This is a genomic window from Streptomyces purpurascens, assembly GCF_045040895.1.
Taxonomy (GTDB): Bacteria; Actinomycetota; Actinomycetes; order Streptomycetales; family Streptomycetaceae; genus Streptomyces; species Streptomyces purpurascens.
Genome location: NZ_CP108341.1, coordinates 8,708,910 through 8,765,564 on the forward strand (window position 1 = coordinate 8,708,910; position 56,655 = coordinate 8,765,564).

At 72.1% G+C, this 56,655-nt stretch carries 51 protein-coding genes (2 of these 51 running past the window's edge); 23 read left to right on the plus strand and 28 right to left on the minus strand.

The window, feature by feature from the left end:
- The 4 genes in view from OHU35_RS39545 to OHU35_RS39560 are tightly spaced (at most 21 nt apart) and all read right to left on the minus strand, a layout consistent with a single transcriptional unit that may run on beyond the window.
- On the minus strand, positions 1–620 hold the 5' portion of the coding sequence (locus OHU35_RS39545) for a sugar phosphate isomerase/epimerase (protein ID WP_359892573.1). It extends 247 nt beyond the left edge of the window; the window shows 620 of its 867 coding nt (coding positions 1–620); it begins with the start codon at positions 618–620; its stop codon lies beyond the left edge, outside the window.
- Complete coding sequence (locus OHU35_RS39550; protein ID WP_405508786.1) at positions 617–1,639, minus strand: Gfo/Idh/MocA family protein; 1,023 nt, start codon at positions 1,637–1,639, stop codon at positions 617–619. The genes OHU35_RS39545 and OHU35_RS39550 overlap by 4 nt, the downstream gene beginning before the upstream one ends.
- 21 nt (positions 1,640–1,660) lie before the next feature.
- Positions 1,661–3,100 carry a sugar porter family MFS transporter gene (locus tag OHU35_RS39555; RefSeq protein WP_405508788.1) on the minus strand — a complete coding sequence of 480 codons (1,440 nt, stop codon included), beginning with the start codon at positions 3,098–3,100 and terminating at the stop codon, positions 1,661–1,663.
- Between the two features lie 9 nt (positions 3,101–3,109).
- Positions 3,110–4,060, minus strand: coding sequence for a TIM barrel protein (locus OHU35_RS39560; RefSeq protein ID WP_189727587.1), 951 nt, complete (start codon positions 4,058–4,060; stop codon positions 3,110–3,112).
- A gap of 227 nt (positions 4,061–4,287) precedes the next feature.
- On the opposite strand from OHU35_RS39560, the gene OHU35_RS39565 reads away from it, so the two are divergent.
- A complete protein-coding gene (locus OHU35_RS39565; protein WP_189727699.1) occupies positions 4,288–5,316 on the plus strand; it encodes a LacI family DNA-binding transcriptional regulator in 1,029 nt (342 codons plus the stop codon).
- Here OHU35_RS39565 and OHU35_RS39570 read toward each other — a convergent pair.
- Both OHU35_RS39570 and OHU35_RS39575 read right to left on the minus strand, forming a co-directional pair.
- The gene (locus tag OHU35_RS39570) at positions 5,313–6,317 is read right to left on the minus strand and encodes a substrate-binding domain-containing protein (protein WP_405508791.1); all 1,005 of its coding nucleotides are present in this window, start codon (positions 6,315–6,317) and stop codon (positions 5,313–5,315) included. The two genes, OHU35_RS39565 and OHU35_RS39570, sit on opposite strands and share 4 nt — an antisense overlap.
- 333 nt (positions 6,318–6,650) lie before the next feature.
- Positions 6,651–7,064 carry a VOC family protein gene (locus tag OHU35_RS39575; protein WP_189727585.1) on the minus strand — a complete coding sequence of 138 codons (414 nt, stop codon included), beginning with the start codon at positions 7,062–7,064 and terminating at the stop codon, positions 6,651–6,653.
- A 186-nt stretch (positions 7,065–7,250) separates the two neighbouring features.
- Here OHU35_RS39575 and OHU35_RS39580 point away from each other — a divergent pair, with 186 nt between their 5' ends.
- Positions 7,251–8,111 (plus strand): aldo/keto reductase, encoded by an 861-nt coding sequence (locus OHU35_RS39580; RefSeq protein WP_405508793.1) that lies wholly within the window; start codon positions 7,251–7,253, stop codon positions 8,109–8,111.
- 22 nt (positions 8,112–8,133) lie between these two features.
- Here OHU35_RS39580 and OHU35_RS39585 read toward each other — a convergent pair whose 3' ends face one another.
- Complete coding sequence (locus OHU35_RS39585; protein ID WP_184586858.1) at positions 8,134–8,370, minus strand: hypothetical protein; 237 nt, start codon at positions 8,368–8,370, stop codon at positions 8,134–8,136.
- 193 nt (positions 8,371–8,563) lie between these two features.
- Here OHU35_RS39585 and OHU35_RS39590 point away from each other — a divergent pair, with 193 nt between their 5' ends.
- The gene (locus OHU35_RS39590) at positions 8,564–10,285 is read left to right on the plus strand and encodes a hypothetical protein (RefSeq protein WP_405508796.1); all 1,722 of its coding nucleotides are present in this window, start codon (positions 8,564–8,566) and stop codon (positions 10,283–10,285) included.
- Positions 10,286–10,344: 59 nt separating this feature from the next.
- On the opposite strand, the gene OHU35_RS39595 is transcribed toward OHU35_RS39590, so the two are convergent.
- From OHU35_RS39595 to OHU35_RS39620, 6 genes are all read right to left on the minus strand, one after another.
- Positions 10,345–10,986 (minus strand): cutinase family protein, encoded by a 642-nt coding sequence (locus OHU35_RS39595; RefSeq protein ID WP_405508798.1) that lies wholly within the window; start codon positions 10,984–10,986, stop codon positions 10,345–10,347.
- Between the two features lie 149 nt (positions 10,987–11,135).
- Positions 11,136–12,353, minus strand: a complete 1,218-nt coding sequence (locus OHU35_RS39600) for a CdaR family transcriptional regulator (protein WP_189727580.1) — start codon at positions 12,351–12,353, stop codon at positions 11,136–11,138.
- A gap of 122 nt (positions 12,354–12,475) precedes the next feature.
- The gene (locus OHU35_RS39605; RefSeq protein ID WP_189727579.1) at positions 12,476–13,432 is read right to left on the minus strand and encodes an alpha/beta hydrolase family protein; all 957 of its coding nucleotides are present in this window, start codon (positions 13,430–13,432) and stop codon (positions 12,476–12,478) included.
- A 22-nt stretch (positions 13,433–13,454) separates the two neighbouring features.
- On the minus strand, positions 13,455–17,483 hold the full coding sequence (locus tag OHU35_RS39610) for a beta-ketoacyl synthase N-terminal-like domain-containing protein (RefSeq protein WP_405508801.1): 4,029 nt from the start codon (positions 17,481–17,483) through the stop codon (positions 13,455–13,457).
- A complete protein-coding gene (locus OHU35_RS39615; protein ID WP_405508803.1) occupies positions 17,480–19,243 on the minus strand; it encodes a fatty acyl-AMP ligase in 1,764 nt (587 codons plus the stop codon). The genes OHU35_RS39610 and OHU35_RS39615 overlap by 4 nt, the downstream gene beginning before the upstream one ends.
- Before the next feature lie 52 nt (positions 19,244–19,295).
- Positions 19,296–20,834, minus strand: coding sequence for an acyl-CoA carboxylase subunit beta (locus OHU35_RS39620; protein WP_229873218.1), 1,539 nt, complete (start codon positions 20,832–20,834; stop codon positions 19,296–19,298).
- A gap of 220 nt (positions 20,835–21,054) precedes the next feature.
- On the opposite strand from OHU35_RS39620, the gene OHU35_RS39625 reads away from it, so the two are divergent.
- Positions 21,055–21,306: a DUF5133 domain-containing protein gene (locus tag OHU35_RS39625; protein WP_189727576.1), complete on the plus strand. Its 252-nt coding sequence runs from the start codon at positions 21,055–21,057 to the stop codon at positions 21,304–21,306.
- Positions 21,307–21,350: 44 nt separating this feature from the next.
- Here OHU35_RS39625 and OHU35_RS39630 read toward each other — a convergent pair whose 3' ends face one another.
- Positions 21,351–22,322 (minus strand): GlxA family transcriptional regulator, encoded by a 972-nt coding sequence (locus OHU35_RS39630; RefSeq protein WP_189727575.1) that lies wholly within the window; start codon positions 22,320–22,322, stop codon positions 21,351–21,353.
- A gap of 188 nt (positions 22,323–22,510) precedes the next feature.
- Between OHU35_RS39630 and OHU35_RS39635 the strand changes: the two genes are divergently transcribed.
- Both OHU35_RS39635 and OHU35_RS39640 read left to right on the plus strand, forming a co-directional pair.
- Positions 22,511–22,984: a hypothetical protein gene (locus OHU35_RS39635; protein ID WP_405508806.1), complete on the plus strand. Its 474-nt coding sequence runs from the start codon at positions 22,511–22,513 to the stop codon at positions 22,982–22,984.
- A 141-nt stretch (positions 22,985–23,125) separates the two neighbouring features.
- On the plus strand, positions 23,126–23,329 hold the full coding sequence (locus tag OHU35_RS39640; protein WP_189727573.1) for a hypothetical protein: 204 nt from the start codon (positions 23,126–23,128) through the stop codon (positions 23,327–23,329).
- A 58-nt stretch (positions 23,330–23,387) separates the two neighbouring features.
- Here OHU35_RS39640 and tgmB read toward each other — a convergent pair whose 3' ends face one another.
- The 3 genes from tgmB to OHU35_RS39655 all read right to left on the minus strand — a co-directional run bounded on the left by tgmB (position 23,388) and on the right by OHU35_RS39655 (position 25,022).
- Positions 23,388–24,371 (minus strand): ATP-grasp ribosomal peptide maturase, encoded by a 984-nt coding sequence (tgmB, locus tag OHU35_RS39645; protein ID WP_189727572.1) that lies wholly within the window; start codon positions 24,369–24,371, stop codon positions 23,388–23,390.
- Between the two features lie 16 nt (positions 24,372–24,387).
- On the minus strand, positions 24,388–24,579 hold the full coding sequence (tgmA, locus tag OHU35_RS39650) for a putative ATP-grasp-modified RiPP (protein WP_184586832.1): 192 nt from the start codon (positions 24,577–24,579) through the stop codon (positions 24,388–24,390).
- Between the two features lie 131 nt (positions 24,580–24,710).
- Positions 24,711–25,022, minus strand: coding sequence for a YkvA family protein (locus OHU35_RS39655; RefSeq protein ID WP_189727571.1), 312 nt, complete (start codon positions 25,020–25,022; stop codon positions 24,711–24,713).
- Between the two features lie 247 nt (positions 25,023–25,269).
- On the opposite strand from OHU35_RS39655, the gene OHU35_RS39660 reads away from it, so the two are divergent.
- Entirely contained in the window at positions 25,270–27,186 is a 1,917-nt protein-coding gene (locus OHU35_RS39660; RefSeq protein WP_405508809.1) for a hypothetical protein, read from the plus strand.
- 3 nt (positions 27,187–27,189) lie between these two features.
- Here OHU35_RS39660 and OHU35_RS39665 read toward each other — a convergent pair whose 3' ends face one another.
- From OHU35_RS39665 to OHU35_RS39680, 4 genes are all read right to left on the minus strand, one after another.
- On the minus strand, positions 27,190–29,346 hold the full coding sequence (locus OHU35_RS39665) for a molybdopterin cofactor-binding domain-containing protein (RefSeq protein ID WP_405508811.1): 2,157 nt from the start codon (positions 29,344–29,346) through the stop codon (positions 27,190–27,192).
- Positions 29,343–30,347: an FAD binding domain-containing protein gene (locus OHU35_RS39670; protein WP_405508813.1), complete on the minus strand. Its 1,005-nt coding sequence runs from the start codon at positions 30,345–30,347 to the stop codon at positions 29,343–29,345. Before OHU35_RS39670 ends, OHU35_RS39665 begins: the two co-directional genes overlap by 4 nt.
- Positions 30,344–30,874, minus strand: a complete 531-nt coding sequence (locus tag OHU35_RS39675; protein ID WP_184590017.1) for a (2Fe-2S)-binding protein — start codon at positions 30,872–30,874, stop codon at positions 30,344–30,346. The genes OHU35_RS39670 and OHU35_RS39675 overlap by 4 nt, the downstream gene beginning before the upstream one ends.
- Positions 30,875–30,968: 94 nt before the next feature.
- Positions 30,969–32,087 carry a hypothetical protein gene (locus OHU35_RS39680; protein ID WP_405508815.1) on the minus strand — a complete coding sequence of 373 codons (1,119 nt, stop codon included), beginning with the start codon at positions 32,085–32,087 and terminating at the stop codon, positions 30,969–30,971.
- Between the two features lie 317 nt (positions 32,088–32,404).
- On the opposite strand from OHU35_RS39680, the gene OHU35_RS39685 reads away from it, so the two are divergent.
- Positions 32,405–33,448 carry an alpha/beta hydrolase gene (locus OHU35_RS39685; RefSeq protein WP_405509415.1) on the plus strand — a complete coding sequence of 348 codons (1,044 nt, stop codon included), beginning with the start codon at positions 32,405–32,407 and terminating at the stop codon, positions 33,446–33,448.
- Here OHU35_RS39685 and OHU35_RS39690 read toward each other — a convergent pair.
- Positions 33,442–34,509, minus strand: coding sequence for a D-2-hydroxyacid dehydrogenase (locus OHU35_RS39690; RefSeq protein WP_405508817.1), 1,068 nt, complete (start codon positions 34,507–34,509; stop codon positions 33,442–33,444). The two genes, OHU35_RS39685 and OHU35_RS39690, sit on opposite strands and share 7 nt — an antisense overlap.
- Positions 34,506–35,144, minus strand: coding sequence for an RraA family protein (locus tag OHU35_RS39695; protein ID WP_405508819.1), 639 nt, complete (start codon positions 35,142–35,144; stop codon positions 34,506–34,508). The genes OHU35_RS39690 and OHU35_RS39695 overlap by 4 nt, the downstream gene beginning before the upstream one ends.
- A gap of 501 nt (positions 35,145–35,645) precedes the next feature.
- On the opposite strand from OHU35_RS39695, the gene OHU35_RS39700 reads away from it, so the two are divergent.
- The 8 genes from OHU35_RS39700 to gdhA are packed head-to-tail and all read left to right on the plus strand — an operon-like array spanning position 35,646 to position 43,697.
- A complete protein-coding gene (locus OHU35_RS39700) occupies positions 35,646–37,022 on the plus strand; it encodes an MFS transporter (RefSeq protein WP_405508821.1) in 1,377 nt (458 codons plus the stop codon).
- Positions 37,023–37,051: 29 nt separating this feature from the next.
- Positions 37,052–37,858, plus strand: a complete 807-nt coding sequence (locus tag OHU35_RS39705) for a 5-oxoprolinase subunit PxpA (RefSeq protein ID WP_359892510.1) — start codon at positions 37,052–37,054, stop codon at positions 37,856–37,858.
- 19 nt (positions 37,859–37,877) lie between these two features.
- A complete protein-coding gene (locus OHU35_RS39710; protein ID WP_359892507.1) occupies positions 37,878–38,615 on the plus strand; it encodes a carboxyltransferase domain-containing protein in 738 nt (245 codons plus the stop codon).
- Positions 38,612–39,652 carry a biotin-dependent carboxyltransferase family protein gene (locus OHU35_RS39715; RefSeq protein ID WP_359892504.1) on the plus strand — a complete coding sequence of 347 codons (1,041 nt, stop codon included), beginning with the start codon at positions 38,612–38,614 and terminating at the stop codon, positions 39,650–39,652. Before OHU35_RS39710 ends, OHU35_RS39715 begins: the two co-directional genes overlap by 4 nt.
- A gap of 53 nt (positions 39,653–39,705) precedes the next feature.
- Complete coding sequence (locus OHU35_RS39720) at positions 39,706–40,503, plus strand: SDR family oxidoreductase (protein WP_359892501.1); 798 nt, start codon at positions 39,706–39,708, stop codon at positions 40,501–40,503.
- A gap of 23 nt (positions 40,504–40,526) precedes the next feature.
- The gene (locus tag OHU35_RS39725; RefSeq protein ID WP_405508824.1) at positions 40,527–41,699 is read left to right on the plus strand and encodes a pyridoxal phosphate-dependent aminotransferase; all 1,173 of its coding nucleotides are present in this window, start codon (positions 40,527–40,529) and stop codon (positions 41,697–41,699) included.
- Positions 41,700–41,731: 32 nt separating this feature from the next.
- On the plus strand, positions 41,732–42,319 hold the full coding sequence (locus OHU35_RS39730) for a helix-turn-helix domain-containing protein (protein ID WP_359892495.1): 588 nt from the start codon (positions 41,732–41,734) through the stop codon (positions 42,317–42,319).
- A gap of 31 nt (positions 42,320–42,350) precedes the next feature.
- A complete protein-coding gene (gene gdhA / locus OHU35_RS39735) occupies positions 42,351–43,697 on the plus strand; it encodes an NADP-specific glutamate dehydrogenase (RefSeq protein WP_359892492.1) in 1,347 nt (448 codons plus the stop codon).
- A 14-nt stretch (positions 43,698–43,711) separates the two neighbouring features.
- Here the strand turns inward: gdhA and OHU35_RS39740 are convergent, their stop codons facing one another.
- The 5 genes from OHU35_RS39740 to OHU35_RS39760 form a co-directional block, all read right to left on the minus strand.
- The gene (locus tag OHU35_RS39740) at positions 43,712–44,509 is read right to left on the minus strand and encodes a nitrilase-related carbon-nitrogen hydrolase (protein WP_405508827.1); all 798 of its coding nucleotides are present in this window, start codon (positions 44,507–44,509) and stop codon (positions 43,712–43,714) included.
- A gap of 93 nt (positions 44,510–44,602) precedes the next feature.
- Entirely contained in the window at positions 44,603–45,199 is a 597-nt protein-coding gene (locus OHU35_RS39745; RefSeq protein ID WP_405508829.1) for a TetR/AcrR family transcriptional regulator, read from the minus strand.
- A gap of 19 nt (positions 45,200–45,218) precedes the next feature.
- Positions 45,219–47,282, minus strand: coding sequence for a discoidin domain-containing protein (locus tag OHU35_RS39750; protein WP_405508831.1), 2,064 nt, complete (start codon positions 47,280–47,282; stop codon positions 45,219–45,221).
- A 183-nt stretch (positions 47,283–47,465) separates the two neighbouring features.
- The gene (locus OHU35_RS39755) at positions 47,466–49,472 is read right to left on the minus strand and encodes a glycosyltransferase family 2 protein (RefSeq protein WP_405508833.1); all 2,007 of its coding nucleotides are present in this window, start codon (positions 49,470–49,472) and stop codon (positions 47,466–47,468) included.
- 116 nt (positions 49,473–49,588) lie between these two features.
- Positions 49,589–50,494: a LysR family transcriptional regulator gene (locus OHU35_RS39760; protein ID WP_189727562.1), complete on the minus strand. Its 906-nt coding sequence runs from the start codon at positions 50,492–50,494 to the stop codon at positions 49,589–49,591.
- Positions 50,495–50,630: 136 nt separating this feature from the next.
- On the opposite strand from OHU35_RS39760, the gene OHU35_RS39765 reads away from it, so the two are divergent.
- From OHU35_RS39765 to OHU35_RS39795, 7 genes are all read left to right on the plus strand, one after another.
- Positions 50,631–50,711, plus strand: a complete 81-nt coding sequence (locus OHU35_RS39765; protein ID WP_359892990.1) for a putative leader peptide — start codon at positions 50,631–50,633, stop codon at positions 50,709–50,711.
- Positions 50,712–50,910: 199 nt separating this feature from the next.
- Positions 50,911–52,041, plus strand: a complete 1,131-nt coding sequence (gene sfnG, locus OHU35_RS39770; RefSeq protein ID WP_405508836.1) for a dimethylsulfone monooxygenase SfnG — start codon at positions 50,911–50,913, stop codon at positions 52,039–52,041.
- 49 nt (positions 52,042–52,090) lie between these two features.
- Entirely contained in the window at positions 52,091–53,308 is a 1,218-nt protein-coding gene (locus OHU35_RS39775; protein ID WP_405508838.1) for an acyl-CoA dehydrogenase family protein, read from the plus strand.
- Between the two features lie 11 nt (positions 53,309–53,319).
- Positions 53,320–53,877, plus strand: a complete 558-nt coding sequence (gene ssuE / locus OHU35_RS39780; RefSeq protein ID WP_189727559.1) for an NADPH-dependent FMN reductase — start codon at positions 53,320–53,322, stop codon at positions 53,875–53,877.
- Complete coding sequence (locus tag OHU35_RS39785; protein WP_405508841.1) at positions 53,874–55,061, plus strand: SfnB family sulfur acquisition oxidoreductase; 1,188 nt, start codon at positions 53,874–53,876, stop codon at positions 55,059–55,061. Before ssuE ends, OHU35_RS39785 begins: the two co-directional genes overlap by 4 nt.
- Before the next feature lie 44 nt (positions 55,062–55,105).
- On the plus strand, positions 55,106–56,260 hold the full coding sequence (locus tag OHU35_RS39790) for an LLM class flavin-dependent oxidoreductase (protein WP_405508843.1): 1,155 nt from the start codon (positions 55,106–55,108) through the stop codon (positions 56,258–56,260).
- A protein-coding gene (locus OHU35_RS39795) for an SfnB family sulfur acquisition oxidoreductase (RefSeq protein WP_189727556.1) crosses the window boundary here: on the plus strand, positions 56,257–56,655 show its start. It continues 786 nt past the right edge of the window; 399 of the gene's 1,185 nt are visible here — the first part of the coding sequence; it begins with the start codon at positions 56,257–56,259; its stop codon lies off the right edge, out of view. The genes OHU35_RS39790 and OHU35_RS39795 overlap by 4 nt, the downstream gene beginning before the upstream one ends.

Genomic DNA, 56,655 nt, shown 5'->3' on the forward strand with positions numbered 1-56,655 from the left:
GCGACATGCACGTGCTGGAGCTTGTCACCGGCGTAGCGCATCATCGCCGCGATGTCCGCCGTCGGGTCGGAGCCCGAGAGATGGAAGGTGTGCGGGGCGCAGTAGAGGTAGTTCACCCACGGCTTGTTGATCGCGCGGACGAGATCGACGGCCGGGGTGTTCTCCTCGCAGAAGTCGTCCGGGTGGGCCTCCAGGTTCAGGGCGATGCCCTCCCGCTCGAAGACCGGCAGCAACTCCTCCAGCGAACGCCAGAAGGCGGACTCGCTCTCGGCGGCGCGTTCCGGGCGGCCGTTGAACTCCGAGTTCATCAGGGGGCATTCGAGATCCACGGTGATCTCGATCATCCGCTTCCAGTAGCGGACGGCCGTCTGCCGCTCGGTCTCGTCCGGCGAGGACCACTTGTACAGCGGCAGCACCGAGGACAGCCGCACACCGTGCCTGCGCAGCGACTCCTTCAGCTCCGCCACCCGCGCGTCGTCCGCCCGCGGGTGCAGGAAGAACGGCATGAAGTCCTCGCGGGGCGACAACTCGATGTATTCGTAGCCGAGTTCGGCGACCGCGCGCACCATCTCGTCGATCGGCAGGGCACGGAACATGTACGGGTCGAGGGCGATCTTCACGCGGTGCCTCCGTAGAGCGCGGGGCGGGGCTTGATGTCGACGGTGACGATCTCTCCGCCGCCGGCCTCCTGGGAGCGGACGGCGGCGTCGGAGATGACGGTGGCGGCGTAACCGTCCCAGGCGGACGGCCCGGTGGGCTCGGTACCGGCCGCCACGGTGGCGACCCACTCGCGGAACTCGGTGTCGAAGGCCTCCGCGAACCGGTCCTTCCAGTCCTGCAGCACACCCGTGCCGTGCCGGGCCGCGGTGCGGATCCCGACGGCCGCCGGGTCGGGCAGCCGGACCAGGCCGTCCTCGCCCACGACCTCGCACTGGATGTCGTAGCCGTACTGGCAGTTGACGAAGACCTCCAGGTCGATACGGACGCCCTCGCCGGTCTCGAAGACTATGATCTGCGGGTCCTTCAGGTGACCGAACCGCTTGCTCGTGGCGCGCGGGGTGACCACCTGGGCGGAGACGATCTCGTCGTCGAGCAGCCAGCGCAGCACGTCGATCTCGTGCACGGCCGTGTCCTGCGCGGCCATCGCGGAGTGGTACGACTCCGGGACGGTCGGGTTGCGGTGGGCGCAGTGCACCATCAGCGGGGCCCCGAGCGAACCGGTCGACAGGACCTCCTTCATCTGGCGGTACCCGGCGTCGAAACGGCGCATGAACCCGACCTGCACCAGCCGGCGGCCGCGCGCCCGCTCGGCCTCGACGATCCGCAGACAGTCCTCCGCGGTCGTGGCCAGCGGCTTCTCGCAGAACACCGGCTTGCCGGCGGCGATCGCGTTCAGGACGTGCTCGGCGTGGGTCGGCCCCCACGAGGTGACGAGGACGGCGTCCACGTCGGGGGAGGCGACCAGATCAGCGCCGGTGGGCAGTGCGGTGGCCCCGCACCGGGCCGCCACCTCGGCGGCGCGCTCGGTGTCGACATCGGCCACCGCCGTGACAGTGGCCCCGGTGACGACCTCGGTGAGCCGCCGGATGTGATCCTGGCCGATCATTCCGGCGCCGATGACGCCTACACGTACGGTCATGGAGAACTCCTCGAAGGATGATCAGGAAAAGCGCGTCCGGAGCTCGGCCTCGAGGGATTCGAGGGTGCGGCCCTTGGTCTCGGGGACGTACAGCTTCACGAAGGTGAGGGACAGCAGGCCCGCCACCACGAACAGGAAGAAGGTGTTGGAGATCCCGATCCCGGTGACCAGGGACGGGAAGACAAGACCGATCACGAAGTTGGTCAGCCACAGCACCACGGCCGCGACGCCCATGCCGAAGCCGCGCATCCGCATCGGGAAGATCTCCGACAGCATCAGCCAGGTCACCGGCGAGATCGCGCCCTGCTGGAAGGCGAGGAACGTGACCGTCATCGCGAGCACCGCGAACGCCCGCGGATCACCCGACGGCAGCACGAGGGAGAACACGCCGATCAGCAACAGGGCCACGGTCGTGCCGAGCTGGCCGGTCATCAGCATCGGCCGGCGATTGACCCGCCCGAGCAGCCAGATGCCGACGAAGGTGGCCAGCACCGAGATCACACCGTTGGCGATGTTCGCCGTCAGCGCGCTGTCGGCGGCGAAACCGGCGTCGGTGAGGATCTGCGTGCCGTAATACATGATCGTGTTGACGCCGGTGATCTGCTGCACGATCGCGATGCCGAACCCGACGAACATCAGCTTCCGCACCCACGGCGTGCTCTTGATGTCCTGCCAGCCGCCGAGCTTCTCCCGCTCGTCCTTGACGGCCAGCGCGGAGACCTCCTTCAACTCGGCCTCGGCCCGGGCCCGCGACCGCACCTGCTTGAGCACCTCGAGGGCCTCGCCGAAACGGCTCTGGGAGGCCAGCCAGCGCGGGCTCTCCGGCATCACCAGCATGCCGAACCAGAGCACCACCGCCGGCAGTGTGGCGATGACCAGCATCCAGCGCCACACACCGCCGGACTCGCCGCCGACCTGCGCGATGATCGCGTTGGACGTGAACGCCAGCAGCTGACCGGAGACGATCATCAGCTCGTTCCGGGTGACGAGCGCACCGCGCCGCTCGGCGGGCGACACCTCCGCGAGATACACCGGCACGGTCACGGATGCACCGCCGACCGCGAGACCGAGCACGAAGCGCGCCACGATCATCACCTCGGTCGTCGGGGCGAGCGTGCAGCCGAGCGCGCCGACGAAGAACAGCACGGCGAGCAGCAGGATGTTGCGCCGCCTGCCGCGCGCGTCCGACAACCGGCCGCCGGTCACCGCGCCCAGCGCGGCACCCAGCAGCAGCGAACTGGTGACCATGCCCTCGGTGACCGGGGTCAGGCCGAGGTCGTCGGTCATATAGGGCAGGGCGCCGTTGATGACGCCCGTGTCGTAGCCGAAGAGGAGACCACCGAACGTGGCGATGATGGTGATCATCCGCAGCCGCCGGGAGACCGCCGGCGGGGTCTCGTCCGCGACGCCGGTGGCCGGGGCCGGGCCGGAGGCTGGTGTCGTGTCGTCCCTGACGTCCATGGCCGCTCCTTACCTGTCGATGGCCGGGCGGCGGGTACCCGAAAGTCCGCAGCCGGCCAGGTGCTCGCGGGTGCCGACCGCGATCGGCAGCGGCACCTCGGGAGCACACGGGTACAGGTCCTGCTCGACGATCACGAACAACTCGGCGTCGAGCCCGGCCAGTTCACCCACCACGTGGGCCGGATCGGGCACCCCGGCGGGCGGCGAGACGCACACCCCGCGCCGCACGGCCTCACCGAAGGACAGGTCCTCGGCGGCGACCTGCGCCAGGATCTCCGGATCCATCTGCTTGATGTGCACATAGCCGACCCGCTCACCGAACCGGCGGATCAGATCCAGATTGTCCCCACCGCCGTACGCCACATGCCCCGTGTCCAGGCACAGATTGGTGTAGCGGCTGTCGGACTCGTTCAGCAGCCGCTCGATCTCCGGCTGTGTCTGGAGGTGGCTGTCGGCGTGCGGATGGACGACCAGCCGCACGTCGTACTCCTCCAGCAGCAGCCTGCCCAGCCGGTCCGCGGCCCGGCCGAACCCGGCCCACTGCTCGGCGGTCAGCTCGGGCGACTCGGTGAACGCGCCCGTCTTCTCGTCCCGGTACATGGGTGGAATGAAGACCAGGTGATGCGCCCCCGCGGCCGCGGTCAGCGCGGCGACCCGCCGGACATGGGCCAGCATCTCGTCCCAGGCCTCGGGCCGGTGCAGCGCGCCGAACGCGGTACCGCCGGAGACCTTCAGCCCCCGGGCGTCCAGCTCGGCCTTCAGCCGCCGCGGGTCGGTGGGCAGATAGCCGTACGGGCCGAGCTCCAGCCACTCGTATCCGGCCTGGACCAGCTCGTCGAGGAAACGGGTGTACGGCACCTGGTGCTCGTCCTCGGGGAACCACACCCCCCAGGAGTCGGGGGCGGAGCCGAGGCACAGGTTGCCGACGGTGGTACGGAGAGGGACGGGCGCCGTTGCCATGGTCAGTGTCCTTGGAGGAGAGGGGGAGGGTGCCTGAGCGATGTGACGCGCGCTACTAGCGCGCTCTAGTCGAGTACGATGACCCCTGTCCAAATGTCATGTCAATAGGTTGTTGCTGGGAGATTGCGGGGCCCCATTGCCGGATCCCCGCGCGGGACACCCCGTAAGGTGGGCGCCGTCGGAGGGTGGGTTCACAGGTGGATGCATCGGGCAGGCAGCGGCCCACGATGGCGGACGTCGCCGAGAAGGCGGGCGTCTCCCGCGCCCTCGTCTCGATCATCTTCCGCAACCAGGCGGGAGCCGGCCGGGAGACCCGGGAGCGGGTCCTGCGCGTGGCCGACGAGATCGGTTACCGGCCCGACAGCGCGGCCCGGCTGCTGGCCCGTGGCCGCAGCCGCACGCTCGGCGTGATGTTCGCCGTGCACCAGACCTTCCACACGGATCTCATCACCGGCATCTATCCGGAGGCCGAGCGGCTCGGGTACGACGTCCTGCTCTCCGGCTCCACCCAGGGGCGCAGCGAGGCGAAGGCGGTCGAGGCGTTGCTCAGCCACCGCTGCGAGGCGGTGATCCTGCTCGGCCCGGACGCCCAGCCCGGCTACCTCGAAGAACTCGGGCAGCGCACGGTCACCGTCTCGGTCAGCCGCCGCGTGCCCCAGGCCCATGTCGACTTCGTGCACTCCGCCGAGGGCAAGGGCGTCCGGCAGGCCATGGACTACCTGGTGGAGCTGGGGCACCGCCGGATCGTGCACATCGACGGCGGACGCGGGCCAGGTTCGGCGGAGCGGCGGCGTGCCTACCGTGCCGCGATGCGCCGCCACGGGCTGGAGGACCAGGCCCGGGTGATTCCCGGCCGTCACACCGAGGACTCCGGTGTCGAGACCGGCCGTCTGCTCCTGGCCGAGCGCGACAGCGGGCTGCCGTTGCCGACGGCGGTCCTCGCCGGCAACGACCGCTGCGCGATGGGCCTGCTGATGTCCCTCACCCGGGCGGGCGTCGAGGTCCCGCGCGATCTGTCCGTCGTCGGCTACGACGACAGCCACCTCTCCCACCTGATGCCGATCGGCCTGACCACGGTCCGCCAGGACGCGGTCCTGATGGCCGAACACGCCGTCCGCTTCGCCGTCGAGCGGCTGGAGAACGGGGAACTGCCGCCGCGTGAGGCGGTGCTGGATCCGAAGCTGGTGGTACGGGGGACCAGCGGGCCGGCCCCGGCGGAGCAGGCACGCCGCCCCGCCCGCCCGGGGCCGCTCTAGCGCGTCCCCTTCTTCGCGAACTCCGCGACGGTGTCGGCGTTGTCCTTCGTGATGAACGCCGGACCGGTGAGTACGGGAGCCGCTCCGCCGCCGCTGAAGTTGCCGTTCGTCCTGTACAGCCACAGTGCGTCGACGGCGAGGTAGCCCTGGAGGTAGGGCTGCTGGTCGACGGCGAACTCGATGTCGCCGTCCTGGACGGCGGCGACGAGGTCCTTGTTGAGGTCGAAGGTGGCGACCTTGGCCTCGCTGCCCGCGTCCCGTACCGACTGCACCGCGGTCAGGGCGATCGGGGCGCCGAGCGTGACCACCTGGTCGATGGTGGAGTCCTTCTGGAGCTTGGCGGTCAGCGTCGACTTCACGGAGGGCATGTCGGTGCCGTTGACGTACAGGTTCTCCGTGGTGCCCTTGAAGCCCTTCTTCAGGCCGGCGCAGCGTGCCTCCAGCGCGACCTGGCCCTGCTCCTGGATCACGCAGACGGCGTGCTTGGCGCCCAGTTGGTCGAGGCGCTCCCCGAAGGCCTGGCCGGCGATGTTCTCGTCCTGGCCGAAGTACTCGAGCATGCCGAGTTCCTTCCAGTCGTCCAGGCCGGAGTTGAAGCCGACGACGGGGATGCCGGCCGCCTTGGCCTTGGCCACCGCTGCCTTCATGGCGTCGGGCTTGGCCGCGGTGAGCGCGATGCCGTCGACCTTCTGGTCGATGGCGTTCTGCACCAGGTTGGCCTGGTTTCCCGCGACGGGGTCGCTCGAGTAGACGAGCTTGATGTTGTCCTTCGCGGCAGCGGCCTGGGCCCCCTTGCGGATCAGGTCCCAGAAGGTGTCGCCGGGCGCCGCGTGGGTGACCAGGGCGACGGTCATCCGCGGGGTGGTGGCCTTGCCCGCCGCGGCGTCGGTGCCCCCGGTCTCGGACTGCTTGCCGCCGGAGCCGCTGGAGCAGCCGGCGGCGAGCAGCGCGCCCACGAGGGCGGTGGCGGTCAGGGCGGCGGGTCTGTGGTGTCTGCGCATGTCGGGTGCACCTCACTGTGCGGGGAGGGAGAGAGGGTGCCGCGCCCGGTCCGGGGAGGCGGGTGGCGCATGGGTGTCCTGGGCGGCGGTATCGGGGGCCGCGGTGGTCCTGGGTGAGGACTCCTGCGTACTCGGTGGCTGGAGCGCGTTACTAGCGCGCTCTAGTGGCAGGTACTATGCGGCCGCCCTTCCGGGGATGTCAACAGCTTTGTCAGGACGTACCAACAAAACGGGGGTGGCGGTACGGCAGAGCCGCCCGTGCGCGCCGGCCTGGGGGCGGCGTGTGCGGGCGGCTCCGGGCGGACGGTCCTGGACCGTCCCGGTCGGTCCTGCTCAGCTCTCCGGTCTGCCGATGTTGACCATCCACGGGGTGCCGAAGCGGTCCGTGCACATGCCGAACTCGTCGCCCCACATCTGCTTCTCCAGCGGCACCGACACCGAGCCGCTGTCGGAGAGCTTCTCCCAGTAGCCGCGCAGCTCGGCGTCGTCGTCACCGCTCAGGCTCACGGAGAAGGGGGTGCCCGGCGCGGACTCCATGCCCGGCGGGTTGTCGGCGCCCATCAGGGTGAAGCCGCTGGTCGTTTCCAGCATGCCGTGCATGATCTTGTCGGCGTTCGGGGCGTCCGCCTGGCCGAAATCGCCGTAGCTGTTGAGGGTGAGGTTGCCGCCGAAGACCTCCTTGTAGAACTCCATCGCCTGCCGGGCTTCGCCGTTGAAGGTGAGGTACGGATTGAGGCGCGTGACCATGTGAACCTCCCGGAGGGGCAAAAGGGTCATTTGCGCGCAGCGTAGCGCCGGGCACTGACAATGGCGCGCCGAGCGCGCCGCGCAGGCGGTGGGGGAGCGGGTGCGAGGCGGGCGCCAGCAGGCCGGAGCGGACGCCAACTGACTTGTTAGCGTTGGCCCTTGACCAGAGGGGGATGGGGACAGCTCATGACATCGACCACCTTCCGCATCGGCGGGGATCTGGACGTTCGCCGGCTCGGTTTCGGAGCCATGCACCTGTCGACCGGGGCCGGGCCCGACCGGGAGAACGCCCTCGCCGTGGCCCGGCGGGCCGTGGAACTGGGCGTCACCCTGATCGACACGGCCCACCTGTACGGCGAGGGAGCCAATGAGGAGCTGCTGGCCGAGGCGTTGCACCCCTACCCGGAGGGGCTGCTGATCACCACCAAGGTCGGTGTCGCGCGTACCGGCCCGGGAGGCGAGTGGAGGTTCGACGGGCGGCCCGAGATCCTGCGCGACCAGGTCGAGCAGGCCCTGCGCCGGCTGCGGGTCGAGCGGATCGAACTGCTCCAGCTGCACCGCGTCGACCCCGACACACCCCTCGCCGACCAGCTCGGCACGCTGCGCGAGCTTCAGGCCGAGGGCCTGGTCGGACGGATCGGGCTGTCGGAGGTCACCGTCGCCGAGCTGGCCGAGGCCCGGGAGATCGTCGACGTGGTGAGCGTGCAGAACCGCTACAACCTGCTCGACCGCGAGCACGAGCCCGTTCTCGCGGCGTGTGCGGCGGCCGGTATCGCCTTCCTGCCGTGGCGGCCCGTGGCGTGGGGGAAGGCGGGGGCCGAGGCCCAGATCGCCGCCGTGGCGGCCGACCTCGGGGCCACGCCCACGCAGGTCGCGCTCGCCTGGCTCCTCGACCGCGCACCGGTCGTCCTGCCGATCCCCGGTACGGCCCGGATCGAGCACCTGGCGGAGAACCTCGCCGCGGCGGACCTCGAGCTGACGCCCGCCCAGCGCGACCGCCTCGACCGGCTGGCCGAGGCGGAAGGGGCGGAATCAGGGTCGGACTAGCCCTCAGGCGTCGCACCGAAGCTCACGCCTCGTCGGACCCGGACTCCCCGTTGTTCCAGTCGTACGGGCCTCCGCCGCGCCACTCGATCAGCTCGGTGTCGTCGACGGCCGTGTCGGCGGTGGGCAGGCCCTCGCGGTGCAGGAGGTCCAGTACGTCGAACAGGCTGTAGGCGACGCCCATGCGCTCGCCGTGGATGGTCACCAGCCGTCCGCCGTCCGACGCGGGCGGCTGCACGACCACGGGGGGTTGACCGTCCATAGCCCCACCATGCCCCCGAAACGGGCGGTTCGCAGCTCGGCCTGGACCATACGCGGGACGAACCGGCACGGCGCGTCGGTCCCGAGCCCCGGCGCCGGGTGCTCTGTGCGCCGGTGACAAGGCGCGACCGGGAAACTGAATTCTCGTCAGCACCCCCTGAGGGCCCTCCCGCCACAGCCCTAGCGTCCGTGGCATGGACATGAACCGCAGGAGCAGAGGGAAGTGGCGCGGTGCCGTGCTCGCGGTACTGCTGACCGCCGGGACACTCACGGCCGCCGCCCCGGGGGCCCGGGCCGACGGGGCGCGGACCGAGACGCCCGTCGCGTCGACGTCCCCCGTCACCGGGGTGACCGAGTCGGTCGTACGGGTGAAGGTACCGCTGCCGGAGTCGGCCGGACCTCGTCCGGCCGCGTGCGACTGGCTGTCGTATCTGCGCTACCGCTCGGCCGACGGGCCCGCCGCGTCGGCCGCCGCGGACCGGATCCTCATCGCCCAGCCCGGCATCCTGGAAGGAGCCGGGGCGTTCGACAGCGTCGCCCGCAACACCGTCACCAGGGCCGCCGAGCAGGGCGCGCACATCGAGTTCTGGGCGCTGGACCGGCGCTCCAACTGTCTGGAGGACCGTACCGGCATCGCCTCCGGGGACCAGCACAGCGCCGTCGACTACTACTACCGCGGCAAGCAGGTCGACGGCCGGACCTTCGGCGGCTACGCCGGCAACGGACAGCTGGGCTGGATGGCGAAGCTCGGGATCGAGCAGACCGTACGGGACCAGTACGACCTGCTCACCGCCGAGTTGCCCGACCAGACCCAGCGCAAGCGGAAGGTGCTGTGCGGCGGGCACTCGCTGGGCGGTGTCATCACCGGGTACTTCGCCGCCGCCGACTTCGACGGCGACCGGGCCACCACGGCGGACGCCGGGTACAACCAGTGCGCCGGCTACTTCGCCCTCGACACCACCGTCTCCACCTCGCTGGCCGACCTCAGCGGCAACCTGCCCGACGACACCAACCTGCCCGACATCGGCCTCGGTTACGGCGTCGTCCAGGCCGGACTGGACAGCGGGCTGCTGTCGCGCACGCTGTCCGCGCCGGTGCTGCTCAACCCCGAGACCATGACCCTGCTCGGTATCGCGGGCCTCGGCGCCCTCAAGGACCTGGAGGGTGAGGCCGACCTGCCCCGCTATCTGCCCTCCGGCGTCAACATCGAGGCCACGAACCGTTTCCTGTTCTCCAAGGACACCACCGCCTTCCTCAGCGGCTCGCCGGCGGTGAAGGACTTCCGGCTCACCAACGGGGCGGTGCTCGGGGCGCTGCTGGACGACAACTCCGTACCACTGGCGTTCCTGCAGACCAGCGTCGGCTTCTTCGACGGCGGGCCCATCGCCGACAAGAGCTTCCCGGTGGCCAACGGCGGTACGCAGCAGCCCGGTCTGTACGGCACGGCGTACAAGGCCATCCCGGACCGGCCGCAGGGCCCGCTCTACACCTGGCGCACCTACGACCGCGTCGGTGACCCCGACGACCCCGGATACCGGTCGGCCGACGGCACCCCGTTCACCGGTGCGGGCGAGGAGGTCACCGACGTGCGGCAACTGGCCCGCAGCCTGGCCGAGCAGCCACTGGACTTCACCGAGCAGTACTTCCCGACCAAGCTGGTCACGGACATCCAGCTGGGCACCTCGCCGCAGGTGAAGAAGCTCGTCGTCCATCCGGGCGGGCTCACCGCCAACCCGGTGCTCACCGTCCTCGCCGGTGAGGGGCTGCTGGCCGGCCGGGTGCCGCCCGAGCTGCATCCCGTGGTCGCCGACGGCTACCAGCACCTCGACGTGCTGACCGCCGCGCCCACGCAGAACGACGGCAGGCCCGAGATCGTCTCCACCAGCCTCGCCGGATTCGCCCGGTCACCCCGCTAGGACACCGGAACGGGGCCCGGGAGGAGATCCTCCCGGGCCCCTTGGCGTGCCTGCCGGGACTAGAGCCTGCCCGCGGCGAACGTGGCGGCCGCGTCGGCGTTGTCGCGGTAGCTCAGATGCGCCCCGACGTCACCCCCGCCGTTCTCGCAGACGGGGTCGCCCTTGGCGCAGAGGTCCAGGGTGCGGCTCTGGTAGGTGCCGGTGACGCTCTTGCCGAGGGCCCGGATCGGGTTGCCGAACAGCAGCACCGCGGAGATCTTCGGCTCGACCGCGGCGGGCAGCGTGGCCACGATGGGGCTGCCGACCACCGCGCCCGCGCTGCTGATGCCGATCGAGTTGTCGACGACGTTCGCGCCCTGCGAATAGCCGACGAGAACGAACTTCTGGTTCGGGCAGGCGGCGGCCTGGCTCTTCACATGGTTCACCAGGTCCAGATTGCCCTGCGCCGCCGACGTCGGGGAGAGGTCGGCGGGATAGTTCACCTTGTAGCTGGACAGGTTTTTGCCCGCTGCTTTCTTCTGCAGCGCGGAAAACACCGGGTCGCCGACGATGAAGCCGAGCGTCCCGGGCTCGAAGGTGCCGCGTGCCGAGACGAGTTCGACGTCGGAGCAGGCCGCGGCCGAGGCCGGGGGAGCCGAGAGGGTGGCGAGCCCGGCCCCGCCGACCAGCGAGAGCGCGGCGAGACACAAACGGATACGCATGGGGGATCCTCCGCGTGTGAGGCGCGTCGAGCGCCTGCGAAAAAGGACGGCCCGAACGTATTCGCTTTCTCCCGCCGGGAGTTATGGACGGGATTATGGGATCCCCGCTGTTTTTTGTCGCCGATTGAGTACGCCGCTGAACGCGGGAGTCAGTTCTGCCGCGTGTGCAGGGATTCCGCGCGCAACGCGAGAATGAGATCGAGGCGGGTGCCCGGATCGTGCAGGGCGTCGCCGAAGAGCTTCTCCAGCTGGCGCAGGCGGTAGCGGACCGTCTGCGGGTGGATGTGCAGCCGCGCGGCCACGTCCGGCACGTTGCTGCCGCTGAGCAGCCAGGCCAGCAGCGTCTCGGCGAGCCGGTCGCGCTGCCCCGCCGAGACCGTGTCGAGCGGTGCCAGGACGCGCGCCTGGAGCCGCTCCAGCAGCGGCTCGTCGGCGTACAGCAGCAGGGTCGACAGATGGTCGGAGCAGCGCTCCACGCCCTGGCGGGGCAGGATGCCACGCCCCATCAGCCCGAGTGCCCTGGTGGCCAGGCGCAGCGATCGTGCCGCCTCCGTGACCGCCACCGTCGGGCCGATCGCGGCGGGCCGGCCGCGCAGGGCGAGCGTGAACGCCCGGCCGAAGCGGCCGGAGCCGTCCGGGTCGGGCACCAGCATGCGCGGCGGCCGGGACTCCATGTCCACCAGAGCGCCCGCCGCCGCCAGCGGCCGGTCCTCCTCCCGCCGGTCCGGCGCCGCCGCGAGCGCCACCACGGCGACCGTCCGGGGCACCGGCCAGCGCGCACCGTGGGCCAGATCCTGCACGGCCTCCAGCGCCACCGGGCCGTCCTCCAGCAGCAGGTCGAGCAACCGCCTGCGACGCCGCTCCAGCTCGTCGGTGCTGCGCAGCTGGGCCTCCGCGTAGCCGGCCGCGGCCGCCTGCGCGACCTCGTGCACCGTCCGGAACGCCAGTTCACCGAGCGCGGCGACGACGGTGGAGTCAAGTCCCAGTTCCTCCGCCGTGGAGCCCATCAGCCGCCAGGCGTGCAGCCCGCCCACCCGCAGCGCGGACTGCAACGCGTCCAGGCTGCGGCCCTCCAGGGCCTCGCCGCGCCCGAGTTCGTAGTACGTCGCCGCGATCGCGCTCCCGTCGTCGCGCGGGTCGGCGATGTGGTCGACGAACAGAGTGAGTGCCTGCACCACCCCGGACCGCAGGTTCTTGCGGTACGTCCCGTCGGCGGGACGCGCGTACTCGGGAACCTGACGGCAGACCTCTTCCTCCACCAGGTCGGCGACGGAGGCCAGTTGGGCGCGCAGCAGGTCCGCCAGCTCGGGCGGCACCGGCGGCGTGCCGGGGCGGTCCGGCACGCTGTGCGGGGTGGGCACAGCCATCACGGACACTCCTTTCGACCGGAAGCGGCTCACCCGCGGGCTGATGCCTGTGGGGCGAGTGGGAAGTCCAGTGTTGGACGGACGACCCCTCCGCTCCGTTCCGTGCCCCGACGGCACCCCCGTCACTCGGGCACGCCCAGTGCACGGGCGAGGATCGGCCACGAGGCTTTGAACTCCGGCTTCCAGTGGGCCCAGTCGTGTCCGCCTCCGCCGTAGAAGTGCGTGGTGGCCGGGACCCCCATGAGGGCCAGCGTGCGGGCGAAGCCCTGGGCCGAGGGCCACAGGGCGCTCTCCAGCACGCCGGGCAGCGGGTCCCCGCTGCCGCCGCCCACTCCGCTGCCCTGCGAGACGTACAGAGGGGTGCCGCGCAGCCCGGTGGCGCGGGCCCGCGGGTTGAAGTCCCGCCAGGTCAGGAGGTTGAGCACCGGATGGCCCCACAGGGACGACGCCGGCAGGTTCTCCCGGGCCACGATGGCGTCCATGATGGCGGGAACACCGGGGGCGGTGGTGTCGAGGATGCCGCTGTAGGAGGCCGCGGCCCTGAAAGCGCCGGGGTGGCGGGCCGCGTGGGCCATCGCCCCGTAGCCGCCGGTGGAGACCCCGGCGACCGCCTGTACGCCGGAGGCCCGGTAGTCCCGGGCGAGCAGCGCCGGCACCTCCTTGACCTGGAAGGTCTCGTAGTCGGGGCCGCCGCGCCAGACCGTGGGGATGCCGGTGGGGCCGGCGTCCGGCATCGCCACGATCAGGCCGCGGCCCTCGGTGAAGGCCTCGATGTCCGTCTCGCGGGTCCAGGACGTGTAGTCGTCGTGGGCGCCGTGCAGCAGGTACAGCACGGGATACTTCCGCTCCGGCCGCGTGCCGAAGTCCGACGGCAGGATCAGCCGGACGGGCGCGCTGCGGCCGAGCGCGGCGGAGGGCACGGACACGTCCAGCGTGCGCGGCCCGAGCCGGGTCGCCGCCCGGGCACGGGCCGTGCCGCTCGCGGCCCCGAACAGGACGGCGAGGCCGGCGGCGGCCGTCGCTCTGGCGACGGTGCGCCGGGACACTCCGGCGGCGGGCTTCGGCGACAGGTCGGACATGGCGGCTCCTCGGGTTCAGGTGTCAGGGGGCCCGCTCGGCGAGCACCCGGCTCAGGTGGGCGGCGATCTCGTCGACGTGCGGCGGGTCGAGCAGCGACAGATGGTGGCCGGGCACCGGCACGACCTCCAGGCGCGGGCACACCTCGTCCCAGCCCAGCGCCTCGTCGTCCCGCTCGTACGCCGGGTCGCGCACGGTGTGCGGCGCGGGCTCGGTGGCCCGGTAGAGAACCACCGGCCCGTCGTGGGTCCCGGGCCGGTGCGACTCCCCGATGCCCAGGTCCAGGTAGGAGGCCCGCTGGTGCTCCAGCGCGGCGGGTGGCACGTCGGCCGCCTCACGCAGCGCCCGCAACACGGTGTCGATGCGTGCCCCGTCGTCGTCCAGGGCCACCAGGTCGTCGTACGGCAACTCCAGCCGCACGCCGTAGGTGCCGGCGACGTGGCGGGCGAAGCCCTCGAAATGCGCCCGGATCCGATCGGCCCGCGTCAGTCCCGGCCGGGGGAGGGGGCGTACGGAGTCGATGAGCACGACCAGCCGCACCTCCCGCCCCGCGGCGGTCAGGTGCCGCGCGGTCTCCTGGGCGACGAAGCCGCCGAAGGACCAGCCGCCCAGCACACAGGGCCCGTCGGGGTGAGCGGCGTTGATCGCCTCGGCGTAGCGCCGCGCCTTCTCCGGCACGGTCCGGGCCTCCTCGATCCGCTCCAGCCCGTACGCCGGCCGGTCGTCCCCGAGCCGTTCGGCGAGCGTGCGGTAGACGGTGACCGGGCCGCCCGCGGCATGGACGAGGAACAGCGGGGGCCGGGAACCGGTGGCACGCAGCGGGCGCAGCGGGGTGTCCTCGCGGGGCAGGGCCTGCCGGATCCGGGCGGCGGCGTCCTCGACGGTGACGGCGGCGAACAGGTCGCGCAGGGGCAGCGCGATGCCGAACTCGCGCTCCACCGCGGTACGGACGCGGACGGCCATCAGCGAGTCCAGGCCCAGGTCGGCCAGCGCGGTGCCCGGGGTGACCCGGGTGGGCGGGTGGCCGGTGACGGCGGCGATGTGCTGGGTCAGCCGGGCCAGGACCGAGGCGGGCTCCGCGACTTCGGCGGGGGGCTCCTCCGTGACCGGCTCGGTGTGGGCCCGGCCGTCCGTCCACCAGTGCCGTACATGCCGCCACCGGGGCAGGGGCAGATCGACGACCCGGCCGGGCGGCACGGGCAGCCGTTGGCCCGCGACGTACAGGGCGCCGAGCTGCCCCGCGAACGCCTCCGAACCGTCGGCGTCCCGGCGCAGGGTGGCGAGGGCGAGGGCGCCGGGAACGGTGTCGGCGACGGCCCCCGTCAGGACCGGGTGGGGCGAGATCTCGAGGAACGCCGTGTGGCCGTCGGCCGCTGCCGAGGCGAGCGCCCGGTCCAGACGTACGGGCCGTCGCAGGTTGGCCGCCCAGTGGTCCGCGCCGAACCCGCAGTCGCCGCGCGGGTCGTCGAGGACCGTGGAATAGACGGGGACCCTCGGTCGCCGCCCTCGGACACCGGCCAGCGCGTCGACGAGTTCCGGCAGCAGCGGGTCCACCTGGGGCGAGTGCCCGGCACCGACGACCCGCATGGCCCGCGCCGCCCGGCCCTGCCCCTCCAGCCGGCGCACGAGCCCGGCCACCGCCGCTTCCTCTCCCGTGACGACCTTCTGCCGGGGCGAGGAGTGCACGGCGACGTGCACACCCGGGAAGTCTCGCTCCAGAGACTCCAGTTCGGCGTCGTCCAGGTCCACCACGGCCATCGCGCCGCCGCTCAGCCCGCTCAGCAGCCGGGCCCGCACGGCGATGACCCGCGCCCCGTCCGCCACGTCCAGCGCGCCCGCGCACACGGCCGCCGCCACCTCGCCCATGGAGTGGCCGATCACCGCGGCGGGCTCCACCCCGTAGGAACGCCACAGCTCGGCGAGCGCCAACTGCAGCCCGAACAGGACGGGTTGGGCGACCTCCAGGCGGTCGAGACCGGTACCGGACGACAGGTGGTCGTGCAGGGACAGGCCGCACTCCGGGGCGAGGTGCGGGTCGAGTTTCTCGACGGCGGCGGCGAACGCGGGTTCCTCGGCCAGCAGCCGGCGCCCCATGCCGGGCCACTGGCTGCCGTAGCCGGAGAAGACCCACACCGTGCCGTGCCCGACGCGGTCGCGGTCACCGGTCACCACCCGCGCGTCCGGATGCCCTGCCGCCAACGCCCCCAGGACATCGGTCAGTTCGGCACGGTCCCGGGCGGCCACGGCGGCACGTACGGGACCCCGGCCGGTGCGTCCCGCCAGGGTCCGGGCCACGTCGGCGGGGTGCGCGGCGCTTTCGCGCAGCCAGTCGGCCAGTCCGCCCGCCGTGTCGCGAAGGCGCTCGGCGTCGAGGTCGGAGAGCAGGTGCAGGCGGGCCGCGGGTTCCTCGGCAGGCCGGGCGGGGACCAGGCCGGGCGGCCCCTCCTCCAGCACCACATGCGCGTTGGTGCCGCCGAAGCCGAACCCGGAGACTCCCGCGACAGCGGTGCCGCCGTAACGGGGCCAGGGCTCCGGCTCGGTCACCACCCGCAGCCGGTCATCGGCCAGGGAACTGCCCTCCGCGCAGTGCAAGGACGGCGGGATGCTGTCGTGGTGCAGGGCCAGCACGGTCTTCACCAGGCCCGCGATGCCCGCGGCCGACTCCAGATGACCGAGGTTGCCCTTGACGGAACCGAGCAGCAGCGGCTGGTCCGGGTCACGGTCGGCGCCGAGCACCGCGCCGAGCGAGCCCGCCTCGATCGGGTCGCCCAACGGGGTGCCGGTGCCGTGTGCCTCGACGTAGTCGACGTGCGCCGTGGCGAGCCCCGCCCGTGTGTACGCGCTCCGCAGCAGCGCCTGCTGAGCGGCCGGGTTGGGTGCCATGAGTCCGTTGGAGCGGCCGTCGGAGTTGACGGCGGTGGCGCGGACGACGGCCAGGACGCGGTCGCCGTCCCGCTCGGCGTCGGACAGCCGCTTGAGGATCACGGCCGCGCAGCCCTCGCCGCGCCCGATGCCGTCCGCCGACGCCGAGAACGGCTTGCACCGCCCGTCCGGCGCGAGGGCCCCCGCTCGCCGGAAGGCGACCGAGACGGCCGGAGACAGCAGCAGGTTGACCCCGGCGGCGATCGCCGTGTCGCTCTCGCCCGTGCGCAGGCTGACGCAGGCGTGGTGCACGGCGACCAGCGAGGACGAACAGGCCGTGTCGACGGCCATGCTCGGCCCCCGGGTGTCCAGGACGTAGGAGAGTCGCCCGGCGGCGACGCTCAGGGCGCCCCCGGCCGGCGCCCAGGGATCGACGGCGGCCGGGTCGGCGCCCGTGAGCTGCCCGTACTCAGGGGCCGAGACGCCGACGAACACGCCCGTGGCGGTGCCCGCCAGGGACCCGGCCGGTACGGCGGCGTGGTCGAGCGCCTCGTGCACGACCTCCAGCAGGATCCGCTGCTGCGGGTCCATCACCGCGGCCTCGCGCGGGGTGATCCGGAAGAAGTCCGCGTCGAACCCGGCGATGTCGTCGAGATACCCGCCGTACGGGTGCGCGTCCGCGGGCGGGAAGGCGGTGAAGTCGCGCCAGCGGTCCTCCGGGACGCGCCGGATCGCGTCGACGCCCTCGCTGAGCAGCCGCCAGTAGCCGTCCGGGCCGTGCACCCCGCCGGGCAGCCGGCAGCCGATCCCGACGACCGCGACCGGCTCGGCCGTACCACTCGGCAGTCCGGCTCGCGCGCCCGTCGCCGCCCCGGATCCCGAGGCTTGCGAGGATCCCGGGGCTTGCGAGGATCCCGGGGCTTGCGAGGATCCCGGGGCTTGTGGGGATCCCGCGCCGCACAGCCGCGCCACCAGCGCCTCTCCGGTCGGCGTCTCCCACAGCAGGGTCGTCGGCAGTTCCTGACCCGTGGCCCGGGACAGCTCACCGGCCAGGGCGACGGCGTCCCGTGACGACATGCCGAGGTCGGCCAGGGGCCGGTCCATCGGGACGGCGTCGGGGGCCGTGCCGCACCAGGCGGCCACCCGCTCGGCGATGAGCCGGCGCAGCGCGCCCTCGTCGACGGGCCTCATCCCGCGGCACCCGCCGTCGCCGCCCGGGCCCGGCCGCCGTACGCACCCTCCAGATACCGGGTCCGGGTCAGCGCCCGCGACACCTTCCCGCTGGAGGTACGCGGCACCGTGCCCGGCGGTACCAGGACCACGTCGGCGAGCCGCAGCCCGTGCCGGGCGGAGACGGCACCGCGCACGGCACGCACCACGGCCGGCACGTCCAGCTCGGCGAGGCGCGCGGTCCGCGCGTGCTCCGCCACGACCACCACCCCCTCACCGGCGCCGCCCGGCACGGCGAACGCCGCGAGCCGGTCCCGGCGCACCGCCGGGTCCGCGTCCTGGGCCGTCGCCTCGACGTCCTGCGGATAGTGGTTGCGGCCGTCCACGATGATCAGGTCCTTCAACCGCCCCGTGACGACCAGCTGCCCCTCCAGCACCGTCCCCAGATCGCCCGTCCGCAGCCAGCCGCCCGGACCGGCCGCGGCGTCCGCGAACGCGGCGCCGAACACCTCCTGCGACCCCCGGTTCCAGTAGCCGCGTCCCACGTTCGGCCCCTGCACCCAGATCTCGCCGACCTCACCCTCCGACAACTGGGCCCGCGTCACCGGGTCGGCGACCCGGACCCGCTGGCCCGCCGGGGTGCCACAGCCCGCCAGGAGCACGGCCCGGGGGTCGTCCGGCCGCGCGGGCAGGGCCTTCCCGGCCGCCAGGGCGTCACGGTCGAGCGCGAACCGGGTGAGCGGCTCTCCGGGCCGGGCCGCGCAGACGAACACGGTCGCCTCGGCCAGGCCGTACGACGGGCAGTGCGTCTCCGGCGCCAGGCCCTGGCCGGCGAACGCCGCGTGGAAGCGGTCGGCCGTGCCCGGGCGGACCGGCTCGCTGCCGTTGATCAGTGCGGTGACCCTGTCGAGCCGCAGCCCCTCCTTCTGCTCGGCGGTCACGGTCGCGACGCAGTAGTCGTAGGCGAAGTTGGGCGCGGCGCTCACGACGTTCGGATGCGCGGCGAGCAGCCGCAGCCAGCGCACCGGCTCGTGCAGGAACGCGGCCGGGTCCATGAGGACCGACAGGAGCCCGCGTGTCACCGGGGCCGCGACGCTGAGCACAAGACCCATGTCGTGGTAGAGCGGCAGCCAGCCCACGCAGGTCAGCGGGCGGGCGTCGGCACCGTAGGCGGTCAGCGCCTGGCGGGCGTTGGCGACGACGTTGCCGTGACTGATCTCCACGCCCGCCGGGGCGCGGGTCGAACCGGAGGTGTACTGGAGATAGGCGGTCGCCTCGGCGTCCGCCGGGACGGGCCGCCAGTCGCGGGCGGCGTCGTCGGGCACCCGGTCCGCCAGGACGATCCGCGGTCCGTCGGAACCGAGGAAGTCCCGCACCTCGTCCTGGGCCCGGCTCGTCGTCACGACCACCGAGGGACGGGCGTCCGCCAGGACGCCCGCCAGCCGGTCCGCGTGCCCGGGCAGGTCCGGCGGATACAGCGGTACGGCGACCAGCCCCGCGGCCAGCGCCGCGAGGAAGGCGGTCACGTACTCCGTGCCCTGCGGACACAGCAGGGCGACCCGGTCTCCGGGCCCGGCCCGCTCGGCGAGGCGCGCGGCCAGCGCCCGCACCCGCACGTCCAGGCGGCGCCAGGTCAGCGTGCGGTGGACGCCGCGCGAGTGCTGTGCCGGATGCTCGACGAAGGTGAACGCCCGGCGGTCCGGGGTGGTTTCGGCCCAGTGCCACACGTACTCCGGCAGCGTCGGGCACGCGGGCGCGAGCGGGGGGCGGCGGCTGTCCATCAGGCGGGGCTCCTCACGGCGTGCATCGGCTTACGAGTCGAAAAGGGCGAGGTCAGAGCGGGATGTTGCCGTGCCGGCGTTCCGGCATCGGCGCGCGTTTGCCGCGCAGGGCGCGCAGCGCGCGGCAGACCTGCTCCCGGGTCTCGCGCGGTGCGATGACGGCGTCGACATAGCCGCGCTCGGCGGCGAGATACGGAGTGCCGTGGGTGCGCTCGTACTCCGCGAGAAGCCGGGCGCGCAGCGCCTCCGGGTCCTCGGCCGCGGCGAGTTCGCGCCGGTGCAGCACGCCCACGGCCCCCTCGGCGCCCATGACGGCGATACGGGCGGTGGGCCAGGCGAGGTTCACGTCGGCGCCCAGATGCTTGGAGCCCATCACCGCGTATCCGCCGCCGTAGGCCTTGCGCACCACCACCGTGACCTTGGGCACCGTCGCCTCGGCGTACGCGTACAGCAGCTTCGCGCCGCGCCGGATGATCCCGGCCTGCTCCTGCCGTACCCCGGACAGGTACCCGGGCACATCGGCGAAGGTCAGCAGCGGGATGCCGAACGCGTCGCAGAACCGTACGAACCGCGCCGCCTTCTCCGACGCGTCGATGTCGAGGACGCCGGCGGCACACAGCGGCTGGTTGGCGACGACACCCACCGAGCGGCCCTCGACCCGGGCCAGGGCACAGATGATGTTCGGCGCGAACAGCTCCTGCACCTGGAGCAGTTCACCGTCGTCGACGACGGCGTGCAGGATGTCCCGCATGTCGTAGGCCTCACCGAGCCGGTCCGGGACGACCTCGTCGAGCCCGGCCCCGGGCGGAGCGTGCCCGGGTGCGTACTCCGGGGGCCGTTCCAGGTTGTTGGCCGGGAGGTACGACAGCAGGTCGCGCACGGTGTCGAGGGCGTCCTCCTCGTCGGCGGCCAGGAAGTGGGCGTTGCCGTTGACGGTGTTGCTGGTGCGGGCGCCGCCCAGCTCCTCGGCGGTGGTGCGCTCACCGGTGACCGTCTCGATGACGTCGGGGCCGGTGACGAACATGTGCGAGGCGCCGTCCACCATCACCGTGAAGTCGGTGATCGCCGGGGAGTAGGCGGCGCCGCCCGCGCACGGCCCCAGGACGACCGAGAGCTGCGGGATCACCCCGGACGCCTTGACGTTGCGGCGCACCAGCTCGGCGTAGAGGGCGAGGGCGGCGACCCCCTCCTGGATGCGGGCGCCGCCGGAGTCGTTCAGGCCGATCACCGGGCAGCCGGTCTTCAGGGCGAGGTCCATCAGGGCGACGGTCTTCTCCCCGAAGGCCTCGCCCATGCTGCCGCCGAACACCGTCGAGTCCTGGGCGAACACGCACACCGGGCGGCCGTCGACCGTGCCGTACCCGGTGACCACCCCGTCGCCGTAGGGGCGGCGGGCGTCCTGCCCGGCGGGCCGGGCCCGCACGAACAGACCCGTCTCGGTGAAGGAGTCCTTGTCCACGAGCCGTTCGATCCGCTCCCGGGCCGAGAACTCCCCGCGCCTGCGCGGCCCGCCCGGGGCCACCGCCCGGTCCCGGCGTGATGCCAGGCCGGCGACGCGTTCCGCGGTGCTCCCGCTCACCTCTGTGCTCACAACCACCTCCGAGGGGGCTCTCGACTGTGGCAGTGAGGCAGGGGGAAGCCGAGCGAATCACCGTTCTGTGTGGGGGAGTTGAGTCCTTCGGCATGAGCTTTCATCCCCCGGTGACAACAGACCGATCAATTCCAGTCATTTCCACCCTGGGTGCGTAAAACATGTGAATGTTTCCGCGTGGTTCGGGCATACGCAGCGAAAACAGAGAGAGGGGCGCTACGTGCTCGTACCGGACCGGAAGGTCGTCAGGGAGTTGCTGACGCGGTACGCGTCGCTGAGGATCGCTCAGGCGGAGAGGCACGTGCCGACGGCGGCACGCGAGCTTGAGGACGTCAGCTACACGCTGTGCGTGATGATGGGGACGTCCGTCATCCACGACGCCATCGCCGAGGCCGACACCCTGCTGCTCACCAAGGGGCGGTCCGAGGCCGCGGAGCCGGACGGGGAGAACGGCTTGACGCTGGTCGGCTGACAACGTGTGAGACCCGGCGCACGGCCGGGTACCGCCCCGGTGGCCTATGGACGGGCCGCCGGGGCGTTCGTCTTCCCGTGGAACGCCGTGCGGTACGCGTACGGCGTGGTGCCCACCACCTTGCGGAACCGCTCCCGGAACGCCGTCGGCGAGCCGAACCCCGCCTGACGCGCGATCCGTTCGACCGAGTGGTCCGTGTTCTCCAGCAGGTACTGCGCGCGCCGCACCCGCGCCCGCAGCAGCCACTGCAACGGCGTGGTGCCGGTCTGCTCGCGGAAGCGGCGGCTGAAGGTCCGCTCGCTCATCCCCGCGCGCGCCGCCAGTGTGCCCAGCGTCACCTCGTGCGCGAGATGGTCCTCGATCCACTCCAGCAGCGGCTCGAACGCCGACCCCCGGGGCACGGGCGGGTGCTCGTGCACGATGAACTGGGCCTGCCCGCCCTCCCGTTCCAGCGGCATGACCGACATCCGGGCGATGTTCGCCGCGACGGCCGACCCCAGATCCCGCCGGATCATGTGCAGACACAGGTCCAGCGCCGCAGCCGCACCGGCCGACGTGAGGATCTGCCCGTTGTCGACATACAGCACGTCCGGCTCCACCTCGACGTGCGGGAACCGCCGGGCCAGTTCGCCGGCGGCCACCCAGTGCGTGGTGGCACGCAGCCCGTCCAGCAGCCCGGCCTCCGCCAGCACGAAGGCACCCACGCACACGGACGCGATCCGGGTGCCGGACTCGGCCGCCCGCCGTAGCGCCGCCAGCACCCGGGCGGAGGGCGGCGCGGCGTCGGGGGAGCAGCCCGGCACGATGATGGTGTCGGCCTCCGCCAGCGCCTCGAGCCCCTGGTCGATGCGCAGGGTGAAACCGCCGTCCGCGCGTACCTCCGGAGTCTCGGCGCACAACCGGACCCGGTAGGCGGGCCGCCCGTCCGGCATATGGGTCCAGGCGAACGTCTGCTGGGGCGCCGCCATGTCGAACGGCACCACTCGGTCGAGAACCAGGATCGCCACGGAGTGCATGACCGTCACCCTAGGTGTGTTCCCGCCAGCGGTGTGACCCGGGGAGGGGGCGGCCCGTGAGGCGAGGGCGCAGGTCGGACGAGTTGGCGAGAACCCGTGGGAAGCTGTCGTTCCAGCCCATGGGCGATCACGTCCCGGCTCCCTAACGTGAGCCCGGCATCGTTGATCGCGTCATGGAAAGAGTCCCGGTGACCAAGTTCCTGCTGTCCCTCCATGTCCTGGCCGCCATCGTCGCCATCGGTCCCGTGACCGTCGCGGCCAGCATGTTCCCGCCGGCGGCGCGCCGCGCGGCCGCCGCGCTCGGTGAGGCCCCCGACCCCTCGGCGGTCGGCACGGTCGCGCTGCTGCACCGCATCTGCCGCGTCTACTCCGGTGTCGGACTGACCGTCCCGGTCCTCGGGTTCGCCACCGGTGCCGCGATGGGCGTCCTGGGCAGCGGATGGCTCGTCACCTCCATCGCGCTGACCGTGGCCGCCGCCGGGGTCCTGGCCGCCTTCGTCCTGCCCCGCCAGGAGGAACTCCTCGACCGGCTGAAGGGCGAACAGGCCGTCGATCACCAGAACACCGTTCAGCTCGCCATGTTCACCGGCATCTTCAACCTCCTGTGGGCGACGGTCACCGTCCTCATGATCGTCCGGCCGGGCTCCACCACGGGAGCCTGAGAGCCCCGCCACTCCGCCTGGCACAGATGTCCGTTCTGCGTCAAGTCATCCCAGGGAATTCACACTCCGGGATGCCGGGCCGCCTAGACTCGTCAGTCTTGCCCCCGCACGGGGACGACGAGCAGAGAGGCACGTTGCCGGGTGTTCCAGGATTCCCCCATCTACGACCGACTCATCGCGGAGTGCGGCGATGTGCCCGCACAGGTTCGCCGCGAGGCCGAACGCGTGAGCAGGGAACTGGAGCTGGCCATGCGGCCCTACCAGTCCCCCGGCTACGACCGCCCGCAGGCCCCGGGCGCGGGCTGGCAGCGCACGGCCATGCTCCCCGCCCCGCGGCAGCCGTGAGCCGGGAGGCCGTGGTCATGAGACGGCCCGGGGCCGGCGGGTGGCCGGGCCCCGGTGCTCAACGGACCGTCGTGCTCGAGCCGTTGACATGCGGCGACTCCTCCGGGATCGGGCGGGCCAGCCACTCGGCGATGGTGCGCGCGATCGGCTGACCCGTCTCCACCTCGACGAACCCGAACTGCCCCGACTGGTTGCACTCCAGGAACCACCAGGTCCCGTCCGCGTCCTCGACGAAGTCGAAGGCGCCGTAGGCCAGTTCGGCCCCACGCAGGTAGGCCTGGACGCCCGCCGCGACGCACGACGGCACATCGGTGGGGCGCCACGGCGAGCCGGGCGCGGCGAAGCGCACGTCGACGTCGTCCGGGTCCGCGTCCGCGGCGGTCGCCTTGCGGGCGGCCGTCATCTGCTCACCCACGACGGTGAGACGGATGTCGGCCCGCTTGGCGACCCGCCGCTGCAGCAGCGTCGGCCCGAACGCGACGGCGGAGAAGTCCGTGTCCGGCGCGACCCGGCTGGTCGGCACCGCCCGGGGCGGGTCCTGCGGATGCGCGCCCGACACCGGCTTGACCACCAGGTCCGGGTAGCGCTCGGCGAACTCGCGGGCGGCGCGCGGGAAGGTCGTGATCAGCGTCGCCGGCACGGGCAGGCCGCACCGCTGGGCGAGACGCAGCTGCCACGGCTTGTGCCGGGCCCGGCGGGCCGCGTCGGGGTGGTTCATCCAGCGCGCGTCCGAGCCCCGCAGCATGCCGTAGAGCGCCTGAGCGGCCTCCTCGGTCAGCCACGCGGACGGCTGGGCCGCCCGCCCGGCCGGAGTGCCGGGCCGGCGCACCCAGACCGAGCGCAGTCCCCCGATGCTCACCAGCCGCCCCCCGGCGGACAGATGGCCACGGAAACGGCCGTGCACGAACTCGCCGGACAGCGCGACACCGCCGGTCAGGTCGGCGGGGTCGACGCGGACCACCGGAACCCCCGTCGCGTTCAGGTGCACGACCACCATGTCCGCGGTCACGTCCTCCTCACAGGTGAGGATCAGTACGGTCATCTTCGGCGGCCCGTGGTCAGTCGTCGAAGTGGGTCTTGGAGCCTGCGGTGGACGTCGTGGTGCCCACCTCTCTCAACAGGCCGAAGTCGCTGGCCGCGATTCGGCCGTCGAGGAGCACGTTCAACTGCAGTCCGGTGTCGTACACATACGGAATAGCAGCTTCCAACTCCACTGCCGGGCGCGCGTAGTTGAGCGCGAACGGTTGCATCGTCTCTCCCTCGTCGGTACTGCGCCGACCAAGCGTTGGTCATTGGGCGCGGCCCCCCGGCCGCTCGCTTGTTTCGGCTTCCAGAGACTTATACGAATCGAACGGGTGGTTGGTTTCCTTACTCTCCGTAGTTATTGGGCGGGTTCGTGGTCAGCCCGGCGTGTCGTCCTGCGATCCCGCTCGCCGAGGGAGCCACGGACGGTACGCAGAGCGAGCAGCAGGACACCGATGTCGTCCAGGTACACCGGGTCGGGCAGCACGTCGGCAGGCAGGACGAAGTAGAGAACCGCGCCCCAGAAGACCCAGCGCGGCCCCGTGGGCAGGCCCGCGTTCCGCAGGTCGCGTCGGGTCCGGACCAGTCTCACGAAGATGCGGACGGCGAGGACGAGGACGAAGGCCGCGAGAATCGCGGCCAGGGTGATCACCGTTGCGGTCGTATCCACGGGTTGCCCTCCTCCTGGCGTGCCGCGACACGGGGTGTCCCTACCTGGATTCCCGTTTCCGGCGGCTGTATTGCGGCCGGGGCCCGACATGTCGGCGAGTCGGCGGATTTTCCCGTGCGGGTGGTCATCCCGGTGGCTCACACGAGTGGCACGGGGTGAAGGGGGCGCCTAGTAATGGTCAGCGTAACGTCGCTCGTCACACGACGGGGGGCGCAGGAGCGGCCGCACTCTTCCCATGGAGGCGAGTATGACCACCTGCTCTTCATCACCCCGCTCGAACGGATCCGCCATAACCGGCGAGTCGAACGGGTCCGCCCAGCCGTCCGCCGACACCACCGTCGCCACCGGCGCGTACCAGGTGGAGCAGACGAGCACGCAGCCCGCCGCCCCCTCGCACGAGACGTACCGTGCGGGCACCGAGCCTCCCGCCACGTCCCACCGGGCGGGCCCGCCGGGCACGGAGCCGGCCGCCCCCTCCTGGGACGAGGCGGCCGAGTTGTCCGCCCCGCCTGCTGCCCCTGCCGTGAACGGGGCGGACCAGGTGGCGGCGCCGCCGCCCGCTTCTGGCGTGGACGAGGTGGCTCTGTCGTCTGCCGGGCCTGTTGCCCCTGTCGTAAACGGGGCGCATCCGGCACGGTCGGCTGTCGCTGGTGCCCCTGACTCTGCCTCGGACGAGGCGGGGGTGGCCTTCGACCGGTCCGCTGCGCCCGGTTCGGGCACGGCGACCGAGCGGTCCGCCGACCGCGGCCCCGACCGGGGCGACCCGGCGTCCGTACGGCCGGCCGCTCCCGGCTCGGACGACGCGGACCGGGCCTCCCGTTCGAACCAGATGGACCCGCAGGCCGCCCAGCCTGCCGCGTCAGGGTTCCACCAGACGGACCGGCCGTCCGCGCCCGCGGCCCCCGGTCCGAACCCGGTGAGCCCCCCGTCCGTCGAGCCCACTGTCTCAGGGCCGTACCAGCCGGATCGGCCGTCGGCCGCGCCCGCGGCCCTCCGCAAGGACCAGGTGGACCCGCCGCACGCCCAGCCGGACCGGGACGGCCCGGTGGACCCCGCGCCGGGAGAGGCCGCTCAGCGCGGTGCGTCCGGCCCGGGTGAGGCCGAGCAGTCGAGTGCGCGGCCGTTCGTGATTCGCTCGCTGGACGACAATCCGGTGGAACTGCGGCCCGGCACGGGCCCCGCCCCCGCGCCGTACGGTGACGCGGTCAGCGACCTGGTGCACGCCGCAGTGGCCGACCGGCCGCTGGAGGAGGTCGTCGCCCTCATCACCTCGCTGGAGAAGTCGCCCGACCACGCCGAAGCGATGGTCGACGCACTCCGCACGGCCGGCGTGGAGCGGCGCGTGGAGGACGTGAGCCGGATGATCGCCCTGCTGACGAAGCCCCCGCGTGACGCCGACAGCGCGGACGAGGCGATCCGGGCCGCGGCCGCCCACCGGCCGGTGGAGGAAGTGACCCGGCTGGTGGTCCTGCTGCACAAGGAGCCGCAGATGCCCCACGTCCGCGAGGAGGCACTGCGCGCGGCCGCCACCGGCCGGTCCGTCGGGGAACTGGTCGAGCTGATCGACCGCCTCGGTCTGGAACGGCTGGACCGCAACGGCCGCGTGCCGACCGGCACCGCGCGTCCCGAGGCCGAGACCACGCAGCCCGTGCCGGCCGCCCGGCCGGCCAGGCGCCGCGAGATCCGCCGGACCCTCGACTCCGCGCCCACGGACCGCGACCGCGCGACGGAACGGCTCACCAAGTCCATGGCGTGGTCGAGTTGGCTCACGGCCCTGGCCCTGGCCGTGTGCGCGGTGGCCCACTTCCCGCTGCAGCGCGGCGGAGCGTCCCTGGATCTGCACGCCGTCGCCCTCGGCCTGTCCGTGCTCTGCACGGTGCTGGCGCTGCTGCTGGCCCTGCGCCCCGTCGCGCCGGTACTGGTCGGGGCGGTGGTGGTACCCACGGTGCTGGCCGGGGCCCAGGCGTACGGGAGTTCCTTCCCGTCGGCTTCCCTGACCCGGGCCGTGGACCTCGCGGTCGCCCCGCCGTGGTTCGCCGCCGGTGCCGCCGTGTGCACGGCGCTGCTGGCCCTCGTCGCGCTGGTCTTCCGCGCGGTGGCGCCCTTCGCGGGCGGACAGTGGTCGCCCCTGCCGGCGACCGAGGCACGCAGTATGGCGGAGTGACGCCTACGACTGCCGCACCGGACCGGATCCGCTCGCAGCGGGTCCGGTCCGGACGTCGTTCGGCGCCCGGCGATCGAGCAGCCCGGCCAGCACCCGGTCCGGCGTCAGCGGGAGTTCCCGGAAGCGGACGCCGGTGGCGTGGTGCACGGCGTTGCCGATCGCCGCGGCCGTCCCGACGATGCCGATCTCCCCGATGCCCTTGCCGCCCATCGGGTTGAGGCGAGCATCGTCCTCGTCCAGCCAGTGCGCCTCGATCTCGCCGACATCGGCGTGCACGGGCACGTGGTACGACGCCAGATCCGACTCGGTGAAGTCCCCGAACGCGGCGTCCATCGTGCTGCCCTCGGTCAGCGCCATGCCCAGCCCCATCGTCATGCCGCCGACGAACTGGGAGCGTGCCGTGCGGGCGTTGAGGATGCGCCCGGCGGCGTACACCCCGAGCAGCCGGCCGGCCCGGACCTCGCCGGTGACCGTGTCCACCGCGACCTCGGCGAAGTGCGCCCCGAAGGCGTGCCGGGCCCAGGCGCTCTCGGCGTCCGCCGCGCCCCTGGTGTCCGCGCGGACGTCGAGGCCCTGCTCGGGCAGCGGCCCCGAGTGCTCGGCCAGCCGCCGCGCCAGCAGGGCACAGGCCTCGTGGACCGCCCAGCCCCAGGAGGCCGTGCCGGACGAGCCGCCGGCCAGCGGCGCCGACGGCAGCTCACTGCTGCCGACCTCCGTCCGCACCCGCTCCAGCGGCACCCCGAGGGCGTCGGCGCCGACCTGCGCGAGCACGGTCCTGGCCCCCGTCCCGATGTCGGTGGCGTTGATCCGCACCAGGAACGTCCCGTCGGGCAGTGCGCGGGCCGTCGCCGCGGCGGGCCACACCATGACGGGATACGTCGCCGCCGCCACGCCCGTACCCAGCAGCAGGGGCCCTTCCCGGCGGGAGCCCGGGCGGGGATCGCGCCCGGCCCACCCGAAGCGCCGGGCACCCTCGCGCAGACACTCGACCAGGTGCCTGCTGCTGAACGGCTTGCCGCTGTAGGGCTCGACGTCCGGCTCGTTGCGGACCCGCAGCTCGACCGGGTCCATGCCCAGCTCGCCGGCGAGTTCGTCCATGGCGGACTCCAGCGCGTACATCCCCGGAGCCTCGCCCGGTGCCCGCATCCACGACGGCGAGGGCACGTCCAGCGCCGCGACCCGGTGCACGGTACGGCTGTGGGGCGCGGCGTACATCACGCGCGCGGGCACCGCCGCCTGTTCCACGAACTCCTTGATACGGGACGTGTGGGTGGTGACCTCGTGCACGAGGGACGTGAGGCGGCCGTCCGCGTCGGCACCGAGCCGCAGCCGGTGCAGGGTGGGAGCACGGTGCCCGACGACGGCGGGCAGATACCGCCGGGGGAGGGCCACGGTGACCGCCCGCCCGGTCTGCCGTGCCGCCATCGCGGCGAGCACCACGTCGGGCCGTGGCGTGCCCTTGGACCCGAAGCCGCCGCCGACGTGCTCGGCGGTGACGACGATCCGCTCCTTCGGCAGGGCGAACAGCCCCGCGAGCACGGCCTGTACGACACCGCCACCCTGGCTGGAGGTGTGCACCGTCAGCCGGCCGGCGTCCCAGCGCGCGGTGCTGGCGTGCGGCTCCATGGGGTGGTTGTGCAGCGGCGGCACCCGGTACGCGACATCGACCCGGGCGGGCGAGGACCCGAAGGCTCCGTCGGGGTCGCCCTGTTCACGGACGGCCGGATGGCCGCCGTTGGCCTCCTCGGGCACGTACACGCCCGGGTGCGACGCGGTGAGCTCCACGTCGTGCTCTTCCGCGTCGTAGGCGACGCGCACCGCGGCCGCACCGGCCCGGGCCGCCTCCAGGGTCTCGGCCACCACCAGGGCCACGAACCAGCCCCGGTGCGGAACCAGGGGGCTCTGGAGCACGGCGAGCGTGGGATCGTCCGGCTCGGCGAGCCGCGGCGCGTTCTCGTGGGTGAGGACGGCGAGGACACCGGGCACGGCCAGGGCCGCCGCCGTGTCGACGCCCGTCACCCGGCCCCGGGCGACAGCCGCCGGCACGGGCCAGGCCTGGGCCCGGCCGGGGGAGTGGTACTCGGCGGCGTAGCGGGCGGTGCCGCTGACCTTCTCCCGTCCCTCCCGGCGCTCGGCGGGAGCGCCCACGCTGCCGGTCATGGAGTCCTCCTCGTGAGGGCCGGGTCCGCGAGCCGGGACAGCACGTCCACGGCGAGATTGCGGGCCAGCGGCACCTTGTAGGCGTTGTCCCGCAGCGGCCGCGCGGCGGACAGCTCGAGGTCGACGGCGTGTTCGAACGCGGCGGTGGTCGGAGCCGCGCCCAGCAGCGCCTCCTCCGCCCGCCGGGCCCGCCAGGGCCGGTGCGCCAGCGCCCCGAAGGCGAGCCCGGCATGTTCGATCACACCGTCCGACACCCGCAGCACCACAGCGACGGACGCGAGCGCGAAGGCGTACGAGGCCCGGTCGCGGGCCTTGCGGTACGCCGACGGCAGCCCCGCCGTGGCAGGGGGCAGCACCACACCGGTGACCAGTTCGCCGGGGCGGATCTCGGTGTCCTGTTCGGGCCGGTCCCCGGGCAGCCGGTGGAAGTCCGCCGCCGCGACACCCCGGGCGCCCTGCGGCCCGTACAGCTCGACACGCCCGTCCAGGGCGGCCAGCGCCACCGCCATGTCCGACGGATGGGTGGCGATGCAGTGCGAGGAGTGCCCGAGCACCGCGTGATCGCGGTGGACACCGTCCCGCGCGCCGCAGCCGCTGCCCGGCTCGCGCTTGTTGCACGGCTTCGACAGGTCCTGGAAGTACGGGCACCGGGTGCGCTGGAGCAGATTTCCGCCGGTCGTCGCCGCGTTGCGCAACTGCCCCGAGGCACCCGCGAGCACCGCCTGCGACAGCGCCGGGTACCGGTCGCGTACGAGGGGATGGGCCGCGAGGTCGCTGTTGCGGACCATCGCCCCGATCCGCAGCCCACCGTCCGGCAGCTCCTCCACCGCGTCCAGCGGCAGCCGGGTGACGTCGATGAGGGCGGCGGGCCGCTCGACGCCCAGCTTCATCAGATCGACGAGGTTGGTGCCGCCGCCGAGATAGCGGGCGCCGGCGTGGGAGGCGTACGCGGAGGTCGCCTCCTCGACGCTCCCGGCACGGACGTAGGCGAACCCCTTCACCGGATCACGTCCTCCACCGCCTCGGCGATCCGTGGATACGCGCCGCACCGGCACAGATTGCCGCTCAGCCGCTCCCGGATCTCCTCCCGGCCCAGCGGAACCGGCTCACCCGAGGGCGTCGCCGGGTCGGTGACGTGCGAGGGATGACCGGCCGCCGCCTCGGCGAGCACACCGGCCGCGGAGCAGATCTGGCCCGGGGTGCAGTAGCCGCACTGGAAGGCGTCGCGCTCCAGGAAGGCCTGTTGCAGCGGGTGCGGCTCCTCACCGTCGCCGGACAGACCCTCGATCGTGGTGACCTCGCAGCCGTCGAGGGCGACCGCGAACAGCAGACAGCTGTTGACGCGCCGCCCGTCCACCAGGACCGTACAGGCGCCGCACTGGCCGTGGTCGCAGCCCTTCTTGGCGCCCGTGAGGTCGAGATCCTCCCGCAGGAGGTCCAGCAGGACCCGCCGGTGGTCGACGGTGAGCGTGTGGGGTTTGCCGTTGACGCGGAGTGTGGTCTCCGAGTGGTGCTGGTCGTTGCCCATGTCGTGGAGGACCTTCCCGGGCGGGCCGTACTGCCGTACGGACCGCGTATCCACCTGGCCACGACTGACACGTGCGCCCCGCGAGGAAGGCCTTCTAGCGCTCGTCCCGGGACGGGGTCACGGGACGCTGGGACTTTCCCTTGAAGCGTTCGAACGTCCGTGTGAGCTGCTGCAGCGGAGACCCGACGGGAGCACCGGAGGGCTGCTGCCGGGCGGGAGCGGTCCCGCCGGACTCCTGGTAGGCGGTCAGGGCCTCGTGGGCGCGCTCGGCCGCCTCCCGGTACAGATCACGGGACTTCGTCATGGCCTCCAGCGCGTCGGCGTACATGGCCACCAGACCACGCTGGCGGTCCAGCTCCTCCTGGAGATTCAGCAGGTGCCAGTCCTCCCGCAGCGCGGTGAGGGCGTCCTCGGCGCCGTCGGGCAGGGGCCTGGGCAGCGCGGCGAACCGCTTCACCGCATCGACGAGGTCGGCCGGCTCCGAACCGTCGAGGAAGACCGCCCGGACGGAGAAGTCCTCGGCGTCGTAACCCTCCGGTGCCGGGGTGCCGGGCAGCACCACGGCACCGCCCCGCGGCACCTGCACGCCGGAGTCCCGCAGGGCCCAGTTGAGTCCCCGCGACTGCTGCGGGACGGCTCGGTGCTCCACCACCCGGTGCCGCAGGCCCGGCGGGAGCCACCGCGCCACCGGCCTGCGGCCCTGCTCGTCCGTGGTCATCGCCTCATGGACGACCACGTGAATGTGCCATCCGCCGCGCACCGCGTTCCGGAGCAGGCGCTTCGTCTCCTTGTCGTCCTGGGGGAGCGGATTGATCTCCCGCAGGGACAGATCCGCGTCGGCGTCCCGGTCCCAGGCGGTGTCCGGCTCCTGCGGCCAGAACAGACCGGTCGGCGACGGCCAGTCGTCGTTCCACGGCTGCTCGGCCTCCGCGACCAGGATCCACTCCTGTCCCTCGCCGTCCGGACCGGGCGTCAGGCTCAGCCGGGCCCGTACGGTCACCCCGTCGCCGACCTGCCAGCGGGCCTCGAAGACCCGCTCCGACGGGCCGGCCTCGGCCTCGGGCAACTCCAGAAAGTCGTCGATGTCCTGACTGTCCTTGCGCTGCTGGAGCGAGCGCCGGAGTACGTCTTCCGCGGCGCCGGGGGCATGGCGGCCGCGCGCCAGCCACACCGTGGCGGGCGTCTGGGGGCGGACGGTGGAGGAGATCGGCATGGGTCCATCTGTGAGCTGGGAGCAGGTGCGCCTGCCAGTATCGTCACCGCAGGCCGACCGGGATAACCCGGGGTCACACCTATGGGCGTACCCCTGGTGAGCGCTGCCATGTGAGGTGCGCCATGCGCACGGGGTGTGCGCGCCGCGCGCACACCGACGGATCACACTCATGGCCCAGCCCGCCCACGATCCCGACAATGGACCGCACGAGCAGGGCCCGCCCACCATCCGCATCGGGGCGGGTCCTGTTCGCTTCACCAGCGCTGTCGTGTCGGCTGGGTGAGGGGTGTGGGGGTCTCGGTATGGTGCGGGACGTGATGGCTGACCGCCGGCGGTTCCTGGCCCTGACGATGCCGACACTGGTGAGCGCGGCGGGCCTCCTGGCGTTCGCGGCGCCGCGCGCCCAAGCGCAAGCCCGAGCTCACGCCCACGAGGGCGTCCGGGTCGTGGACGAGCAGCGGACGGAAAGCCGGATCGTCGACCTCACCGTGCGCTCGGCCGCCCTCGGCCGCGACGCGCGCGTCCGGCTGCTGACCCCGGACGGCTGGGAGCGGCGCGGTCGGCACGACCAGTGGCCGGTGCTGTACCTGTTCATCGGAGGCGACGGCGACCACGAGGCCTGGACCCGGGAGTACGGGGTCCAGAAGAAACCGGAGCTGCGCGGCATCCTCGTCGTCATGCCCGAGATGCCGCTGTACGGCTTCTACAGCGACTGGTGGAACCACGGCCGCGGCGGACCGCCCGCCGTCGAGAGTTTCCATCTGCGCGAGGTGCTGCCCCTGCTCGAACGCGACTACGGCGCGGGCACCCGGCGGGTGGCGGCAGGGGAGTCCCAGGGCGGTTTCGGCGCACTCTCCTACGCGGCCCGGCACCCGGGTCTCTTCCGTGCCGTGACCAGCTACAGCGGATTCGTGCACCCGCTGCAACACCCGCACGCCGTACGGGCGGGCATGACCTATCTGGGCCTCGACTGGCTGGCGTTGTGGGGCGATCCCGTGGCCCAGCGCGCCATCTGGCAGGAGCGCGACCCCTACTATCTGGCCGAACGCCTGCGGGGCACCCGCGTCCACCTGTCCAGCGGCGACGGCAGGGCGGGAGCGCTCGACCCGCCGGGCACCGAACCCGATCCGCACATCCCCGGTCTGGAGGATCCGGACCATCCGTTCCCAGAAGACGTGATCTCGCCGACGGAGACCCTGATGGGGGAGGAGTCGCGTGCCGTCGCCGCCCGTCTCAGGAGGGCCGGTGTCCAGGTGAGCACGCACTTCTACGCCGGTACCCATTCTCCGCCGTACTGGTGGCGGGAGCTGGACCGGACGCTGCCGATGCTGCTGATCCGCAGCCATGGTGTGGCTCAGTAGAACTCGACGGTGTTCACGCGGTTGACCAGCTCCTGTCCGTCGAGGAGCCGGGTGGCGTTGGCGGCGAAGAGTTCGGCGATGAGGCGGTCCTCCGACGCGTCGAGCGCGGCGGTGTGCGGGCTCACCAGCACCTGGTCGTGGTGCCAGAGAGGACTGCCGGCCGGCAGCGGCTCCGTCTCGAAGACGTCCAGCGCGGCGAAGCCGACCCGGCCCGAGTCGAGCGCGTCGGCGAGGGCTGCCTCGTCCACGACGGTGCCGCGCCCCACGTTGACCAGCGAGGCCCCGGGCCGCAGGGCGTCGAAGAACCGCTTGCCGAGGAGGTGCTCGGTCGCCTCGGTTCCGGGGAGCGTGTTGACGACGGCGTCCACGGTGGGAGCCACCTCGGTGATGCTGTCGGGACGCACCACGGTGGAGACTCCCGGGACGGTGACGTCCCTTCTGCTCGTACCGATGACCGTCGCGCCCAGCGCGTGCAGTGCCGTGGCCACGGCCCGGCCGATCCCGCCCAGTCCGAGAACGAGAACGGTCTGCCGGCTCACCTGCCCCATCGTCCAGCGGCCGCTCCATGCGCGGTCGCGCTGCTGGCGGTTGAGGCGGGGCAGATCCTTGGCTCCCGCGAGCACGCCGAAGACGGCGAACTCGGCGAGCGGACGTCCGTGCACCCCGGCCGAGGTGGTGAAGAGGACCCGGCCGAGCTCTTCGGCGTTCAGCCCGGCGGCCTTGACCTGGCCGCCTCCGCCCGCGGCCATGGTGTGCACCCAGCGCAGGCGCGGGTTGGCCCGGACGGCGCGGGCCAGGGCGGCCGGGTCCACGTCGGGGATCCCGTACAGGGCGTCGGCCGAGTCGATCGCGGCCTCGTAGGCACGCTGCTGCCCCGGAGCGCGCTGCCAGCCCGGCTCGCCCGAGAAGTCCGCGGGCCAGCGCATCGGAGGCAGCAGGGAGTGGTCGACGACGAGGTCGATCCGCGGCTCAAGCCGCCGGATGAGCGCAGCGTTCTCCTCGGACAGCGGGGCGGCGACGGCGACGCGCAGGCGGCCCGGCACCCGGTCCCGGCCGGTCACCGGACGGCCTGGCCGCGCAGCGCCTCGACCTCGGCGTCGAGCGCGGCCTCGCGGGCGACGATCTCCTCCACGGCCCTGAGCGCCTCCTCGGCGCGGTGCGGCGGGATGACGATGACGCCGTCCCCGTCGGCGGCGACGATGTCGCCCGGGTTCACCACGACACCGCCGATGGCGACGGCTTCGCCGATGGTGCCCGGGCCGTTCTTGAAGGGTCCGGCGGGAGTCAGCCCCCGCGCGAAGACCGGGACGCCGAGCCGTTCGATGATCGCGGCGTCGCGTACGTATCCGTCGACGACCGCGCCGGCGGCACCGTGCACGGCGAACCGCTGGGCGAGGTTGTCGCCGATGATCGCTCGGCCGTCGTAGCCGAAGGCGTTGATGACGAGGACGTCGCCGGGGCGGATGTGCTCGAGCGCCTCGATCACGGCTTTGTTGTCGCCCGCGACGGTGAGGACCGGGAGCGCCGTGCCGACGGCTGTGGCGCCGTTCCAGATGGGGGCGATGCCTCCGTCGACGATGTTCAGCCGGTCGAGGGCGTCGCCGAGGTTGGCCACGGAGTGGGCGCGGAACCGCTTGAGCACCTGCTCGTCGACGCGATCCCACGCCGTGTTGACGCGCACGTTGTCCTGGGTCATCGCAGAGTCCTTCCAGAAAATGCGAAACCTTTCGCGTTTCGCGTCAGTCAGTGTGCATCGATCGGGTGCGCGGCACAAGGGGTGGCCGAAACGGGTCGCATCGGAAGCGGGCGGGCCGTGGAATCCGGTGCCATTTCGCCGCGGGAGTCGCAGAGTCCAAGGTGCGGGTGGGGTGGGGGCGAGGGTTTGACGAGAAGGTGAACACATCCTTGACCGCCCGAGAATGCGAACCTATTCTCATTCGCGATTCCAGTCGCAACTCGGCTCCGGCGCTGTTCCGCGGTCTTCCACCGTGACACTTCCGCCCGCCCCGTCAGGCGCGGGCCGCATGCGAACAGCGCCGTGGTCACCCGCCCCTGAGGCACTGTCACCGCTTTCCCCTCCTGGCCCCACCTCCGTGGGCGCATCTCGGCGCATGAGCGATCACCGGCCACCACTCCGCTCGGCGCACGATCCTCAGGACACCGTCCCCGGAGTCCGCGACACCGAAAGTGAACGCGTATGACAACGTCAGATCGGCTCGACATCCCCTCAGACCGTGACGAGGCATCGTCACAGACGCCCGGCGCGGCAGCGGTCGACGTCGTCTCCGCCAACCGCAAGGTCGTCCGCAAGGCCACCGTCGCGGGCTCGGTGGGCTCCTTCGTCGAGTGGTACGACTACGGCATCTACGGCCTGCTCGTCACCTATCTCGCGATCAACATCATGGGAGAGGCCGAGGCCGGAGGCCTCTTCCTCACCAACGTCGGCTTCCTGGTCAGCTTCGTCGCCCGCCCCTTCGGCAGCGTGATCTGCGGTTTCCTCGGCGACAGGCTCGGGCGAAAGAGCCTTCTCGCGGCCCTCCTGGTGCTGATCTCCGCGGCCACCGCGGCCATCGGTCTCATCCCCTCCCACGCCGCCATAGGCGTGGCCGCGCCCGTCCTTCTGGTGCTGCTCCGGGTGCTGCAGGGCTTCTCCGCCGGCGGCGAGGTGGCCGGCGCCATGTCCTTCGTCGGCGAGTACGCGCCGGACGCCCGCCGCAACTACATGATGAGTTTCATCGCCGTCGGCTCGTTCGTCGCCCTGATGTTCGGCAGCGCCTTCTCCGCCGTCCTCATCACGACCCTCGGCGACGACTCCATGACCTCCTGGGCCTGGCGGGTGCCGTTCCTGCTCGCCGTCCCGCTCGGCTACGTCGGCTTCTACATCCGCCGCCGGCTGGAGGAGACCCCGCACTTCAAGGCGCTGCGCGAGCAGAACACCGTCGTGCGCAACCCGCTCAGGGAGGCCTTCACCAACCGGCGCCACCTGAAGGCGATCGTCCTCACGATCTTCCTCCCCGCCCTCAACGGCCCCGGCTACTATCTGCTCTTCGTCTACATGCCGACCTACTTGAAGACCTCGCTCGGCGAGCACAACTTCTCGATGCTGCGGGCGCTCACGGTCACCGCGGTCAGCCTGGTCGCCATCGTCATGTGTATCCCGCTGATGGCCCGTCTGTCGGACCGGATCGGCCGCAAGCCCGTACTCGCCGGCTCGGCCGTCGCCATGGCCGCCGTCTCGTACCCGATGTTCCGGCTCATCACCACCGGGGAGTTCGGGCTCGCCTGCATCGGCACCGTCGTCCTCGCGATCGCCTTCTCCGGGCACGCCGCCGTCGTACACACCATGCTCGCCGAGATGTTCCCGACCACCGTGCGCTACTCCGCCTACAGCATCGGGTTCAGCCTCTCGACGATCATCTTCGGCGGCAGCGCCCCGCTGGTGATGACCGAGCTGATCGAGTCGACCGGCTCCAACCTCGTCCCGGCGTTCGCCTCCATCATCACCGCCCTGATCACCCTGGTCACGGTCGCCTTCCTGCGCGAGACCAAGGGCCAGCCCCTCGCGGCACGCTGAATCATCCCCCCCCCACGAGGAGAGACACCATGGGAATCAACTCCGTAGCCGTCGTCGCCGACCTCGGCGAGAGCTTCGGCAACTACACGATCGGCGACGACGGCGCCCTGCTCGGCCTGGTCACCTCGTCGAACATCGCCTGCGGCTTCCACGCCGGTGACCCGCGCATCATGGACCGGACCGTCGCCGACTGCGTCGAGCGCGGCATCGAACTGGGAGCCCACCCCGGCTACCCCGACCTGGTCGGCTTCGGCCGCCGGCTCATCGAGGCGACCGAGGAGGAGATCCGCACCGACGTCCTCTACCAGCTCGGCGCCCTGGACGCCTTCGCGCGGGTGCACGGCGGCACCATCAGCCATGTCGCCCCGCACGGCCGGATGGGCTCGATCGCGCAGACCGACGCCAAGCACGCCCGCGCCATCACCGACGCGATCGCCGCGTACAACACCGACTACATCGTCATCTGCCAGCGCGGCCTGCTCGCGGAGGAATCACGCAAGCGCGGCCTGGAGGTCGGCTACGTCTTCCTGGCCGACCGCGGCTACGGCGACGACGGCATGCCCGTGCCGCGCTCCCACGAGGGCGGACTGATCCACGACCCGGAGCTGATCGGCGAGCGCTCGGCCCAGGTCGTACGGGAGGGGACGGTGCGCTCGGTCGACGGCAACGTGGTCCCGCTCGGCCACGACGCCGACGTCCTGCTGCTGCACGGCGACCACCCGACCGTCCTCGCGAACGGCACCGCGCTGCGTGCCGCGCTCGACAAGGCGGGCATCCGGGTCGGCGGCCTGCGCGAGGTCCTGGCGCAGAAGGCGGAGGTAGCGCTCGCCGGCTGAGGGCGGGGCGCACCAGGTGATGACCACAGCACAGTACGGCGACCTCACCGTCGAGCCCTACGGCGACTCGGCGGTGATGGTGACCATCCCGCATGCCGACCAGGCCATCCGCAGGGCCGGGATCGTGGCGTTCCGCGACCGGTTCCTGGCGCACCGCCCGCACGGTGTGCTCGACGTCGTCTCCGGGCTCGAATCCCTGCTCATCGAGTTCGACCCGCTGCGGACCGCGCTCCAGCACGTGGAGTACGCGGCGCGGCTGGTGGCGCGGTGGGCGCCGTCGCCCGCGGACGGACCGGCCCGCGCACGGCAGGTGCGGACGTTCGCCATTCCCGTGGTCTTCGACGACGACACCGGCCCCGACCTGGTGTCCGTCGCCGAGGAACTCGGCCTGGCCGCCGCCGATGTCGTCGAGGCGATCGCCCGGTCCACCTTCACCATCTGCCTCCTCGGTGCGGCGATGGCCCCCATGATGGACGGGCTCAAGGTGCCCCGGCCGGTGCGCCGGCGCGCCGAGCCGCGCACGGACGTCGCCCCCGGCGCCGTCATGATCGCCGGGACCAACGCGATCATCCAGCCGTTCCCCGGCCCGACCGGCTGGCGGGTGGTCGGACGTACACCGCACACCATCGTCGACATCTCCCGCCCGGACCCCGTGTCGTTCGGCACCGGCGACGTCGTGCGCTTCGTCCCCGTCACGCGGGACGAGGCCGAGGCGCTGGGCGAGGGCTTCCTGCTGCCGACGGAGGTGGCCGTATGACGGCCGTGACGCTCGACTTCACCAGCACCGGATGGATCACCACGTTCCAGGACCTCGGCCGGAGCGGCACGGAACAGCGCGGCGTTCCCACCGGGGGAGCGGCCGACCAGCACTCGGCGGCCGTGGCCAATCTCCTCGTGGGCAACCCCCGCGGCGCGACCCTGCTGGAGAACCTCGGCGGCGAGCTGGCCCTCGTGCCAGACGCCGACGTGCTGCTCGCGGTGACCGGCGCGCCCGCCCGGGTCACCGTCGCGGGCTCGCCCGCCGACTGCTGGTCGCCGCTGGTCGTCCCCGCGGGTCACGAGGTGCGGATCCGCGGGGACATGAGCCGGGGGACCCGCACCTATCTGGCGGTGAACGGAACGCTGAGCACGCAAACGCTGCTGGGCAGCGCCGCCCCGGACGCCCGGATGGGCTTCGGGCAGGCCGTCGCCCGCGGCTCGCGCGTCCTGCTGGAGACGGCGTTCCGGGGATTCAGGCACCGGCCGTTCGAGGCGCAGCTGTTCCGGCTCCCCGTGCCCGTCCCGCGCTTCGACGACGGCCCGTGGGTCGTCGACGTCGTCCCCACCCCCGGCATGCGGACGATCGCGGGGATCCGCGAGGTGATCGAGGAGGCGACCTACGTCGTCACACCGCGCTCCAACCACGTCGGGCTCAGGCTCGACGGACCGGTGCTGCACCCGGACACCGACACCGAGATCGTGTCGCACGGCGTGCCCATCGGGGCGCTGCAGATCCCGCACGCGGACGAGCTGATCGTTCTCGGCCGCTACCGGAGCCTGACCGCCGGCTACCCCATCGTCGGTGTCGCCGCACGCGCGTCCCTGCCCCTGCTCGGGCAGGCCGGGCCGGGGCGTGAGCTCAGGTTCCGCTGGATCGACCGCGAGACCTCGCTGCGCCGGTTCGCCCGCCGCGAGTCCGAGGTCCGTGCGCTCGGACGGGCGGCTGCCGAGGCATTCGGCGCACTCGGATTCACCGCGCCCTCGCCCGCACCCACGCCCGAGCCCTTGCCTCAACCCTTGCCCCAGACAATGTGAGAATCTATTCTCATATGCAAGGTGAATCTCATATCACCCATGAAGGAGGAACGGTGACGACATCGCCCGGCGCGATCGCGCTCATCACAGGAGCCGGCAGCGGAATGGGGCTCGAGACCGCGCGCCTGCTCGCCCGGGACGGTGCCGCCGTGGTCCTGATCGGCCGCAGACAGGAGGCCCTCGACTCGGTCGCCGCCACGATCCGCGCCGACGGCGGGACCGCTCTCGCCCTCGCCGCGGACATCACCCGCGCGGACGACGTGACACGCGTCCTCGACCGGGTGCGGAGCGAACTCGGCCCGGTCGACGTCCTCGTCAACAACGCGGGCAGCGCCTCGTCGGTGCTCAACCCGCAGTGGCTCCCGCACGACGAGTGGCGCCAGGTCCTCGACGTGAACCTCACCGCCGTCTTCCAGCTCACCCAGGCCGTCCTGCCCGACATGCTCGACCGCGGCGCCGGAACCATCGTCACCGTCTCCTCCCTCGCCGCCGTCAATCCGAACCTGCTCGGCGGTGCCGCCTACGGCGCGGCCAAGGCGGGCGCACGCAACTTCATGACCTTCCTGCACAACACCTTCCGCAACCAGGGCCTGCGCGCGATCACCGTGCTGCCGGGCGAAGCGGACACCCCCATCCTCGACAACCGCGCCCGGCCCCCGGCGCCGGAGGAGCGCGCCGGCATGGTGCGGCCCGAGGACGTGGCCGAGGCCATCCGCCTGGCCGTCGCGCTTCCCCAGCGCGTCGTCCTCCAGGAGATCGTCGTCGCTCCCACCCACCAGCGCGACGTCTCCGCCGACCTCGAGATCAGCCGCCGGGCGGGCGCCCCCGCCGACACCGCACCGCACGCCTGACACCCCGTCACCAGGAGGAGCGCATGCCGCCCACCGTCACCACGCAGCCGCCCCTGTTCGGCACCGCCGCCGCCGTCGCCCGGATCGCGGCCGCCTCCCGCCGGACGCAACAGCCGCAGTCCCGGTCCGACCTCGTCTCCCTCGCGATGGGCGAACCCGACTTCGACACACCCGAGCGGGTGACCGAGGCGGCCCACGCCGCGCTGCGCGCCGGCCGCACCCACTACTCACCGCTCCTCGGCGAACCGGCCCTGCGCGAGGCCCTCGCCGCGAAGCTGACCGCCACCGCCGGGACCCCGGCCTCCGCCGCCGACGTCCTGATCACCCAGGGCGGCACCGCCGGGCTGGCCGCGTCGATCCTGTCCCTCGTCGACCCCGGGGACAAGGTGGTCGTCCCCGACCCCACCTACTCCCTCTACGGCGACCTGGTCGCGATGGCCGGCGGCACCGTCGTCCCCGTCCCGCTCGCGCCGGACCTGCACTGGGACCTCGACCGGCTCGCCGACGCCCTCACCGACGCCAAGCTCTTCGTCTTCTGCAACCCCGTCAACCCGACCGGCATCGTGCACGGCCGGGAGGAACTCGAGGCGCTCGCCGCCCTGCTCGACGGCACCCCCACCATCGTCGTCTCCGACGAGGCGTACTCCGACCTCGACTACACCGGCCGTCCCTTCACCTCGGCCCTCTCCGTCGACGGCCTGCGCGAGCGGACCGTCTACTGCCAGACCTTCTCCAAGAGCTACGCGATGACAGGCTGGCGCGTCGGCTACCTCTGGGGTCCGTCGCCGCTCATCCAGGCGGCCGCGCGCGTCCACAACACCTTCAACGGCTCCGTCAACACCGTCATCCAGGACGCCGCGCTGGTCGCGGTCGAGAGCTGCGACGACGACGTCGCCCGGATGCGCGCCGCCTACGAGGAGCGCGGCGAGCTCATGCGCAGGGAACTGGCCGCGATCCCCGGCCTCACCCTCAGCGCACCCGAAGGCGCCTTCTACCAATTCCCGCGCTACGACATCGATCTGCCGTCCGTGGAGGTCGTGGCGGCGCTGCGCACGCGGCACGGCGTCGCCGTCCGGCCCGGCAGCGAGTTCGGAGCGCGGGGTGAGGGGCACCTGAGGCTGTCGTACGCTGCCAGCCCGCAGTCCATCACCGAGGGTGTCCGCCGCCTGGCCGCCGGTCTTTCGGCCCTGCGATGAGCACCGTCCCGTACACGACGAGGAATCGACCCATGCGCAGTGACACCGAGCGCAACCGCAGGCACCTCATCAAGGCAGCCGCGCGACTGTTCGAGAACTCGCCCACGCCCGTCAGCCTCGCCGAGATCGCCAAGCACGCCGAGGTGTCCACCGCGACGGCCTACCGCCATTTCTCCTCCGTCGAGGAGGTGCTGCACGCCTTCCGCGCCCAAGTGGGCTCCGAACTACGGGACTTCAGTGCCCGGCAGACCAGCAGCGGCATGGCGAAACTCGAAGCGGTGTCGCGGCACTGGGTCTCCCTCGTCCTCGAACACGGCGGCGCGATGGCCCAGATGCGCTCGCACCGCGGCTATCTCGAGCGCCTGCGCGAGGGGACCGGCTACCTCACGCCGCAGGCCGAAGCCCTCGCCGAACCGCTGCGGCAGACCACCGAGGAACTCGGCCTCGAAGACCTCGGCGACGAAGCCCTCTATCTGTGGAACGCGCTGTTCGACCCGCGCGACATCCTCGACCTCATCAAGAGCGGACGCACCGAGGACGAGGCCGCCGGCCGCCTGGTGGCCGCACTGCGCGGCGCCCTGATCGGCTGGGCTGCGGCTGAACAGCCACAGGCCGACTGACCGGCCGCACCGGAACGGAGACACAGCACGTATGGACGTCAGCGCCCACATCGAGGCCGTCTACGACACCCTCCGCCGACGGGACCCCGGGGAAACGGAGTTCCACCAAGCGGCACACGAAGTCCTGCACGCCATGGGCCCCGTGCTCCGGGCCCACCCGGAGTACGCCGAGGCGCGGATCCTGGAGCGGCTCTGCGAGCCCGAGCGGCAGCTGATGTTCCGGGTCCCGTGGGTGGACGACCAGGGCACGGTACGGGTCAACCGCGGTTTCAGGGTGGAGTTCAACAGCGCGCTGGGGCCGTACAAGGGAGGCCTGCGCTTCCATCCCAGCGTCAACCTGGGCATCGTCAAGTTCCTCGGCTTCGAGCAGATCTTCAAGAACGCGCTGACCGGCATGGCGATCGGCGGCGGCAAGGGCGGGTCGGACTTCGACCCCAAGGGCCGCTCGGACGGCGAGGTCATGCGCTTCTGCCAGGCGTTCATGACGGAGCTGTACCGCCACCTGGGCGAGCACACGGACGTGCCCGCCGGGGACATCGGGGTGGGCGGCCGCGAGATCGGCTACCTCTTCGGTCAGTACAAGCGGATCACCAACCGCTACGAGGCCGGCGTCCTGACCGGCAAGCCGGTCGGCTGGGGCGGTTCGCACGCCCGCACCGAGGCCACCGGCTACGGCGCGGTGTACTTCGCCCAGGCGATGCTCGCCACCCGCGGCCACGACTTCGACGGACGCCGGGTCGTGGTCTCCGGGTCGGGGAACGTCGCCGTCTACGCCGCCGAGAAGGTCCACGCCCTGGGCGGGCGCGTGGTGGCCTGCTCCGACTCCTCCGGGTACGTGGTCGACGAGGACGGCCTCGACCTGGACCTGCTCAAGGAGGTCAAGGAGGTGCGCCGGGCCCGGCTCTCCGCCTACGCCGAGGCGAAGCCGACCGCGCGGACCTCCGCCCGGGGGTCGGTGTACGACGTGCCGTGCGACATCGCCCTGCCGTGCGCGACCCAGAACGAGCTGGGCCGGCAGGACGCCGTCGCGCTGGTGAAGAACGGCGTGCTCGCCGTGGCCGAGGGCGCGAACATGCCCTGCACACCCGAGGCGATCGAGGTGTTCCGCGAGGAACGGATCCTCTTCGCCCCCGGCAAGGCGGCCAACGCGGGCGGGGTCGCGACCTCCGCGCTGGAGATGCAGCAGAACGCCTCGCGCGACAGCTGGACCTTCGAGCGGACGGAGGACCGACTCGCCGCCATCATGGGACAGGTACATACCCAGTGCCGTGTCAGCGCCGAGACCTACGGCGGCGACGCCGACGACTACGTCCTCGGTGCCAACACCGCGGGCTTCCTCCGCGTCGCGGAGGCGATGACGGCCCAGGGCGTCGTATAGGCGGATGGCCGGCGTCACCGACCGCCGACGGCCCCCACGGCGAGGACGCGATCACGCAGGACGGGGAGTTCGGAGCGGATCCGGGCGACCTCGCCCATGTCGGCGTCCACCGTCACCGTCTCCGCCGCGGTGCCGGCCTCGCCCAGGACGGTCCCCCAGGGGTCGACGGCCACGCTGTGCCCGCCCTGCCGCATACCGCCATGGGTACCCGTGGCACAGCAGGCCAGGAGGAATACCTGCTCCTCCAGGGCCCTCGTGCGGGTCAGGAGCTGCCAGTGGCCGAGCCGGGCCGCCGGCCATGCGGCGGGCACCACGATCAGCTCCGCCCCCTCGTCGATCAGGCCCCGGAAGAGCTCGGGGAAGCGCAGGTCGTAGCAGATGGCGAGACCGATCACACCGAATTCGGTGGGCACGGTGACGATGTCGCCGCCCCCGCCCATCATGGTCGCCTCACCCGTGTCGAAGCCGTACCGGTGGATCTTGCGGTAGCGGCCGCGCAGGTCACCGGCCCGGTCGAAGAGGAGCGCGGTGTTGTAGAGCGTCCCGTCCGCGTCCCGTTCGACGATCGATCCGGCGTGCAGCCAGACCCCGGCCGCGCGCGCCGCGGCGGACATGGCCTCGGCGGTGGGACCGTCGACCCCTTCGGCGTCGCGCCCCCAGCCGTCGTACGACCAGGCGCCGGCCGTCCACAGTTCCGGCAGGACCACCAGATCGTCGCCGGTCCGGCCGCGGACCAGCGAGGCAGCCCTGCGGCGGCGCTCCTCGGCGGAGTCCGAAGCGTCCACGGACAGCTGGATCAGCGAGGCTCGCATCACTGTCACCTCCGGGACCGTTGCCGCACGGTCCGGTCCGGGAAAACCCGTTCCCTACGAGCGTAAGGAGCCGGACGCGCATCCCGCCTGTTCTCAGGGCTCGCGCACCAGGCCGGCGATGTGTGCGGTGACCGTGTCGAGGATGCCCGACCAGGCGTCGTCGTCGCCGAGCACGAGGTAGTTGAGGGTCAGGCCGTCGGTCATGGCGGCCAGGTAGCGCGCCAGGACGGGGGCGGGTACGCGCAGGCGCAGGCCCATGGTCTGCCGCAGCTGGCCGATGAGCTCGGTGTACGTCTCGGCGTACAGCTCGTACTGGCGCCGCGCCAGATGTTCGAAGCCGGGCTGGCGCAGCGCGTACTGCGTGAGCTCATAGGTGAGCATGTGCTCGTCGGGGTGGGCGCGGACGTGCTCCCAGTACGCCTGGAAGCCCGCCCGGACGGTCTCCTCGAGGGTGGCCCTGGGACGCAGGGCCTCCTTCACCACCGTCACGTAGTGCCCGGTGATGGTGGTGATGACGGACTCGATCAGCTCCTGCTTGGAATCGAAGCAGTAGTGGAAGACGCTCAGCGAGACGCCCGCTTCGGCGGCGATGGACCGGGTCGTCGTCCTGGGGACGCCGTCCCGGGCCATCGCCCTGATCGCCGCTTCGGTGAGCTGTCGCCGCCGCTCGGCGGACGGCAACCGTGCCATGGAGCCCCTCTCGTGGGTGTCAGCTGCCGTGGACCCCGACCTCGTGGAGGGAGTAGCCCCAGTCGGTGCCGCGTTCCAGACCCTGGACGCGTACGTACCTGGCCGGTGTACCGGTGAATCTCGCGGTGTCCAGGCCGCCGTCGCCCGCCGTCGTGGACCAGGCGGTCCGCCAGTTCTCACCGTCGGTGGAGAGCTCGACGCGGTACGACTTCGCGTACGCGTCCTCCCAGTCCAGGGTGACCCGCTCGACGCGCTTCGTGGACCCGAGGTCGAGCCGGTACCACTGGTCGTCGCTCCAGTCGCTCGCCCAGCGGGTGCCGCGGTCGCCGTCGACGGCCCGGTGCGGCTTGTAATTCGTGAACAGGCTCCACTCCGAGGAACTGGCCGACGTGGCCGCGCCGCGCGCGAGATCGGGCCCGGCCTCGTGGCTCTCGGAGGCCTTCCAGGTGTCGAGGTAGGACTCGGCGCCGCGGAAGAGGTCGTCCACCACGTCCTGGCCGCCGACCCGGCGGATGTCCTCGATCCAGTCCGGGACGAGGCCGTAGTGGGCGGCTCCGTCGGTGTTCAGGTCCCAGGTGCGCTCGCCGGTGGTCTGCCGGTCGATGACGGAGCCCCCGTCGACGCTCTTGAAGGGGTACGTCACCTTGTTGGGGGCGTCCGCGCCGCGCGGTCCCGGCCAGCCGCCGACGCCGTTCATGTCGGTTCCGTAGCCGTAGCCCACGCCGTACTTGTCGCGCAGGGCCTCCGTGCGCTTCGCCTCCGAGATGAAGCCCTCGGAGCCGTGCATGTACTGGGCGATGAAGCCGCCGAGACCGTAGACCCGCTCGGTCCAGTCCATGTCCATCCAGCTGTGCGAGGAGAGCACGCCGGGGTAGGACTCGGCCTCGAAGATGTCGAGCACCCGGCCGGTGGCCTTGACGCTCATGTGGTCGATCTCCAGCATCATGCCGCGTTGCATCATGCCGCGGACGGCGTACTCGCCCAGTCCCGTGAGCCCTCTGACGTTGCACTGGGCGTCAGCGCTGTACGAGGGGACCTCCTCGCCCGCCGGGAGCTTCTTCTCGGCCTCCGCCGCCGAGGCGTTGCCGATGGGGTTGTCGTGCTGGGGCCCCTTGCACTGCTCCGTCTTCCAGTAGGTGCCCGTCGACAGGAACTGCCCGACGTTGATGGCCGTTCCGAGCGAGCCCGAGTCGAAGCGGACACCGCACAGCGCGTTGTCGAACTTGTGGCACAGGAACATGCTGCGCACACCCAGCGAGTACAGCTCGTCCAGGCCCTTGTCGATGTCGGCCCTGCTGCACTGCGCGATGTCGAGGATCTGCTTGCAGCCGAAGGGCTCGGACGTCTCCACGCCGAGGACGACCGCCAGCTTGCCCTGCTCGGCGACCTCACGGGCCTGCGCGCTGTCGGTGACGATCCGGAAGAAGCCCTTGCCCGGTCCGCCGTAGATCTTGTCGATGTAGGCCTGCATGTCGTACGTCAGCTTGGCCTGCAGCCGGATGGACGTCATCTCGTCGCAGCCGCGGTCCTTGAAGAAGTACACGGAGCAGATGACGCCGTTGGTGACGAGGTCGTTGACCAGCACGCGCTGGCCGCCGCGCCAGGCCCGCTCCACCCAGGCGTAGTAGTTCTGCTGGTGGGTCAGCGAGTCGTGGGCCGGCCAGTCCTTGAAGGTGGGCCAGCCGTTCGGGTCGTGCTTGCCGTCACCGCCGTTGGTGATGAAGTCGAAGATCGCGAGCGAGCCGTCCGGGTAGTGCTCGGGACAGTCCTTGAGCGCGTCCGCGACGCCCTGCTCGGAGAACGGCTTTCCGCAGATCAGACGGCCGCCGAAGGCCTCGTCGGAGAAGATGTGGTCGTGCGCGTCGACGAAGCCGCGCACCTCGCCCCGGGCGTTGGTGCCGGTGAAGGGCTCCCCCGTGACGTTGACCCCGGAGTCCGGCGCGGGCCGCGCGGTCGGGTTCCACCAGTCGGTTCCGGCCGCCGAACTCGGTGTGGGACCGAGCGCGAGGGACAGCACGAGCAGGAGGAGCGACACGACGGTGATGTTCTTGCGTCTGCGGTACGGGCGTCCGGAACTGGTCACAGCCCACGTCCCTTGGTCGGCGGGATGGCGGGGTCGACGTATCGGGCCGTCTGGGCCTTGTGGGCCGGGGAGCGACAGCCCGATTGTCATGACCTCGCCCATGGTGCGACGAGGATGACCACTACCGCCTTACGAGTCAAGAGTCCGGGACAGATGACCTACTGACGGGTCATCAGAACGGCATCACGGGCGAGAGCCGGATCCGTGTCGACCGAGCCGTCGGCGAAGGGCCGCCGTCAGTCCGACCGGCGCCACGCGCAGCACCACGGCTCCCTTCGAGCCGCGAGGGAGTGGCTTGGCGTAGTAGGGGCGGCCGAGCCGGGCGGCGCGGAACCAGCGGGTGCCGGTCAGTCCCTTCAGGGGAGGGACGGGAATCCGGCTGTTCGGCTCGTCCGTACGGAGGGTCAGCGTCCAGCGTCCCGGAGGCAGCCTCCTGACCGGCAGGCGTGCGGTGAAGCCGGTGCCGCCGCCGTCCGGCGCGTACCGCAGGGGCACCTCTCGCACCGAGCCCGAGTCGCCTTCGGCGCGCAGGGCCGTGGGCCCGGGGCGGCCCGTGGCGTCATCGGCCAGGCGCCCGCTGACGACGAGCGTGCCGGGCGCGGACGTGTCCCAGACGATCCCGGTCACGTGGCAGACCGGCTCGTCCTCGGTCCGCCGGACGTCCAGGGAGAAGTTCCCGTACGGGGTGAAGAACGGACGCGCGGTGGTGGCCCCGACCTCGCGCCTCGGCGGGGCGGTCCTCCGGCCGTTCGCGTCGGTCCCGGCCTGCCGGAGCCTGACGGTCCGGCTGACTCCCTTGGCCCGCACGTCCAGGTGGAGGTCCCACACCCCGGCGCCGAGCGGTGCGCCCGAGTCGACGGTGCTCAGATCCACCTCGACGAGGAAGCCGGTGGCCTGGTCGTCGGGCTGGTGGGAGGAGGTACGGACCGTCACGGGCACGCGGATGTCCGGGTGCGGGAAGCCACGCGGGCGCAGGATCAGCCGGGTGGTGGGCTCCAGGGCGCCGAGGGACTCGATACGGGCGTGGCCGGCGAGCCGAAGCACACCGCCGTCGCCCGTCCACGCCGCTTCGGCCAGTTCATGACGGACCGGGAGCCGGTCCGTGGCGTCGAAGCAGGCGTCCGGGACCGCCTTCACCGGGTCCCGGAAGAAGGGGTGGCACCAGTAGACGCGGCCCTTGTCGACGACGTTGCCGCGCGCCGCGTCCTCCTTGGCGTGCCGGGCCACGGTGATGAGGTCCTCGTACCGGTCCGCGCGCAGAAGGTGGACGATGAGCCGGTCCTGCGGGGCGAGCTGCTGGAAGACACCCTCGGTGACGTAGCTCAGTGCCCAGTCCCGGAACTGCGGATAGAAGCGCTCCCGCGCCTGCTGTTCGCTCTCCTTGGGCAGCAGGGCGCGCAGCGGCCCGCACAGCTCCCACTCCACATGGCGGCGCATGATCTGGTCCCGGCGCGGGCCGGGTTCCAGATAGCGGGCGACCGTCTCGAAGCACAGCCGGGTGCCGTCCATACGGTGGACGAGGTCGGCGGCGGTGAGGGTGAGATTGTTGCCGTTCTGGCGGTTGCGCGAGTAGTAGCAGTCGTAGTCGGCCACCACGGAGATGCCGTCGGCGTTGAGGAAGGCCGCGGCCGTGAACGGCTTGTCCTCGCAGTTGCGGAACGGCGGGAACCTCAGGTCCAGCCGCTCGATCAGCGAGCGCCGGAACAGCTTCCAGCAGCCCAGGGTGCGATAGGCGGCCGAGGAGAAGACATCGGTCCGGGGCTGGTTGTGCGAGAAGACGGCCGTCGGCACGGCACGTCCGCCCACGGACACCATCTTGCCGAGGACCACGTCGGTGCGGTTCTCGTCCGCCATCGCGACCATGCGGCGCAGGGCGTCGGGGCCCAGGTAGTCGTCGGAGTCGAGGAAGAAGACGTAGTCACCGCCGGCCCTGTCCAGACCGGTGTTGCGTGGGCCGCCGGCTCCTCCGCTGTTGGGCTGGTGGACGACGCGCAGGCTGGGGCAGGTGCGCGCGAGCCGGTCCAGTTCGTCCGCAGTGCCGTCGGTCGAGCCGTCGTCGACCGCGATGATCTCGATCTTGTCCAGGCCGAGCGTCTGCTCCATGACGGAGGTGACGCACTTCGTCAGTTCCGGCATGGAGTTGTACGCCGGGATGATCACGCTGACGCGGGGCGGATTCGTACGCAGCATGATGACTCCAATCTCCTTGGAGCTTCCGGCGCGCCCCGGCCCGGCCGCCCCGCGAGAGGCGTCCTCCTACGCCGCCCGAGTGGGTGAACCACCCGTTCGGGCCAGGGCGGCGGCCTTCACGACTCCCGGTGTGCATCCGCGTTGCGTACGAACAGCGCGTGCAGATCACGCACGGCCCGGGGGACCGAGACGGCATGGCGGCGCTGCAGCACCAGCAGCACATCGGTCTCGTCCCCGGCCAGTGGCCGTACGGTGAGGGTGCCCCGCCGCTCCAGGGGATCGCCGAGGACACTGAAGTCGGGCAGCACCGTCGCCCCCAGCCCCTCGGCGACCATCAGCTTGCCCATCTCGGCCCCGTCGGTGGAGTACGAGAAGGACGGCGTCCGGCCGCGCAGCAGCCGGTGGACGTAGCGGTGCATGACATAGCCGGACCGCATCACGATGAGCGGCTCGGCGAGGAGACTGTCGACATCCACCGCGTCCAGGGCCGCCAGCGGACTGTCCGGGCGTACGCACACCACCGGCCGCCCGCGCAGCAGCTCGGTCGTCTCGAAGCCGGGCGGCATGTCGTCGCCGTGGAGATAGTTCACCAGCCCCAGGTCGAAGGCGCCCTCCAGCAGCCCGCGGTGGATGTCGGCCTGCTGCGCGCCGACCACCTCGACCTGGGTGGCCGGATGCGCGGAGCGGAACTCGCGCACGGTCGGGATGAGCAGCGGAACGGTGGCCGTGTTGACCGTGCCGAGCCGCACCATGCGGCTGATGCGGTGCTGGTCGCCGGCCGCGCCGCGCAGCCGGTCCACCGCGTCCAGCACCGTCATGATGTGCGGCAGCAGTTCCCGGCCCTCGTCACTGACCTTCGCCCCCGACCGCTTGCGCTCCAGCAGGTCCACACCGAGTTCCCGCTCCAGATTGCGCACGGTCTCGCTCAACGCGGGCTGGGACAGGTGCAGTTCCTCGGCGGCACGCCGCAGCGAACCGAACCGGGTGACGGCGGCGATGTATTCCAGCTGTTCTATACGCACGACAGGAGACTGCGTCCCCCGCGAGCCCGGTTCAAGGGAATCCCTGTCACAACCTCGTGAATACCGACTCTCACCATGTGGAATCTCCACCCGGTCTGCTTGACCGGCCGGACCCGCGCTTGGTTGGATCGTTGACATGAAGCGACAGGACCTCACGCAGCGACGCCACGTCGATCTCGCGCGTGTCTCCAGCTCCTGCTGTCGCAGCCGCGTCTGAGCGCAGCGCACCGAGGGAAACCCTCCCACTCGCTTTCTGCGCCCTCTCCGTTCATGAATTCCGGTCCCGGACGTTCTCCGTCGTGCTGACGGCTTTCCCGGGACCGCTGTTCCAGCGCGCCTGAATTCCCCTCGCGAGCACGTTTTCGTGCCGACGCCTGTGTGTTTCGCGTGCCTTTCCGCTCTCCCAGGAGTTCCCCATGCCCGTACCGCCCGCATCCGACCCCGTCCGCTTCGCCTACTGGGTGCCGAACGTCAGCGGCGGCCTGGTCACCAGCACCATCGAGCAGCGCACCGACTGGGGCTACGACTACAACCGCGAACTGGCCGTCCTCGCCGAGAACAACGGCTTCGACTACGCGCTCAGCCAGGTCCGCTACATGGCCAGCTACGGTGCCGAGAACCAGCACGAGTCGACCAGCTTCAGCCTCGCCCTGCTGCTCGCCACCCAGCGGCTGAAGGTCATCGCCGCCGTCCACCCCGGTCTGTGGCACCCGGGCGTCCTCGCCAAACTCGGCGCCACCGCCGACCACCTGTCGGGTGGCCGCTTCGCCGTCAACGTCGTCAGCGGCTGGTTCAAGGGCGAGTTCACCGCCCTCGGCGAGCCGTGGCTGGAGCACGACGAGCGTTACCGGCGTGCGGAGGAGTTCATCACCGCCCTGCGCACCATCTGGACCGAGGACCACGCCGAACTCGCCGGTGACTTCTACCGGGTGCGCGACTTCTCCCTCAAGCCCAAGCCGCTGAACACCCCCGAGCGCCCGCACCCCGAGATCTTCCAGGGCGGCAACTCCACCGCCGCCCGCGCCATGGCCGGCCGGGTCTCCGACTGGTACTTCAGCAACGGCAAGGACTTCGACGGCGTCACCGAGCAGATCAACGACGTACGCGCCTCCGCCGCCGAGGCGGGCCGCACGCCCCCGAAGTTCGGTCTCAACGGCTTCCTCATCGCCCGCGACACCGAGGCCGAGGCCCGCGAGCAGCTCCGCGAGATCGTCGCCCACGCCGACACCGAGGCCGTGCACGGCTTCCGCGACGCCGTCCAGCAGGCCGGACAGTCCACCGCCGACGGCAAGGGCATGTGGCAGGACTCCAGTTTCGAGGACCTCGTCCAGTACAACGACGGCTTCCGCACGGGCCTCATCGGCACGCCCGAGCAGATCGCCGAACGGATCGTCGCCTACAAGCGGCTCGGCGTCGACCTCTTCCTCCTCGGCTTCCTGCACTACCACGAGGAGGTCGAGTACTTCGGCAAGCGGGTGCTGCCCCTCGTGCGCGAACTGGAGGCCCAGCAAGCCGAGTCGGAGTCCTCTGCCGCCGTCCGCGCCTGACCGCCCGACCCGCACCTGACCCGCATCCGAGAGTGAAGGGGTTCCCACCATGAGCACCGCCGCACCGGCCGACTGGAAGACCGCCACCACCCCGAAGGACGCAGAGGGCTGGCTCGCCCGCGCCGCCGAGGTCGCCGCCGTCCTTGCCGCCGACGCCGCCGCCCGCGACAAGGCAGCCGCCACCCCGTACGCCGAGGTCCAGTTGCTGAAGGACTCCGGCCTGGTCACCCTCCTCGGCCCCGTCGAGCACGGCGGCGCGGGCCAGGACTGGCCCACCGCCTACCGTGTCGTCCGCGAGGTCGCCAAGGCGGACGGCTCCATCGGCCAGCTGCTCGGCTACCACTACCTGTGGAACTGGGCTGCCCGTCTGGTCGCCACCCGCGAGCAGTGGGAGCACGTGGAGGCCGAGGCCGCCCGCAACCAGTGGTTCTTCGGCGGCGCGGTCAACCCCCGCGACGAGGACGTGGTGGTGCGGGACGAGGGCGACACCCTCACCTTCACCGGCCGCAAGTCCTTCTCCACCGGCAGCAAGGTCTCCGACGTCACCGTGCTCGAAGGCGTCCTGGAAGGCACCGACGACCACGTCTTCGCCATCGTCCCGTCCGACAGCGAGGGCCTGACCTTCCACGACGACTGGGACAACATCGGCCAGCGCCTCACCGAGAGCGGCGGCGTCACCCTCGAAACAGTACGCGTCCCCTGGTCGGCCGCGGCGGGCTACGTGGACAAGCAGTTCCGGCCGCGCATCTACAACACCCTCAATGTGCCGACCATCCAGCTCGTCTTCGTCAACTTCTACCTCGGCATCGCCACAGGCGCCCTGGAGACCGCCGCCACCTACACCCGCACGAAGGCCCGCGCCTGGCTGCACGGCGGCCACGAGCACGCCGTTGACGAGCCCTACGTCATCGACACCTACGGCGACCTCACCGCCAAGCTGTGGGCCGCCGAAGCACTGGCCGACGCCGTGGCCGCCGAGGGCCAGAAGCTGCACGACGACCCCGACGCGGTCACCGAACAGGCCCGCGGTGAGTTCGAGGTGCGGGTGGCGGCCGTGAAGGCCCGCGCGACCGACGTGGCTCTGGAGGTCACCAACCGCATCTTCGAGGTGACCGGAGCCCGCGCCACCGCCTCCGCCGAGGGCCTCGACCGCTTCTGGCGCAACGTCCGCACCCACACCCTCCACGACCCGGTGGCCTACAAGCGCCGTGAGATCGGCCGCCACGTCCTCACCGGCGAACTGCCGCAGCCCACCTGGTACTCCTGAAAGGTTTTCCCATGGCCACCATCCTCTCCGTCTCCGGCAGCCCCTCCGCCACCTCCCGCACCGCCCGGCTGCTGCGCCACCTGGACGACCGGCTCGCCGCCCAGGGCCACGAGGTGATCCCGTTCGACGTCCGCACCCTCCCGCCCGAGGCCCTGCTGTACGCCGACTTCCGGCACCCGGCGATCGTCGACGCCACCGCCCTGGTCGAGCGCGCGGACGGCATCGTGATCGGCACCCCCGTCTACAAGGCCGCCTACTCCGGGCTGCTGAAGTCCTTGCTGGACCTGCTCCCGCAGTACGCACTGGCCGGCAAGACGGTCCTGCCGCTCGCCACCGGCGGGTCCGTCGCCCACGTCCTGGCCATCGACTACGCCCTGCGTCCCGTGCTGAGCTCCATGGGCGCCGCGCACATCGTCCCGGGCTGGTTCACCCTCGACAAGGACATCACCGTGGGCGATGACGGCTCCCTGACCGTCGCGCCCGGCACCGCCGAGGCCCTGGCTCAGGTCACCGACCAGTTCTCGCTCGCCCTCGGCGGCCGCCCGACCCTGCTGGCGGCCACCGGATGACCGCCGTGACCGTGCTCGCCGGCGACGCCGAGGCCCTCGGCGTCGCCGCCGAACTGGCCGCGGACTTCCGCAAGGACGCCGCCGAGCGGGACGCGGGGCGCCGGCTTCCGCACGCGGAACTGGAGCGGCTGTCCGCCTCCGGGCTGCTCGGGGTGACGGTTCCCGCGGAGTTCGGCGGCGCGGACGTCCGTACCGAGACGCTCGCGGAGATCTTCCGGCTGCTGGCCTCCGCCGACGCCAGCCTCGCCCAGATCCCGCAGAGCCACTTCGTCTACGTCAACGTGCTGCGCCGCCAGGGCACGCACGCCCAGCAGGAGTTCTTCTTCGGCGAGGTACTGCGGGGCAGGAGGTTCGGCAACGCCCAGTCCGAGGCGGGCACCAAGCACGTCCAGGACATCCGCACCAGGCTCGCGCGACGCCCGGACGGCTCGTACGTCCTCGACGGCGTCAAGCACTACTCCACGGGCGCCCTGTTCGCCCACTGGATCCCCGTCCTGGCCCGCGCCGACGACGACACCCTGCACGTGGCGTACGTACCGCGCGACACCCCCGGCGTGACGGTCGTCGACGACTGGGACGGCATGGGGCAGCGCACCACCGCCAGCGGAACGGTCCGCCTGGAGCGGGTGCCCGTTCCCGCCGACCGGGTCCTGCCCCACCACCTCACCTTCCAGGGGCCTCAACTCCACGGTGCCGTGGCCCAGTTGCTGCACGCCGCCATCGACGCGGGGATCGCATCCGGCGCGCTGGCGGAGGCCGTGGAGTTCGTCCGCACGAAGAGCCGGCCCTGGTTCGAGAGCGGGTTCGAGACGGCCGCGGAGGATCCGCTGCTGATCCAGCGGTTCGGCGAACTCGCGATCCGGCTGCGGGCGGCGGAGGCCCTGCTGCGGGAGGCCGCACGGGCGGTCGACTCCGCTCGAGACGATCTGACCGACGACTCGGCCGCCGAGGCCTCGATCGCGGTGGCCACCGCCAAGGTGACCGCCGCGGAGACCGCCGTCGAGATCGGCAGCGCCCTCTTCGAGGTCGCCGGCACCCGGTCGGCGCTCGACTCCCTGGGCCTGCACCGCCACTGGCGCGACGCCCGCACCCACACCCTGCACGACCCGGCCCGCTGGAAGGTCCAGCACATCGGCCGCTACGTGCTGAGCGGCACCCGGCCGCCCCGGCACGGCCTGCTCTGACCACCCCCTCTTCTGAACGCCTTCCTCCTGATCGGAGATCTCTCGTGTCCCTCACCTTCCACTGGTTCCTGCCCACCAACGGCGACAGCCGCCATGTCGTCGGCGGCGGCCACGGCACCCCGGCCACCGCCTCCGGCCGGGACCGGCCGCCGACGGTCGCCTACCTGAGCCAGATCGCCCGCGCCGCCGAGGACCTCGGCTTCGTCGGCGCCCTCACCCCCACCGGCGCCTGGTGCGAGGACGCGTGGCTGACGACGGCGATGGTCAGCCAGAACACCGAGCGGCTGAAGTTCCTGGTGGCCTTCCGGCCCGGCTTCGTCTCGCCCACGCTCGCCGCGCAGATGGCTTCCACCTTCCAGCGGCAGAGCGGCGGACGTCTGCTGCTCAACGTCGTCACCGGCGGCGAGAGCCACGAGCAGCGTGCCTACGGAGACTTCCTCGACAAGGACGCGCGCTACCGCCGGACCGGCGAGTTCCTGCAGATCGTGCGGGAGCTGTGGGAGGGCAAGACCGTCGATCTGCATGGCGAGCACCTCCAGGTGGCGGACGCGACGCTGGCCCGGGTGCCCGACCCGGTCCCCGAGGTCTACTTCGGCGGCTCCTCGCCGATCGCCGGAGAGATCGCCGCGCGGCACGTGGACGTGTACCTCACCTGGGGTGAACCGCCCGCGCAGGTCGCCGAGAAGATCGCCTGGATCAGGAAGCTGGCGGCCGAGCAGGGCCGCACCGTACGGTTCGGCATCCGGCTGCACGTCATCACCCGCGACACCTCCGAGCAGGCGTGGGCGGAGGCCAACCGGCTGCTCGACGGCTTCGACCCGGAGACCGTGGCGTCCGTGCAGGCCGGACTGGCCCGCAGCGAGTCCGCCGGGCAGCAGCGCATGCTCGCCCTGCACGGCGGCGGCCGGGACGGCCTGGAGATCCACCCCAACCTGTGGGCCGGCATCGGCCTGGTGCGCGGCGGGGCGGGCACGGCCCTGGTCGGCAGCCACGACGAGGTCGCCGAGCGCATCAAGGAGTACGCGGCCCTCGGCATCGAGGAGTTCGTCCTCTCCGGCTACCCCCACCTGGAGGAGGCCTACTGGTTCGGCGAGGGCGTCCTGCCGAGGCTGGAGGCACAGGGCCTGTGGCAGCACCCCTTCCCGCAGGTCGCGGCCGCCGCCCAGGTCCCCTTCGCGGGCGCGGGGAACCCACGATGACGCAGGTGATCGCCGACGACGCCGAGGCGATCACCGTCGCGGCCGGACTCGCCGCCGAGTTCGCCCGCGACGCCGCCCTGCGCGACGCCGAGCGCATCCTGCCGCGCGCCGAGCTCGACCGGCTGTCCGCCTCCGGGCTGCTGGGCATCACCGTGCCCCGCTCCCACGGCGGTGCCGAGGTCGGCGCGCGCACCCTCGGCGAGGTCGTCCGGCTGCTGTCGGCGGCCGACGCCAGCATCGGCCAGATCCCGCAGAACCACTTCTTCTTCGTGGAGGTGCTGAAGGAGAACGGCACGGCCGGGCAGCGGGACCTCTTCCACGCCGAACTGCTGGCGGGACGCAGGTTCGGCAACGCCCTCGCCGAGAAGGGCACCCGGCACGCGCTGGAGTTCTCC

Excerpts from the sequence above, each read along its gene's own strand:
- OHU35_RS39550 (WP_405508786.1), bottom strand. The coding sequence starts at position 1,639 with ATGACCGTACGTGTAGGCGTCATCGGCGCCGGAATGATCGGCCAGGAT.
- OHU35_RS39555 (WP_405508788.1), bottom strand. The coding sequence starts at position 3,100 with ATGGACGTCAGGGACGACACGACACCAGCCTCCGGCCCGGCCCCGGCC.
- OHU35_RS39560 (WP_189727587.1), bottom strand. The coding sequence starts at position 4,060 with ATGGCAACGGCGCCCGTCCCTCTCCGTACCACCGTCGGCAACCTGTGC.
- OHU35_RS39565 (WP_189727699.1), top strand. The coding sequence starts at position 4,288 with ATGGCGGACGTCGCCGAGAAGGCGGGCGTCTCCCGCGCCCTCGTCTCG.
- OHU35_RS39570 (WP_405508791.1), bottom strand. The coding sequence starts at position 6,317 with ATGCGCAGACACCACAGACCCGCCGCCCTGACCGCCACCGCCCTCGTG.
- OHU35_RS39575 (WP_189727585.1), bottom strand. The coding sequence starts at position 7,064 with ATGGTCACGCGCCTCAATCCGTACCTCACCTTCAACGGCGAAGCCCGG.
- OHU35_RS39580 (WP_405508793.1), top strand. The coding sequence starts at position 7,251 with ATGACATCGACCACCTTCCGCATCGGCGGGGATCTGGACGTTCGCCGG.
- OHU35_RS39585 (WP_184586858.1), bottom strand. The coding sequence starts at position 8,370 with ATGGACGGTCAACCCCCCGTGGTCGTGCAGCCGCCCGCGTCGGACGGC.
- OHU35_RS39590 (WP_405508796.1), top strand. The coding sequence starts at position 8,564 with ATGGACATGAACCGCAGGAGCAGAGGGAAGTGGCGCGGTGCCGTGCTC.
- OHU35_RS39595 (WP_405508798.1), bottom strand. The coding sequence starts at position 10,986 with ATGCGTATCCGTTTGTGTCTCGCCGCGCTCTCGCTGGTCGGCGGGGCC.
- OHU35_RS39600 (WP_189727580.1), bottom strand. The coding sequence starts at position 12,353 with ATGGCTGTGCCCACCCCGCACAGCGTGCCGGACCGCCCCGGCACGCCG.
- OHU35_RS39605 (WP_189727579.1), bottom strand. The coding sequence starts at position 13,432 with ATGTCCGACCTGTCGCCGAAGCCCGCCGCCGGAGTGTCCCGGCGCACC.
- OHU35_RS39610 (WP_405508801.1), bottom strand. The coding sequence starts at position 17,483 with ATGAGGCCCGTCGACGAGGGCGCGCTGCGCCGGCTCATCGCCGAGCGG.
- OHU35_RS39615 (WP_405508803.1), bottom strand. The coding sequence starts at position 19,243 with ATGGACAGCCGCCGCCCCCCGCTCGCGCCCGCGTGCCCGACGCTGCCG.
- OHU35_RS39630 (WP_189727575.1), bottom strand. The coding sequence starts at position 22,322 with ATGCACTCCGTGGCGATCCTGGTTCTCGACCGAGTGGTGCCGTTCGAC.
- tgmB (WP_189727572.1), bottom strand. The coding sequence starts at position 24,371 with ATGACCGTACTGATCCTCACCTGTGAGGAGGACGTGACCGCGGACATG.
- tgmA (WP_184586832.1), bottom strand. The coding sequence starts at position 24,579 with ATGCAACCGTTCGCGCTCAACTACGCGCGCCCGGCAGTGGAGTTGGAA.
- OHU35_RS39660 (WP_405508809.1), top strand. The coding sequence starts at position 25,270 with ATGACCACCTGCTCTTCATCACCCCGCTCGAACGGATCCGCCATAACC.
- OHU35_RS39665 (WP_405508811.1), bottom strand. The coding sequence starts at position 29,346 with ATGACCGGCAGCGTGGGCGCTCCCGCCGAGCGCCGGGAGGGACGGGAG.
- OHU35_RS39675 (WP_184590017.1), bottom strand. The coding sequence starts at position 30,874 with ATGGGCAACGACCAGCACCACTCGGAGACCACACTCCGCGTCAACGGC.
- OHU35_RS39680 (WP_405508815.1), bottom strand. The coding sequence starts at position 32,087 with ATGCCGATCTCCTCCACCGTCCGCCCCCAGACGCCCGCCACGGTGTGG.
- OHU35_RS39685 (WP_405509415.1), top strand. The coding sequence starts at position 32,405 with ATGGCTGACCGCCGGCGGTTCCTGGCCCTGACGATGCCGACACTGGTG.
- OHU35_RS39695 (WP_405508819.1), bottom strand. The coding sequence starts at position 35,144 with ATGACCCAGGACAACGTGCGCGTCAACACGGCGTGGGATCGCGTCGAC.
- OHU35_RS39700 (WP_405508821.1), top strand. The coding sequence starts at position 35,646 with ATGACAACGTCAGATCGGCTCGACATCCCCTCAGACCGTGACGAGGCA.
- OHU35_RS39705 (WP_359892510.1), top strand. The coding sequence starts at position 37,052 with ATGGGAATCAACTCCGTAGCCGTCGTCGCCGACCTCGGCGAGAGCTTC.
- OHU35_RS39710 (WP_359892507.1), top strand. The coding sequence starts at position 37,878 with ATGACCACAGCACAGTACGGCGACCTCACCGTCGAGCCCTACGGCGAC.
- OHU35_RS39715 (WP_359892504.1), top strand. The coding sequence starts at position 38,612 with ATGACGGCCGTGACGCTCGACTTCACCAGCACCGGATGGATCACCACG.
- OHU35_RS39725 (WP_405508824.1), top strand. The coding sequence starts at position 40,527 with ATGCCGCCCACCGTCACCACGCAGCCGCCCCTGTTCGGCACCGCCGCC.
- OHU35_RS39730 (WP_359892495.1), top strand. The coding sequence starts at position 41,732 with ATGCGCAGTGACACCGAGCGCAACCGCAGGCACCTCATCAAGGCAGCC.
- gdhA (WP_359892492.1), top strand. The coding sequence starts at position 42,351 with ATGGACGTCAGCGCCCACATCGAGGCCGTCTACGACACCCTCCGCCGA.
- OHU35_RS39740 (WP_405508827.1), bottom strand. The coding sequence starts at position 44,509 with ATGCGAGCCTCGCTGATCCAGCTGTCCGTGGACGCTTCGGACTCCGCC.
- OHU35_RS39745 (WP_405508829.1), bottom strand. The coding sequence starts at position 45,199 with ATGGCACGGTTGCCGTCCGCCGAGCGGCGGCGACAGCTCACCGAAGCG.
- OHU35_RS39755 (WP_405508833.1), bottom strand. The coding sequence starts at position 49,472 with ATGCTGCGTACGAATCCGCCCCGCGTCAGCGTGATCATCCCGGCGTAC.
- OHU35_RS39765 (WP_359892990.1), top strand. The coding sequence starts at position 50,631 with ATGAAGCGACAGGACCTCACGCAGCGACGCCACGTCGATCTCGCGCGT.
- sfnG (WP_405508836.1), top strand. The coding sequence starts at position 50,911 with ATGCCCGTACCGCCCGCATCCGACCCCGTCCGCTTCGCCTACTGGGTG.
- OHU35_RS39775 (WP_405508838.1), top strand. The coding sequence starts at position 52,091 with ATGAGCACCGCCGCACCGGCCGACTGGAAGACCGCCACCACCCCGAAG.
- ssuE (WP_189727559.1), top strand. The coding sequence starts at position 53,320 with ATGGCCACCATCCTCTCCGTCTCCGGCAGCCCCTCCGCCACCTCCCGC.
- OHU35_RS39785 (WP_405508841.1), top strand. The coding sequence starts at position 53,874 with ATGACCGCCGTGACCGTGCTCGCCGGCGACGCCGAGGCCCTCGGCGTC.